The sequence below is a fragment of the Hyphomicrobium sp. 2TAF46 genome, from assembly GCF_052114865.1.
In the GTDB taxonomy this organism is placed as follows: Bacteria; Pseudomonadota; Alphaproteobacteria; order Rhizobiales; family Hyphomicrobiaceae; genus Hyphomicrobium_B.
The window spans coordinates 1-57,671 of sequence record NZ_JBFRFO010000003.1; the positions used below are offsets into that span (position 1 = coordinate 1).

The window sequence follows — 57,671 nt, forward strand, 5'->3', positions numbered from 1 at the left end:
CCGTTTCGAGAAACTTCGCGCGAATACGTACCCGGATTGAGTCTGTGCTGTCCCGTTCATTGGGGCAGCCGCTGCCGCGCCGTGGCTCAGAGCTTGGGGTGAGGTTGTCAATCAGGGAAAAGAAGATGGGAATGTACGTTCTATTCGGCGTTAAAGATTCCGGCATTTCTGATGTCGACGATGCCGCCGCTATGGTGGCGCGCGTGATAAAAGCGATGCCGATAGGAAGGATAGCGGAGGACATAGGCGCCTATTGTAGATTTGAGACCGGGGCTGAAGAAGAGGCCCAAGTCGTATCGGGTACTTACAGGGATGAGGACGGGGATTACCGACGCTTTACGCTAAGGTAAAAGCTTATTTGGCCGAACGTGGCGTTGTCGAGAAGCCGGCCACCGCGAATTCGGAACCTTCCGTCTACGTAATAAAGCGCGTGGAAAGACAGCGCCTCGATGCCAAATTCTATGTGAACAGAAGGTAGCGCCTCGGGTTTGAGGAAGAGTGATGGCCAGGAAAGCTGAGAGGTTACGACTCGAAATCTACGACAGCCGGACGGGCGTGCTCTCTCTGACAAAAATTTCTGGTCGCGCCAGAGTTTGCGCCGCCACCGAATTTTTGCGGCACAGAGCACAGGCTTTCGATAGCGCGCACCAATTCGAGGGCCAGCCGGAAGGCTTCTATCTTGGCGAAGAGACGTGGTTCGCACTCGACGCGTTCATGCGCGATTTCGATAAGAAGCAAAACGAAGGCTGATCGCGCCTGAGCCTGCCAGCGCGTGGGAACGCACGTCGCCGAGCGCATTCGCACACTTCCGTGCCGAGCGGCCGGCTCCCCATAGGGGAGGCGCAAAGCATACTCATAAGGACTCGTACATGACCGAACACTTCCTGCTGCCCGCTGCAATGGCAAAGCGAAGCCGCGCGCTGCCGCTCGAAGCGAAGTCGCTCGACGATGGCGTGTTCGAAGGCTACGCCAGCCTCTTCAATCGCGAGGACCTGGGCCACGACGTCATCGCGCCGGGAGCATTCCGCGAAAGCCTGCTCAATCGCGGTGCCCAACGCATCAAGATGCTGTTCCAGCATGATCCGGCCGAGCCGATCGGCGTGTGGGACGAGATCCGCGAGGATGCGCGCGGGCTCTACGTACGCGGACGGTTGATGACCGCGGTCTCGAAAGCGCGAGAAGTTTTGGAGTTGATGCGCGCCGGCGCGCTCGACGGGCTTTCGATCGGGTTCAAGACGGTGAGGGCCAGGCGCGATGCAGCGTCCGGCGTGCGCCGTCTCGAAAAAGTCGATCTCTGGGAAATTTCGGTCGTCACTTTTCCGATGCTGCCCGGCGCGCGCGTCCAAAGCGTGAAGGCGCGGCCGTTCGCAGCGAACCCCCCGACCGAACGTGAATTCGAGCGTTGGCTCACGCGGGATGCTGGGCTGACGCGGATGGAGGCGAGGGCGGTGCTCCGCTCGGGCTTCCACGGTCTCAAGACTCTGCGGGAAGCGAGCCGGACCTTCGCCGGTGATGCCGCACTTGCCTCTCGCATTCGCGAGGCGGCGCGGCTGATGCAGGCAACGTAATCTCCCTCTCCCCATTCAAGTGCAGAGAGAGGGGAGGGGGAAAGCGGCCGTTTCCCCCCAATTCCCGTCATCCCGGCGCAGGCCGGGATCCAGTCAGAGTTCAGCGGAATGAAAAGCAATCGCCGCGGCGCTAGCGTCGCGGATGATCACGCAATTCATTTGTTGATGCTTGTCTGGGCCCCGGCCTTCGCCGGGGTGACGGAGTAGGGGCGATCGCTCGCGCCAATCTCAAATTTCAAACCAACAGGACAACACATGACAGACACCACGTCCCTCGAAACGAAGGGGGCGGGCGGAGAAACCGCGCGCGCCTTCGAAGAATTCCTCGAAGCCTTCGAAGCCTTCAAGGAAACGAACGATCAGCGACTTGCCGAGATCGAGCAACGCGGCGCGACGGATACGCTCGTCGCCGAGAAGCTCGCGCGCATCGAGGAAACCCTCGATTCCACAAAGCGTGTGGCGGATAACCTCGCCCTCAAATCGGCGCGTCCGCACCTCGCAGGCGGCGCGGCGGTAACGTCCAATCTTGCCCATAAGTCAGCCTTCGACGGCTACGTGCGCCGCGGCGATGCTCAGCGTCTCGCGCGTATCGAAGAGAAAGCACTGTCTGCAGGCTCGGGCGCCGACGGCGGTTATCTCGTCCCGGCCGAGACGGAAGCGGCCGTCAATCGCGCGCTCAAAGCCATCTCGCCGATGCGCGCGATCTCCGGCCTCCGCCAGGTCTCGGGCTCCGTCTACAAGCGGCCGTTCGCGACGGGCGGCGCTGATACCGGCTGGGTAGCGGAAACCGCATCGCGTTCGCAGACGACCGCACCGACGCTCACGGAACTGCAGTTCCCGACGATGGAGCTCTACGCGATGCCGGCCGCATCGCAGACGCTTCTCGACGATACCATCGTCAACATCGACGAGTGGCTTGCCGAAGAGGTCCGCCTCGCTTTCGCCGAGCAGGAAGGCACCGCCTTTGTCACCGGCGACGGTACCAACAAGCCGAAAGGCCTCTTGAGCTACGACACCGTCGCCAACGGCGCGTGGGTCTGGGGCAAGCTCGGCTTCGTTGCGACGGGCGCCGCAGGCGCGTTTCCCGCGAGCAATCCTGGCGACAAGCTGTTCGATCTCGTCTACGCGACGAAGGCGCCATACCGCGCCAACGGCACGTTCCTGATGAGCCGTGCGACGGTCTCCGCCGTGCGCAAGCTGAAGGACGGGCAAGGCAACTATCTCTGGCAGCCCGCAAATGCACCGGGCGAATGGCCATCGCTTCTCGGCTATCCGGTTGCGGAAAGCGAGGACATGCCGGCGATTGGAGCCGATGCGCTCGGCATCGCATTCGGCGATTTCTCGCGCGGCTATCTCATCGTCGACCGCGCGGGCATCCGCGTGCTGCGCGATCCCTACACCGCCAAGCCCTACGTGCTCTTCTACACGACGAAGCGCGTCGGCGGCGGCGTCCAGGACTTCGACGCCATCAAGCTTCTGAAGTTCGCAGCCTGATCCGAGCCCGCGCCGAGCGGCCGGCTCCGCGAAGCGGAGTCGCTCGGCGCAATCAAAAACTATTCCCGCGCGGGTTCCCCTCCCGCCCGCGCGGAAACCTGCGGGGTCGCCGTCAACGCGGTGGCCCCGCATTTTTTTGTCCTGGAAAGCGCTGAGCCGGACGCAACCAAAACCCTAGGCACACAAGGAATGTCCAATGTCGCTCGTGATGACGATACCGCCGGCGGTTGAGCCGGTGTCGGTTGCCGATGCGAAAGCGCACATGCGCATCGATGGCGATGGCGAGGATGTTCTGATCGCGAGCCTGCTGCTGACGTCGAGACTTCACATCGAGGTAGCGCTGTCGCTCGCACTCATCACTCAATCATGGACGATGACGCTCGACCGCTGGCCCGCCGGCCGCGACGTCGGGCTGCCGCTGACGCCGCTGCGATCGGTCGATGAAGTCCGCGTGAAAAACGCCGCAGGCGTCGCGATTGCCGTTCCTGCAGAAGGCTATCTCGTCGATCTCGCATCGCGGCCCTCGCGGCTTGTCTGGAACAATATGGCGCCGCCCGTGCCGCGTGTTTGCACGAACGGCATCGAGATCGATATGACGGCGGGATTCGGCAGCACCGGCGACAGCGTACCGGCGCCGCTGAAGCACGCGATCCTGATGCTGACCGCGCATTGGTACGAGCATCGCGATCCGGGCGAAATCGGCTCGGCCGATGCGCGCATTCCAGATGCGGTTTCCGCGCTTATCAATCCATTTAGGACGATCAGGCTATGAGGGCACCCGTCAACGCCGGCGATCTCCGGCATCGCGTGACGATAGAAAGTCCTGCGCGCACGAGCGACGAAGCGGGCGGCGCGACAATTGAATGGCAGAGCGTCGGTGACGCATGGGCCGCGATCTGGCCACGAACAGCTAACGAAAATTTCATGAGCGATCGCCTGTCTGGAACGGCGACGCACGACGTCTGGATTCGCTTCCGCAAAGACGTGACGCCCGACATGCGCATTCGCTGCGGCAATCGCGTCTTCGCCATTCTCGGCGCGATCGACATTGAAGATCGCGGCCGCTGGCTCAAATGTCCATCGGAGGAGCGCGACCTATGAACATGCACTTTACCATGAGCGGCACCATGAGCGGCGCCGGATCGGTGGCGCGTCAGCGAGCGTTGATTCTGGTACGCGACGCAATTGCGAAACGCGAAGCGAGCCTCGCATCGCTGCAAGCGCAGAAACTTTCGGTCAACGATGCTGGCAGTATCAATCGCCCATCGTCGCAAGGAGGCAAATAATGTCGAGCGCAGCTTTCGCTCTTCAGCAGGCGATCTTCTCGAAGTTGGCGAGCGATGCCGCCACGACGACGGCGCTCGGCGGCCCCCGCATCTATGACGACGTTCCGGCACGCGCTGAATTCCCGTTCATGACGTTCGGCCAATCGACCGAACGCGATTGGTCGACCGGAACGGAAGAAGGTTACGAACACGTCATCACACTGCACGTCTGGTCGCGCGCACGTGGCCGCAAAGAAACGCAGGCCGTGATCGCGGCCGCGCGTGATGCGCTGCACGACCAGGATCTGCCTCTCGAAGGCCATCGCCTGGTCAACCTGCGTCACGAATTTTCCGAAGCGCGCCGCGACACCGATGGCGAGACGTTTCACGGTATTTCCCGTTTTCGTGCGGTGACCGAGCCAAGCTGAGATCGCTTCGCGGCCGTTCCGCTTTTCACTCGCTCGAACGATGAATGCCTGGGCCACGCCTGGGTATGACGGCACGCGCATTAAAGACCCAAGCTTTTTCACGCTCAACAAAGAGACCTCCACATGACAGCACAGAAAGGCAAGGACCTTCTCCTGAAGGTCGATACGACAGGCGCGGGCGTCTTCGTGACGGTCGCTGGCCTTCGCGCGCGGGGATTGTCGATCAGCGCGGAAACGGTCGAGATCACGAACACCGAGAGCGCGGGCCAGTGGCGCGAGCTGTTGACCGGGGCAGGCATCAAGTCGGCGCGCATCACCGGCTCCGGAGTTTTCAAGGACGGGCCGTCCGATACGACAATCCGCGATTATGCCTTCAACGGAACCATTCGGGACTGGCAGGTGATCGTTCCGGACTTCGGAATAATCGCAGGCGCGTTCCAGATCACCTCGCTGGAATTCAGCGGCCGCCACGATGCGGAATTGACGTTTGACATAACGCTCGAAAGCGCGGGAGCGCTGGCGTTTACGGCGGCGCAATAGCGCCACCTGCATCCATCGGCTCTAATAAATTGGACAATTCGCATGCCAAACAAGCACCGCGGGGAAATCGAGGCGATGCTCGACGGCCGCGCGTATCGGCTCGTTTTGACGCTCGGCGCGCTCGCCGAACTGGAAAGCGCCTTCGGCGACGACGATATGCTGGCGCTCGCGGCCCGCTTCGAGAAAGGGCGGCTGTCAGCACGCGATTGCGTGAAAGTCATCGCCGCCGGCTTGCGTGGCGCGGGATGTGCGGTGACCGACGATGAGGTCGCGCTGATGCGCGCATCTGGCGGCGCGGCCGAATACGTCGGCATCGTCGCCCGGCTTCTCAACGCGACGTTCGGCGGAAGTGATGAGGCGAGCGACGAACAGCCGAAGCAGGAGGCCGGCGGCGAAGCCCGCGCCCCTTTCGCTTGGCGCGTGTGATGGAGCTTGGCCTCGGTGTCCTCGGCATGATGCCCGCCGCGTTCTGGTCGTTGACGCCGCGCGAACTCCAGGCGGCGCTCGCCGGAAAGTTCGGCGGCAAAGGCGAAGCCACGGCCCTCACGCGCGGCGATCTCGATAATCTGATGCAGCGCTTTCCGGATGAAAGTTCCCTGAGATGACGATGAATGACGATCAACTCGAGACCTGGAGTGTGAAGGTTACAGCCGACACGAGCGATCTCGAGAGTAAGCTCCAGTCCACGACGCGGACCGGAAGGCAGTTCGCGAATACGCTCGTTTCGGCTTTCAGTGATGTCGCGATCAAGGGGAAGAACGTCGGCGATGTTATGAAGTCGCTGGCGCTGAATATCTCGCAGCTTGCGCTGAAGACGGCGCTGCAGCCGCTGACATCGGGTCTCGCGTCGATGTTCCAAGGCGTCATCTCCGGGGCGATGCCGTTCGCGAAGGGCGGCGTCATTCAAAGCGGGACACCCGTGCCGTTTGCGAGCGGTGGCGTGCTTGCAAGTCCGATCACGTTTCCGCTAGCCGGTGGTGCAATGGGTCTCGCCGGAGAACGAGGGCCGGAAGCCATCATGCCGCTGACGCGCGGCGCCGATGGCCGCCTTGGCGTTGCGATGTCGGGCGGCGGCGGACAGCAGATCACGATCAATATCTCGACGCCCGACGTGCAAAGCTTCGGACGCTCGCAATCGCAGATCGCCGCCATGATCGCGCGCGCGGCCGCTGCCGGCCAGAGAAACCTGTAAAGCGCAATCTCTGAATGCGCAGCGTCTGAAGTGCTGCATCACGAAAGCGAAACGCACATGTCTTTTCATGACGTCAGATTTCCGACGGCAATCTCGCGCAACGCGCAAGGTGGCCCCGAGCGGCGCACCGACGTCGTTGTGCTCGGCTCCGGCTATGAGGAACGCAACAGCCGTTGGGCCGACAGCCGTCGAAGCTACAACGCGGGCTATGGCGTCAAATCGCTCGCAGATCTCGCCGAGATCATCGCGTTCTTCGAAGAACGCCGCGGCCGCCTTCACGCGTTTCGTTGGCGCGACCCGATGGATTGGAAATCCTGCGCGCCGAACGCAGCGCCTGCAGCACTCGACCAGGTGATCGGCACGGGCAACGGCGCGCAAGCAGCCTTCCAGCTGAAGAAAGTCTATGGGCGCGCTTTCGCACCATGGAAACGCGACATCAAGAAGCCCATCGCGGCAACCGTCAAAATCGCCGTCGCGGGCGCGGAGAAAACCGCCGGCACGCATTTCGCGCTCGATGCCTCGACTGGGATCGTGACATTCCTGGCGGGACACATTCCGGCAAGCGGCCAGTCCGTAACGGCGGGCTTCGAGTTCGACGTTCCGGTGCGCTTCGATACCGACAAGCTCGAGATCAACCTCTCGGGCTTCACGTCCGGCGCCATTCCGAACATTCCGATCGTCGAGGTGCGCTTGTGAAAATACTTTCGCCGGAATTTTCCGCACACATTGCATCTGGCGCGACAACGCTCTGCTGGTGCTGGCGCATCGAGCGCCGCGACGGCACGGTGCTGGGCTTCACCGATCACGACAACTCAGTCACATTCGAAGGCACGACGTACGAGGCCGCGGCTGGCTTCACCGCGAGTGACATCACCGACGGTCTTGGACTTTCGGTCGACAATCTCGAAGTCACCGGCGCGCTGTCGTCCGCAACTTTGACCGACGACGATCTTGCTGCCGGACGCTACGACGAAGCGCGCATCGCGATCTATCGCGTCAATTGGGCCGATGCCAGCCAGCGCGTGTTGATGAGGTCGGGCAGCATCGGCGAGGTCAGGCGCACCGGCGCAAGCTTCACCGCCGAGCTGCGCGGCCTCGCGCACTATTTGCAGCAACCGACGGGACGGTTGCTTCAACGGACCTGCGATGCCGATCTCGGTGATCGGCGCTGCGGGGTCGATCTTTCATCCTCCGCATTCCGGGGCGAGGGGACGATCGTTACTGCAATCTCGGCGCGGCGCTTCAAAGTCGCCGGTATCGATACATTCGAGTCGCGATTTTTCTCGCGCGGTCTCTTCGCGTTCACCTCCGGAGCGTCGGCGGGCCTGAAGATCGAGGTCAAATCGCACACGAAACTCAGGGCAGCTGTCGAGATCGAGCTTTGGCGAGATGCCGAAGGAGCACCCGCTATCGGCGACGCGTTCATCGTTACGGCGGGCTGTGATAAGCGTTTCGAGACATGCAAGGCGCGCTTTGCGAACACGGTCAACTTTCGCGGTTTCCCGTCGATACCCGGCAATCAATTCCTGACGCAGATCGGACGCGCGAGCCGATGATGCAGCATGTCACGCGGGAGAGAATTGTCGAAGCCGCACGTGGCTGGATCGGCACGCCCTATCATCATCAGGCGAGCCTCTGTCATGTCGGAACGGACTGCCTCGGCCTCGTGCGCGGCGTTTGGAGAGAACTCTACGGCGACGACGCCGAAACGCCGCCCGCGTACAGTCGCGATTGGGCTGAGGCGAGCGGCTGCGAGGCAATGCTCGAAGCCGCGAAGCGACATCTCGAGCCGAAGCCGGTTGCAGCACTCGATGCGGGTGACGTGATCGTCTTTCGGCTGCGCCCAGGCTTCATCGCCAAGCACGCTGCAATCGTCACCGGAGCATCGGCGATGGTGCACGCGATTGAAAACGCGCCGGTCGTCGAGGTGGCCCTGACGAATTGGTGGCGCCGCCGCATCGCCGGCGCATTTCAATTTCCTGACGTATCGGAAGGTTTCTAATAATGGCGACGCTTGCTCTTGCGGCTGTCGGTGCCGCTGTCGGCGGCAGCATGCTGCCTGCCGGTGTCGGTCTTCTGGGCGTCACGCTCTCGGGCGCGACGATCGGATCGCAGATCGGTGCATTCGCGGGCTCCTACGTCGATAACGTGCTTTTCGCTTCGTCGGGTCAGACGCGCGCGGTGGACGGACCACGATTGTCAGATCTGCGCATAACCTCGTCGACCGAAGGCGCACCGCTGCCGAAGATTTATGGACGTGCGCGGGTTGGCGGCCAGATCATCTGGGCGACCGATCTCGAAGAGGAAATTACGACGACGACGGAAGCATCGGGCAGTGCCAAAGGTGGCTCGGGAAGCAAAACGCGCGTCACGCAATACAGCTACTATGCAAACTTCGCGGTCGCGCTGGCCGAAGGCGTGGTGACACGCATCGGCCGCATTTGGGCCGACGAGCAAGAACTCGACCGCGCGCGCACGACATTCCGCCTGCACACGGGAACCGAGACGCAAGACGTAGATAGTCTCATCACGGCGCGGGAAGGTGCGGAGAATGCGCCGGCTTATCGCGGTGTCGCGTATGTCGTGTTCGAGCGATTTCCGCTGGCCGCCTACGGCAACCGCGTGCCGCAGCTGACGTTCGAAGTCTTCCGCAGCGTCGGCAACGCGGATCAGCACGTTCGCGGCGTCGTGATGATTCCGGGATCGGGCGAGTTCGTCTACGCAACCGAACCTGTGCATCAGACATTCGACGACGGCGTTTCGCAGTCGGAGAATGTCCATCAAATGCTAGGCCCGACCGACTGGCAGGTTTCGCTCGATCAACTTGAAGCATCGTTGCCGAACGCCAAGTCGGTGTCGCTCGTCGTCAGCTGGTTCGGGACAGATCTGCGCGCCAGCGTATGCAAGATCATGCCCGGCGTCGAGACGCGGCACAAATCGACCGCGCCGTTGATATGGTCGGTTGCCGGAGAAACGCGCAGTACCGCGCATCTGATCAGTACGCGCGACGGCAACGCCGCTTACGGCGGCACGCCCTCCGACCAGACCGTCGTCGCCGCCATCCAGGATATGAAGGCGCGCGGACTGAACGTAACGCTGACGCCTTTCATCCTGATGGACGTCGCGGCTGGCAACAGCCTTGCCAATCCCTATGGCGGCACCGGCCAGGCGGCCTACCCATGGCGCGGACGCATCACCTGCCATCCGGGGCCGGGCCAATCGGGAACGCCGGACAAGACCGCGACTGCGGCGGCACAGATCGCGAGCTTCGTTGGCACCGCCGCGCGATCCGATTTCTCGATCACGGGGACCACCGTTCGCTATACGGGTCCCGACGAATGGTCGTACCGCCGGATGATTCTCCATCAGGCGTTTCTCGCGAAAGCAGCAGGCGGCGTCGATGCGTTCGTGATCGGCACCGAATTGCGCGGGCTGACGTGGGTTCGCTCGAGCGCCAGCACGTATCCGTTCGTCGCCGCACTGATCACGCTCGCAGCTGACGTGAAGGCAATCCTCGGTCCGGCGACGAAAGTGCTCTACGCGGCCGATTGGTCGGAATACTTCGGCCATCAGCCAGCCGACGGCTCGGGCGACGTCTATTTTCATCTCGATCCGCTGTGGTCGTCGCCGAACATCAACGCGATCGGCATCGACATCTATTGGCCGCTTGCCGATTGGCGCGACGGCCGCGATCATCTCGACGCCTTGGCGGGCGCGACCTCGATCTATGATCCGGCGTATTTGCGGTCGAACGTCAGCGGCGGCGAAGGCTTCGACTGGTATTATGCCTCCGACGCCGATCGCGACGCGCAGATCCGCACGCCGATAACGGACGGAGCCGGCAAGCCCTGGATCTTCCGCTACAAGGACATTCTCGCGTGGTGGCGCAACGCGCATTACAATCGGCCAGGAGGCGTTGAAAGCGCGACGGCGACCGCTTGGGTGCCGGAGTCGAAACCGTTTTGGTTCATGGAGATCGGCTGCCCCGCCGTCGACAAAGGCGCGAACCAACCGAACGTCTTCGTCGATTCGAAGAGTTCGGAATCGGGGTTGCCCTATTATTCGCGCGGGCTACGCGACGACCTGATGCAGGCGCGGCATCGCCAGGCGCTGTGCGATGCGTTCGATTGGACGAAGCCGGGATACGCTGAAGGCCTCAATCCGGTCTCGGCGGTGACGGGTGCGCGCATGGTCGATCTCGATCGCATCCACGTCTACTGCTGGGACGCGCGGCCCTATCCGGCATTTCCGGACGCGGCGACCTACTGGGGCGACAGCGAAAACTGGCAGTATGGGCATTGGATCAACGGCCGCCTCGGCGGCGCCGGACTCGACGACGTCGTCTCCACAATTCTTCTCGATCAGGGTTTCACCGATTTCGACGCATCCAATTTGACCGGCACGGTGCCGGGCTACGTCATCGACCGCACGATGGCGGCGCGCGATGCGATCCAGCCGCTGGAACTCGCGTACTTCTTCGACAGCATCGAAAGCAACGGCCGGATTGTGTTCCGTCATCGCGGCCGCGCGGCACCGGCGATGACGCTGGCGCAAGATGATCTCGTTGAGGAAAGCGCAGGCGACGCGCTCTACGAGCTGACGCGCGCGCAGGAGACCGATCTCCCGGCAAGTGCGAAAGTTCGCTACATTTCGGGCCTCGACGACTATCCGCAAGCCGTCGCCGAAGCGCGGCGCCTGACGGGAGCGAGCAACCGCGTCGCCGAAGCCGATCTCCCGATCGTGCTCGATGACGGCCTCGCCGGAGCGATTGTCGAGAGCTGGCTTTACGAAACGTGGGCGACGCGCGAATCCGCGACGTTCAAGTTGCCGCCCTCGGCCCTCGCGCTCGAACCGGGAGATATGGTTGCGGCCAGCATCGCGGGGCGAACTCGGTTGCTGAGGGTCACCGGCGTTTCCGAGCACGGCGTTCGCGACATTCGCGCCTTGAGCATCGACCCCGACGTCTATGATCAGATCGATGTCGCACCGCGCGCCGCCGCCGAGCCGGTGCCGGTTCAAGCTGGCGCACCTGCCGTCGCTTTGCTCGATCTTCCGAAGTGGAATCCGGCAGCGGACGCGAGTTCCGGCTATGTCGCCGCGATGCAGAAGCCCTGGCCGGGCAGCGTCGCCGTCTTCACGTCGCCGCAGGAGACGGCTTATCAGGTGAAGGCCATCGCGGCGGCTCCGGCCACGCTTGGCATAACGCTCGACGATCTGGCGCCAGGGCCGGAAGGGCGGATCGACCGGCGCGCATCGCTCCGGGTTCGGCTGACGAACGGCACGCTGTCGTCCGCGGATCTCGTTGCGATGCTGGGAGGTTCCAACACCGCGGCCCTTCGCAGGCCGAACGGCGATTGCGAGATCATCCAGTTCCAAACGGCGGAACTCGTCGATGTGCAAACCTATCGGCTGAGTGGCTTGCTGCGCGGGCAGTTCGGAACCGAAAGTGTAATGGCCGATCCGCTGCTCGCAGGCGCACAGTTCGTGCTACTCGATGGCGCGGTGACATCCGTGCCGCTTAGGGAAAGCGAACAGAAGGTTTCACTCAACTGGCGCTATGGCCCGGGCAATCGCGATATCGGCGACGCATCGTATGCCACCGAGGCGTTCGCCTACCAGCCGCTCGGACTTCGGCCGTTGTCACCGGCACGTGTCAAAGGTGTACGCGTCTCGGGCGATCTTCAAATCTCCTGGGTTCGGCGCACGCGCAGCGGTGGTGATAATTGGGAATTGCCCGAGGTTCCACTCGGGGAAGAGAGCGAAAACTACGAAGTTGAAATTCTCGATGGCGTGACGGTGAAGCGCACGCTCCGTGCTTCGTCGCCGAGCGTCATTTATTCGAGCGCCGATCAAATCGCCGACTTCGGAGCCGCGCCGTCGAGCGTGTCGATCAAAATCTATCAGACGAACGCAGTCTTCGGACGAGGCGCACCCCGCGTGGCTATCGTCTAATTCATCACCGTCATCCCGGCGAAGGCCGGGATCCAGCCAAGCTTCAACACAACGAATGCGGATCGTTGACTGGGTGCCGACCTTCGTCGGCATGACGGATCTGGGTGATCACGGGCTGCGCACAAAACAAGGACAAAGAAAATGGATCAACCGGCGTGGCTCGAGGCTGCGTGGGCCGAATTCGGCGTGCGCGAAATTCCGGGCAAGGAGAATTCCGCGGAAATCCTGCGTTACTTCCGCGAAGCAGGAGACACAAAGGTCGAAAGCGAAGAGACTCCATGGTGCGCCGCATTTGCAGGCGCGATGTTGAAGCGTGCGGGCTGCGAAGGCACCGGATCGCTTCTCGCCAGGTCGTATCTCGATTGGGGATTGGGCCTCGATGAGCCGCGCTTCGGTGCCATCGCCGTGCTCGCACGCGGCGATGATCCGGCAGCCGGGCATGTCGGCTTTCTGATCGGGACGACGGGCGAGAAGCTCTATCTTCTCGGTGGCAACCAGAACGACGCGGTGACCGTCTCAGCGTTCGACGCGGCTCGGCTTCTGAGCTTCCGATGGCCGAACGTGGAAGCTCATGCCGAACAGAGGGCCGCGAACGACGGCGTTTTCGCGAAATTGCTTGCCCACGTCCTCGAAATGGAGGGAGGCGTTTCGAACGATCCGTATGATCCCGGCGGCCCGACCAATCGCGGCGTGACGCTCGAAGTCTATGCCAACTTCAAGGGCCAGACGATCGATGCGGGGTCGCGGCCGCGGCTGATTGCGGAACTGAAGTCGATCCCCGATGCGGTCGTCGAAGCCATCTATGACCGGCGGTACTTTGAACCGGCGCATTGCTCACTGTTCACGGCACCGCTCGCGCTGATGCATTTCGATGCCGCAGTGAACCACGGCGTCGGCGCTGCGATCCGGATTCTGCAGCAGGCCGTCAACGTGGCCGTCGACGGCGAGATCGGCCCCGAGACGCTCTCCGCGATCGACGGCCGACGTCTGATCGATCTCGTCGACGACTACGCCGAAATCCGGCGCACCCGTTATCGGGCTCTTCCCCACTTCTGGCGTTTCGGACGCGGCTGGTTGAAGCGCGTCGACGCGACATTGGCTCTCGGAAAATCGTGGGCGGCGGCGGAAGGCACGACCCGCGGGCTTCTGGAACCCGCACAAATTGCAAAAGGAGAAACCAGCATGAGCACGACAGCTACGAAGACGATGGACGATGGGTCGAAATGGTGGGCGCAATCAAAGACGCTATGGGGCACGCTGATCACCGCCGCGGCGACGGTGCTCCCCGTCGTGGCGCCGGCGATCGGGGTGAGCCTTCCCGCGAGCCTTATCCAAACTTTTGGCGATCAGGTACTTACCGCCGCTCAGGCGCTGACAGGCGTGTTCGGAACGGGCCTCGCGATCTATGGCCGGTTCAAGGCGTCGTCGGTCCTCAGCCTCCGCAAGAATTAAGAATTCGGCTCTATTCCGGCCCCCCTCCAGTATTCATCGGCCATTCAACGCGCTATGTTTAAGGGTCGGGTTCCCGGAAATGCGCGGATGATCGATTTGAGAAGAGCGGTGATAGCGGCGGCTGCGGCGGTATTTCTTCCGTGCGCAGCCGCGCGCGCCGACAACTGCGTGACCGACTGGGGCATGGCGGGTCAAATCGTCCGTCAGCAAAACCTAGTAACTGTCGAGGAGATGTCGCGTTCTCTGGCCGCAGATGGTATCGGCAAGCTGGTGAAGACGACGCTGTGCCGTTCGGAAGCCGGATATTTCTACCGGCTGGTTATTAAAAGTCCGACGGGAGAGCTTAGAACGACCGTTATGACGGCGAAGGGCCGGTAGTCGGTCCGTCGCTGCGGTGGAAGTCTCTCGACGGGATTTCCGTCTGGCCGCAAGCGGTGCATGAGGGGAGGGGGATGCCGTGCGAGCTCTCGTCGTAGAAGATGACAAGGACCTGAACCGCCAGCTTTCGACGGCTCTGGAGGACGCCGGGTTTGCCGTCGATAGGGCAGCCGATGGCGAAGAAGGTTACTTTCTTGGCGATACCGAGCCCTACGACATCGTCATTCTCGATATCGGTTTGCCCAAAATGGACGGCATATCGGTCCTCGAGCAGTGGCGGCGAAGCGACCGCAAGATGCCGGTCATCATCCTGACCGCTCGCGACCGCTGGAGCGACAAGGTCGCCGGTATGGATGCCGGTGCCGACGATTATTTGGCGAAGCCCTTTCACATGGAGGAGCTGCTTGCGCGCGTCCGCGCCCAGGTCCGCCGGGCTTCGGGCCATGCGAAATCCGAAATCGAATGTGGTCCGGTGCGTCTCGATACGAAATCGGCGCGCGTCACCTGCGAAGGCTTGCCGGTCAAGCTGACCTCGCACGAATTCCGCCTGCTGGCCTACTTGATGCACCACAACGGCCGCGTGGTTTCGCGGACCGAACTGGTCGAACATCTCTACGATCAGGATTTTGATCGCGATTCGAACACGATCGAAGTATTTATCGGCCGGCTGCGGAAGAAGATTCCCGGCGACGTGATCCAGACGGTCCGCGGTCTGGGATACCGCATGAGCCAAGGACCGGATGAGGCTTAACTCACTTGCGCTGCGCCTCTTTGCAACATCGGCAGCGTGGACGCTTCTGGCGCTGCCGCTCGCGGGCTACATCATTTATGCGCTCTACCGGGACGACGTGCAGCTGAGCTTCGACGCTCAGTTGAAAAAGCTGCTGACGCAAATCACGATCGACAGCATGAGCACGATGGGCGATGAGCCCGTCAACCCGCCGAACCTTTACGAACCCCTTTTCGAAGTCACGCAGTCCGGCTGGTATTGGCAGATCCGGCCGATCGATGGTGCGCCGGGCCGCACGCTCGTCTCGCCGTCACTGGCGACCGCGATGCTGCCGTCCCCGTATGACCGGAAGTTCCCGACCGACGATACTGGTACGCGCTGGATGAACGTCCCGGGACCAACAGGCTCCACGATCCGCATCCTCGAATTCATCGATTCCCCCGGTCACGATCCCGAAAAGACGAAGTATTCGATCATGGTGGCCGGTCCCATGGATTGGTTCGAGGAGACGGTCGCCAAATTCCGCGCGCGCCTGACGAGCGCGCTTTCTCTCGTTGGACTGGGCCTCCTGGCGGCAACCGTCTTCCAGGTTCGCTTCGGCCTTCTGCCTTTGCGCCGGATCGAGCGCGGACTGGCGAGTATCCGGTCAGGTCAGGTCGAGCGGCTGGAAGGCAAGCTGCCGGCCGAAATCGAGCCGCTGCAGACCGAGCTCAACGCGCTGATCGAGTCAAACCAGGACATCATCGATCGCGCCCGGACGCAGGTCGGCAATCTCGCGCATGCATTGAAAACGCCGCTTGCCGTCATCACCAACGAGGCGCGCGAGGACAAGACTGCGTTCGGCTCCAAGGTCGCCGAGCAGGCGCATCTGATGCGCGATCAGATTACCCACTATCTCGATCGCGCGCGCATTGCCGCGAGGACGAATACCATCGGCCGCGTCACGTCCGTCGAGGCGGTCGCCGAAGCGCTTGTCATGGCGATCGAACGCATTCACCGGGAAAAAGGCATCTCGATCGATTACACCGTTCAGCCGGGCGCCAAGTTTCAAGGCGAGAAGCAGGACCTGGAAGAAATGCTCGGCAACCTGCTCGATAACGCCTGCAAGTGGGGGCAGGCTCGCGTCTACCTGACGGCGGTCGTCAATAACCCTGAAACGACGAGCCGCAGAAAGCTCAGGATTACCGTCCAAGACGACGGGCCGGGTCTCTCGCCTGAGCAGAGAGCCAAGATCGGCAAGCGCGGACTTAGGCTCGACGAGAGCAAACCAGGGTCGGGCCTCGGGCTTTCGATCGTTTCCGATCTCGCCGCGTCCTATCGGGGAAAGCTCCGGCTCGACGCCTCCGAGCATGGTGGGCTGAAAGCCATCATTGAGCTTCCTGCAGCCTGACAGATCGGGCCGATGCCGCAGCGCAACACCACAAGCGGATGGGGATTTGCCCGAATTGTGGTGGATTTCCGCCTTGTCGAAGGCACAATATCGGTCTAGCGAATAAGCGGGACTGTGCGCCGGTGGGGGGCCAGCGGCGTGTCTGGGATGGGCCAGGAATGGGGTTTACCATGCGCATCGCGCGCTTTTCGCTGCCGTTGATGGCAGCTGTCTTGCTTTGTGCCTGCAGCAACGGCCAAGGCGGAGTGGACAACACGAGCACCGGCCTTGTTCTCGGCAGCATCGCCGGCGGTGTCCTCGGAAATTCGATCGGCAAAGGTGAGGGCGGCAAGGTCGCGGCCACCATTGGCGGCGCCGTCATCGGCGGCATCGTCGGCAGCCAGATCGGCAAGAGCCTCGACGAGCGCGACCGCCGCTACGCACAGGAAGCGGAATACGACGCCCTCGAGCGCGGACAGTCCGGCAACCCGCGCCAGTGGCGCGATCCCGACACCGGTCACTACGGCGAAATCGTTCCGAGCAGGCCCTACAAGCGTGGCGTTGCCGATTGCCGGGATTACACGCACACGATTTACATCGACGGACGGCCGCAGCAGATGCATGGCACCGCCTGCCGGAGCGCTGACGGAACCTGGCAGAACGTTGGTTGACGCGCTGCAGCGTCAACTCGTGTCTTTCGCGAAGTTAATCTAGTCCGCGACAGATGGGCAGGCCTGACCTTTGCCGGCTTGCCTCGGCAGACGTGCGATCCTATTCCCTGCAGCGAAGCTTGAGGATCGCGGCGCAATGGTTTTTTGGATTCTAGTGGCCGGATTGGTGGCAGCCGTGACGCTCGCCATTACGCGGCCGCTGATGCGCCCGTCCACGCCGGCGACGAACGCGGGCGACGCCGATATCGCCGTCTACAAGGATCAACTCAAAGAGATCGCAGCCGACGAGGCGCGAGGTACGCTCGGCGTTGCCGAGGCGGAAAGTGCGCGCGCCGAGATCGGCCGCCGGATTTTGCGCGCAGCCGAGGGCAGTTCGCGACCCGAACCTTCATCTCGCGCGGCCGGCCAAAATCGATTTATCAAAACGGTGTCGATTGCCACCTCGATCGCCCTGCCGCTCGCGAGCTTGGCGCTTTATCTGGTCTACGGCGCGCCCGGCCTGCCCGGACAGCCCTTGAGCGATCGTCTCGCTGCGGCAACGGACTCGAACAAACCCAACGACCTGATCGCCAAGGTCGAAGAACGCCTCAGAGAGCATCCCGAAGACGGCACCGGATGGGATGTGATCGCGCCGGTGTACTACGCAACCGGTCAATACGCCGGCGCCGCGACCGCCTACCAGAACGCCATTCGCCTGATCGGCGAAACACCGCGGCGTCTCCAAGGCTTCGCCAACGCGCGCATCCACATCGAGAACGGCATCGTCCCGGAAGATGCGCGCAAGGCTCTCGAACGGGTTCTGCAGATCGAGCCGAACGCGACCGAGCCGCGCATTTGGCTGGCGCTCGCCAAGGAGCAGGACGGCCGCCTGCAGGAAGCCGCCGCGGACTATCGCAAGCTCATCGACGAAGCGCCGGAACACGCGCCCTGGCGTAAGGCTCTTGAAGATCGCCTCGCAAACCTCGGCAAGGACTCGGGCGGTGCTCCTGCACCCGGCCCGGCAGCCGCCGCTACAGCGGCTTCTGCGCCCGCCGACAATCCCAATGCCGCCGCGATCATGAGCATGAACCCGGAGGAACGGGAGGCGTTCATCACGCGTATGGTCGATAATCTCGCATCCCGTCTTAAGTCCGATGGAAGCGATGCCGAAGGCTGGGTTAAATTGATACGCGCCTATCAGGTTCTCGGCCGCCGCGATGATGCGGTCAAAGCTTTGACCGATGCCCGTGCCAACCTCAAAGGCAATGAGGTGGGCCTGGCCAAGGTCGACAGCTTGGCGCGTCAGCTCGGCCTCGGGAGCTAACGCAATGCAGGATGACCAATGACGCGAAAGCAAAAGCGCGGAGTTCTGATCGGCGGCGGTGTTGCGACGCTCGCGGTCGCGCTCGTCTTGGTGCTCTTCGCGCTGAAGGACAGCATCGTCTTTTTCCATACGCCGAGCGACATCGCCGAAAAGGGAGTTCCGCCCGGCCAGCGCATCCGCCTCGGCGGATTGGTCGAGCACGGATCTGTCGTTCGCGGGCAGGGGACGACCATTACGTTCAAAGTAACCGATACACTCAAAGAAATTCCGGTGACCTTTACCGGCGTGCTGCCTGATCTGTTCAAGGAAGGCCAGGGCGTCGTCGCCGAAGGCACGCTCGACGCCAACGGCAACTTCAAAGCCGACAGCGTGCTGGCGAAGCATGATGAAAATTATATGCCGCGCGACGTCGCGAAGGCGCTCGAAGCGAAAGGCGTCAAACTCGGAGCCAGCGCCCATCCGGGTCAGTTGAAGGCATCGATGCCCTAGAAGGATTTGCTGTGTTTGTAGAATTCGGACATTTCGCGCTGATCCTGGCTTTGCTGGTTGCCGTCGTGCAGGTCATCGTTCCTGCAATCGGCGCCTCCATCAAGGACGAGCGGATGATGCGCGTCGCGGATCCCGCGGCTGTCTCTCAGCTCTTTCTGATCGCCATCGCCTTCTTCGCATTGATGCACGCCTACGTGACGTCCGACTTCTCGGTTCTGAACGTCGCCGAAAATTCCCATTCAACGAAGCCGCTGATCTACAAGATGGCGGGCGTCTGGGGCAATCATGAAGGCTCGATGCTGCTCTGGGTGTTGATCCTGGCGCTCTTCGGTGCAGCCGTCGCGGTCTTCGGCAACAATCTTCCGGTGACGCTGAAAGCCCGCGTTCTTGCCGTGCAGGCGTCGATCGCGGTGGCGTTTTTGCTTTTCTCGCTGCTGACGTCCAATCCCTTCGCCCGCCTCGATCCGGCACCGGCCGACGGGCGCGGCTTGAACCCGATCCTGCAGGACCCCGCGCTCGCGTTCCATCCGCCATTTCTCTACACGGGCTACGTCGGCTTCTCGATTGCGTTCTCGTTCGCAATCGCCGCGCTGATCGAAGGCCGCATCGACGCGGCCTGGGCGCGCTGGGTACGGCCGTGGACACTCGCCGCCTGGATGTTTCTGACGATCGGCATCGCGATGGGCTCGTGGTGGGCCTATTACGAACTCGGCTGGGGCGGTTGGTGGTTCTGGGACCCCGTTGAGAACGCGTCCTTCATGCCGTGGCTCGCGGGAACCGCGCTTCTGCATTCCGCACTCGTGATGGAAAAGCGCGAAGCGCTGAAGATCTGGACCGTGCTGCTCGCGATCCTGACGTTCTCGCTGTCGCTGATGGGCACGTTCATCGTCCGCTCGGGCGTGCTGACGTCGGTCCATTCGTTCGCAGTCGATCCGGCGCGCGGCGTCTTCATTCTTGCCATCCTGGTTCTCTTTACCGGCGGCGGTCTCGCGCTCTTTGCTTTCCGCGCCAGGGATATGCAGGCCGGCGGCCTCTTCCAGCCGATCAGCCGCGAAGGCAGCCTCGTTCTCAACAACCTCCTGCTGGTGACGGCGGCCGCGACGGTGCTCGTCGGCACGCTCTATCCGATGGCGCTCGAAGGATTGACGGGCGAGAAGATTTCCGTCGGTCCGCCGTTCTTCAACATGACGTTCGGCCCGCTGATGATCCCGCTGCTCATCGCGCTGCCGATCGGACCGATGTTGGCCTGGAAGCGCGGTGACTTCGCCGGAGCGATGCAACGTCTGGCGTTTGCTTTTGGGACGGCTCTGGTCGGCCTCGTCGCCGTATTCGCCGCCGAGTATCGCGGACCCTGGCTCGCTCCGTTCGGCATCGCCCTCGGCGTCTACGTGATGGCGGGTGCCGTGATTGAATGGGCGAACAGAGTGAAAGTCGCCTCAGCAGGCTTCGATGAAATCTTCCGACGAGCGAAAAATCTGCCACGGTCGGCCTACGGCACGCTGTTGGCCCACTTCGGCATCGGCATGCTCGTCGTCGGCATCGTCGCCACGAGCGCCTATCGCGAAGAGCATATCCAGGCGATGAAGCCGGGTGAGAAGCTGGCCGTAAATGGCTACAACGTAACCTTTACCGGCATCGAGCGTGCCCGAGGACCGAACTACGTCGAAGACATCGCCGACTTCGATGTGAAGCGCGATGGTGATACGGTCGCGCGGCTCACGCCTTCGAAGCGCCTCTACGACGCCCCGCCGCAATCGACGACGGAGTCCGGCATTTACGCCGCTTGGCGTGGCGATCTCTATCTCGTCATCGGCGATCCGCAGCCCGGTGGTGGTTATGCCGTCAGAGCCTATTTCAATCCGCTCGTACGCTTCATCTGGCTCGGCGCGTTGATCATGTTCATTGGCGGCGGCATCTCGCTATCCGACCGGCGCTTGCGCGTCGGTGCGCCGGCGAAAGCGCGCCAATCCATTGCGGTGCCTGCGGAGTGATGCCTTTGCGACGCTTTCCGGCAATCGCATTTTTGACAGTCTGGACGGTCTTCGCCGCCGCGCCGGTCGCTCTTGCCGTTCAGCCGGGCGAGATGCTCGCCGATCCCGCGCTCGAACAGCGGGCCCGGACGATCTCGGCCGAGTTGCGCTGCCTCGTCTGTCAAAATCAGTCGATCGACGACAGCGACGCCCCGCTTGCGGGCGATCTCCGCCGGCTCGTGCGCGAGCGTCTCGAAGCAAAAGATTCCGACCAGCAGGTCCTCGACTATGTCGTCGCCCGCTACGGCGAATTCGTTCTCTTGAAACCGCGTTTCGAGCTATCGACGCTTCTGCTTTGGTTGACGCCCGTCCTGGTTCTGATCGGTGGCCTCGCACTGGTTCTGCGCGCTGGGAAAAAGGATGTATCCAATCCGAGCGCGCCACTGACCGAGCAGGAAAAAGCCAAGCTCGACACGATCCTTACGAGCGACCGGCAGTAGCCGAAATCGTCGTCTCAGAAGGCTAGATTACCAACAGTTAACGTCCCTGACATGCTGCCGTAATCCCGTGTTCGCTACGCCTCGTATTAAGGCTAGCGAAGCCTTTATTCATGTGGAGACCCTTGGGATGCGATTGCCCCGCCGTACGTCGACGACCTCACCTTACAAAATAGCTTCAAGAATTGCGCCGGCGTCGCTTGCCATGGCGGCCGTAGCGGTGGTGGGTTTTGGGCTCCTCACGCCATCCTCTCCCGCTCTCGCCGATACCGCTGGCCAAACCATTCAGACCCCGTTCGGGAATGCGCCCATCTCGTTTGCCGACATCGTCGACAAGGTCAAACCGGCCGTCGTCTCTGTCTCGGTCGTGAACGATGGCGGCGCTTCCAAGCTCGCGTCGAACGACAAGAGCGGCAAGAAAGGCGACAAGGGCGAGAAGGGCTTCACGCTTCCGGATTTGCCGCCGGATCATCCGCTCCACGACTTCTTCAAGAATCTGCCGAAGGAATTCGGTCAGCAGGAGCAGCGTCCGAAGATCGTCCAAGGCCAGGGCTCAGGCTTCGTCATCACGCCTGATGGCTACGTCGTGACCAACAATCACGTCATCGACGGCGCGACGAAGATCCAGGTTACTTTCGACAATGACGATACGAAGTACGATGCCAAGCTGATCGGCACCGACCAGCGCACCGACATCGCCGTCATCAAGATCGAGAGCAACAAGACATTCCCGACGCTGAAGCTCGCGGAAAAGGAATCCCGCGTCGGTGACTGGGCGCTCGCTGTCGGCAATCCGTTCGGCCTCGGGGGCACCGTCACCGCAGGCATTGTTTCGGCGCTGGCGCGCGATATCGGCTCTGGTCCCTACGATTATCTGCAGATCGACGCCGCCGTGAACCGCGGCAACTCGGGTGGTCCGACGGTCAACATCAACGGCGAAGTCATCGGTGTGAACACCGCGATCTTCTCGCCGTCGGGCGGCAACGTCGGCATCGCCTTCGCGGTGCCCGCAAAAACCGTCAAGGAAGTCGTTCAGCAGCTGAAGGCTGGCGGCACGGTCAATCGTGGCTGGCTCGGCGTCAAGATTCAGAACGTCGATGAAGACACCGCCGCGAGCGTTGGGCTTGCCGATGCGCACGGCGCCCTCGTCAGCGAAGTGACGCCGAACGGTCCGGCCGCGAAATCGGGCATCAAAGCCCAGGACGCGATCATCCAGGTGAACGGCGAGAAGATTGCTGACAGTCGCGATCTCGCGCGAAAGATCGCCGAACTCGCGCCCGACACCTCGGTCGACGTCAAGGTCTGGCGCAACAACGCCGAGCAAACGATCAAGGTGAAGCTCGGACTGTTCCCGAAGAACGCCGAAGCGGCCATGAAAGGCGATAACGACGACGACAGCAACGGCAACAGCGACGACGATAACGCCAAGCCGTCGTCCGTCGAGCTGAGCCAGCTCGGCCTGACGTTGATGCCGGCCCGTACCGGCAAGGACGCTGGCGAGGGCGTTGCGATCGCCGAGGTTGATCCCTCTTCGGATGCGGCTCAGAAGGGCCTGAAGCCGGGCGACGTGATCCTCGAGGTTTCGGGCCAGACGGTCGGATCTCCGGACGACGTCCTCTCAGGGGTCAAGAAGGCCCAGGATCTGAAGCGCACGGCGGTTCTCCTCCACATCAAGTCGTCGGATCAGAAGCGCTTCGTTGCCGTTCAGATCAGCTCCAAGAAAGGCTGAGGTTAACCAGCCATGAAGAACTCGGGCAGCTCCGTCGATCAAACGGCGGGGCTGCCTCGACGTCCGCCGCACGGCCAGCTAAACAGTGAGCGGAGAGAAGACGAAAGTCGGACATACACCATGCGCGTGCTCGTGATAGAAGACGATAAAGAAACCGCGCTTTTCCTTCAGAAATCTTTGAAAGAGAACGGCCATACGGCTGATCTCGCGCATGATGGCGAAGCCGGGCTGGCGCTCGCGACCGAGGGCGCCTACGACGTCCTGATTGTCGACCGGATGCTGCCGCGCCTCGACGGACTCTCACTGATCAAATCGCTGCGGGCAGAGGCCAACCGCACGCCCGTGCTCATCCTCTCCGCGCTGGGCGAGGTCGACGATCGCGTCAAGGGCCTGCGTGCCGGCGGCGACGACTATCTGACGAAGCCCTACGCCTATTCCGAACTCCTGGCACGCGTCGAAGCGCTCGGCCGGCGAACGGCGCCGGAAGAGCAGCAAACCCGTTACGCCGTCGGCGATCTCGTGCTCGATCGTCTCTCGCACCGTGTCACGCGCGGAGGCGAGCACATTCTTCTGCAGCCGCGCGAGTATCGGCTGCTTGAATATCTCATGCAGCATGCCGGTCAGGTCGTAACGCGCACGATGCTGCTCGAGCATGTCTGGGATTATCACTTCGATCCGCAAACGAACGTCATCGACGTCCACGTTTCCCGCCTTCGCGCCAAGATCGACAAGAATTTCGACAGGCAATTGCTGCACACGGTCCGGGGCGCAGGATACACAATTCGTGACGGCCCTGCTTGACCGCGTCGCGAAAGCGGCCTCGACGACAGCTTTTGGACTGAGCGCGCTTGCGGTAGCTTTTTTTCTGTTCGCCGCCGCCATCGTCGTCGGCGTTCTCTTCTGGCAGACCAACAATCTGCTGACCGAACAGGTCCTTGCCACGCTCAACGGCGAAGCCCGCATCCTGACCTCCGAAATGAAAGTCGGCGGGCAAGGCAAATTGATCGAGACCGTAACGGCTCTTTCCCGTCCGCAAGGCACCGGCCTTTATTATCTCGCCGATCCCAACGGGACGAAGATAGCCGGAAATCTCAACCGCATTCCGCCCGAGCTCGAAGCTGAGGGACACGGCGGCGTTTTCACCTATCAGCAAACGGTGGGCGGCCGGGAGAAAACGCATCTCGCGGTCGCCATTCCCGTCGATCTCGGACCGGGTCTGCGTCTCATCATCGGCCGCGACGTCGAGGATCAGCGCGCGTTTGCGGATTCCGTCCGGACCACGTTTCTTCTCGGATTTGGCGTGCTGTCGATCCTCGGCCTCCTCGGCGGTCTCGCCGTCAGCCGCCTCATCGTCAATCGCATGGATGAAATCACCGCGACCAGCCGGCAGATTATGGACGGTGATCTTTCGCGCCGCATTCCGACGTCGGGCAAAGGAGGCGAGCTCGATAGCCTCGCGGCCAGCCTCAACCAGATGCTGGACCGTATCGAAAACCTGATGAGCGGCCTTCGCGAAGTCTCCGACAACATTGCCCACGATCTGAAGACGCCGCTCAACCGCTTGCGGAATTCGGCCGAGGCCGCGCTCCGCGATCCGCGTGGCGGCGAAGCCTATCGCGAAGGCCTCGAGCGAACGATCGAGAAGGCCGACGAGCTGATCAAGACCTTCAATGCGCTCCTTCTCATCGCCCGTCTCGAAGCGGGAGCCCTGGAAGAAAGTACGGAGACGTTCGATCTCGGCCGCTTCGCCGGCGACGTCAGCGAGCTTTACGCACCGGCTGCCGAAGAGGCAGGCTTCGCCCTGTCGATCGATACCGAGCAGGGCCTGTTCGTCTCGGGCAACCGGCAATTGATCGGACAGGCGATTGCCAATCTCATCGACAACGCGATCAAATACTCGCGCGGCGGCGAGCCCGGCAGCGTTATCACCGTTCGGGCCTGCCTGCTGGAGGGACGCCCCGCCATTTCCGTCGGCGACCATGGCCCGGGCATCGATGCCGCCGATCGGGAAAAAGCGCTGAAACGCTTCGTGCGGCTCGAAGCCAGCCGCACCAAACCGGGCACCGGCCTGGGTCTGAGCCTCGTCGCGGCAGTCGCCCGCCTCCATCACGGCGAAATCCGCCTGGAAGACAATCAGCCGGGATTGCGGGTCGTGCTCTTGCTGTCGAACAAATGCTTGATCGCAGCGCCGCAACAGGAAGGTGACGCCGAGCCCGGTCTTGCGGCACAATGAGGTTATGGATCAGATCGTTTCCCCAAGTCTCGCCGCTGAGATTGCCGAATGGCCGCAATCGTCACCAGGAGGCATCGGCTCTGAACACTTCAATGCGCTGAAGGCAGAAGCCGAAAGTTCCTGTCCACCGCTCGCAGGCCTCCTAAGCGATCCGAAGGTCGAAAGCCTGCTGAAAGGCACTTTCGACGGCTCGCCCTATCTTGCCGCGCTCGCGAACCGGGATCTCGCTCGGTTGGCGCGCATCCTTTGCGAGCCTCCCGAGGCGCGCTTCCGGAAGGCGACCGAAGTCCTGACCGCCGGAATGCGCGAGGCGCCTGATCTCGTCACGGCCAAACGCGTGCTCCGCATCTACAAGTCGGAAATCGCGCTGCTGACCGGGTTCGCCGACCTTGCGGGCGTCTGGCCGGTGATGACCGTGACGCGGACGCTTTCGGAATGCGCGGACGCCGCCGCCGCGACGGCCGTGCGCTTCCTGTTTCGCATCGCATCCGCGCGAGGGCTTTGGCAGCCGCTCGATAGCGAAGAGCCGGAGCGGGAGTCCGGATACTTCGTGCTCGCCATGGGCAAGCACGGCGCCTTCGAGCTCAATTATTCGAGCGACATCGATTTGACGGTCTTCTTTGACCGCGACAAGTCCCGCCTCATCGGCGACGGCGACTTGCAATCGTTCTTCGTGCGGCTCACGCGCGACCTCGTGCTGCTGCTCGATGAGCGGACAGCCGACGGCTACGTCTTCCGCACCGATCTCCGTTTGCGGCCCGACGCCGGCGCAACGCAGATCGCGCTCTCCACCGCCGCCGCGCACGGCTATTACGAAACCGTCGGCCAGAACTGGGAACGCTCCGCCATGATCAAGGCGCGGCCGGTAGCGGGCGACCTCGAAGCGGGCGAAACATTTCTCGCCGAACTCGCACCATTCATTTGGAGGAAGTATCTCGATTTCGCGGCGATCGCCGACATCCATGCGATGAAGCGGCAGATCCATGCCCACAAGGACATAGGCGCCATATCCGTCGCCGGCCAGAATCTCAAACTCGGCCGCGGCGGCATTCGCGAGATCGAATTCTTTGCTCAAACGCAGCAGTTGATTGCTGGAGGCCGCCAGCCCGATCTCCGCGTTCGCGCAACGCTCGACGCCTTGGTGGCGCTCGAACGGCGCGGGTGGGTGAAGGCCGACGTCCGCGCCGACCTCGACGAAGCCTACCGCTACTTGCGGCGCCTCGAACACCGCGTGCAAATGATCGCCGACGAGCAGACGCACGAGGTGCCGTCAAATCCGGTTGCGCTCGATGCGTTCGCACGCTTCTCCGGCTACGCCGGCACGCCCGAGCTTTCGCGCGCGCTGCTGGCGACGCTCGAGACCGTGGAGAAGCATTACGATGGCCTCTTCGAAGAAGCGCCGCAACTGACGCCCGCAGGTTCGAGCCTCGTTTTCGCCGGTGCGGAAGACGATCCGCACACGCTCGCGGAGCTGAAGCGCCTCGGCTATTCGCAACCCGCGCAAGTGTTGGCGATCGTGCGGGGCTGGCATCATGGCCGCTCGCCCGCTGTGAGATCGCCGCGCGCTCGTGAACGCTTGACGGAAGTGCAGCCACTCTTGATCGAAGCGCTCGCCGATACCGTCGATCCCGACGCCGCGATTGCGAGCTTCGATCGTTTCATCGCCGAGCTTCCGTCGGGGGTCCAGCTTTTCTCGTTGCTGAAGGCGCAGCCAAGGCTGATCCGCCTCTTCGCCGACATCATGGGTTCCGCCCCGCGCCTGGCGAGCATTCTTTCACGTCGCCGCCGGCTGCTGGACGCCGTGCTCGATCCGCAGGTTCACGGCGGCGACCTCAATGGCGCGGCCATCGACGACCTCGTGATGAAGGCGTTCCGAGCGGCGCGCGCCACGGCCGTCGGCGATCCAATGCAGGAAATTCTCGACACGGCGAGACGGATCGGCAGTGAACAGGGATTTCTCGTCGGCGTCAGAATCCTGGCAGGCAGCATTTCGGCGACCGAAGCGGGCGCCGCCTACGCGACCATCGCGGAGCGGCTGATTGGAGCGCTCTTCGCCGAGGTCACGCGCGAGATGGAGGAAGACCACGGCCGCGTGCCGGGCGGAGCCGCCGTCGTCGTCGCGATGGGCAAGCTCGGCGGCCGCGAAATGACGGCAGCATCCGACGTAGATCTGATCCTGATCTACGATTTCGACGCCGATGCCGAGCAGTCGGACGGCGCCAAGCCGTTATACCCGTCGCAGTACTACACGCGCCTGACGCAGCGCCTCATCACCGCCATTTCGGCACGAACCGCCGAAGGCGCCCTGTACGATGTCGATATGCGTCTTCGTCCATCCGGACAGCAGGGGCCCGTCGCGACGCGCCTGTCGAGCTTCACGAATTATCAGGCGAACGAAGCCTGGACCTGGGAGCACATGGCTCTGACGCGGGCACGCGTGATCGCGGGCAGCCGCGAGTTGGGTTCGCGCGTCGAAGCCGAGATCCGCAAGGTTCTGACGGCGCAGCGCGATCCAGTCAAAATCACGGCCGACATTCGCGACATGCGCGAGCGCATCGAAGCCGAAAAAGCCACGACCGATATCTGGGACCTGAAGCAGGTGAGGGGTGGGCTCGTCGACCTCGAGTTCATTACGCAGCATATCCAACTCGTCCACGCCCCGGATCATCCGGGAATTCTCAGTCAGACGACCCTTGTCGCGCTCGCGGCCGCCGCCGCGGAGGGCGTCATCAATGAGGCCGACTATCGTCTTCTCTCGGAGGCGGGCGAACTCCTGCAAGACCTGACCCAGGTGCTGCGGTTGACGCTTGAAGGCCGGTTTGAGCCGGCGGAAGCCCCGGAAGGCCTTAAGGCTTTGCTCGTCCGGTCGGGGGCGACGGCGTCGTTTCAGGACCTGGAAACGAAGCTGGAGCGGACACTTGGCGAGGTCCACGCGGCGTTTAACCGCCTGATTGCATAGGCCTTTGCACTCCGGCGACGGATTGTGGCAGGTTATGACGTTCTTGCGATGACCGACACGGATCCGGGGCCCTAGGGCCGCATCCATCCGCGGCGTTGAGGCGCGAGGCAGGCTAAACAGGCATGTCGAGAGGATTAGTGGCGGCGACGAGGACCGACGGCGGTCAAGCTGCTCCGCGGCTGACGGCCGAGACACGGACGGACGAAGTTGAGCTTGTTGCCGCTGTCGGTAGCGGCGACGGCGATGCGTTCCGCCTGCTGATGGAGCGCCATCTTGGCGGCATTGTCGCCGTGGCGCGCCGTATGTTGCGGGATGATGCGGAGGCCGAAGATGCGGCGCAGGAGGCGTTCTTGCGGCTTTGGCGCTCGAGCGCGACGCTGGAAATTGGACCGGCGGGCATAAGGCCTTGGCTGCGCCGAGTGGTCTCGAACCTATGCCTCGACCGTGTCCGCGGCCAGAGCAGGGTGAAGGTGGTCGATGAATTGCCAGAGGTCCCCGAGCCGGCGCGACAGCTGGCGGGCCTCGAGAGCCAGGATACGCAGCGCCGGGTCGAGATGGCGATGCAGAAATTGCCTGACCGGCAGCGGTTGGCGCTGACCCTCTTTCACTTCGAGGGCCTGAGCCAGATCGAGATCGGGCAAGTTATGGGAGTATCCGACGAAGCGGTCGAATCGCTCCTCAGCCGGGCACGGCGGCAGCTGAAGGTGGAACTGAGATCGGATTGGGAGTCGCTGCGTAATGATGGCGAACTCTGAATGCGGGAGACGGCAGAACGATGTCACGGAATAGTCTAGGCCCTGTAGGGCTCGACAAACTGGAGGCCGCGCTCGACGCATATGGTGCGGACCGTACGCGATGGCCGGCGCCCCTGCGGCTCGCCTTGTCGGGCCTGATTGCAGGCAATAGCGAAGCGCAGAGAATGCTGCGGGACGCCGAGGCTTTTGATCGCCTGCTCGATAAGGCCCCGCAGTATGACCAGAGCCGCCTCGACGGCTTGAGCCAGCGGATCATGGCGACGGCGGAACGTCAGCCACGCATCGTGACGAACCGTTCGAGCGTCGCTCGCGGATTCTCCGGGCGCCCAGCCGCGTGGAGCTGGCAGCGGCGTCATCATGGCTTCGCCGCAACCGCGCTTGCGGCCTCGTTGGTGCTTGGCGTGTTTGCAGGTCAATTGAATGTGCTGAACTCGAGCGCCGACGCCCTTCTCGGCGGCAATGCGAACGCCAGCAGCACCCGAATTGCGCAGTCAGACGATGCTGATGTTTTGCTGGATGAGGATCTGCTGTGACGGTCGAAGTCAATAAACTTGCGCCTGCTCGCCCAGGATACCTCTATCCGGCCCTCATCGCGTCGCTCGCGCTGAACCTCTTGTTTGTCGGCTTGTTTGCCGCCGCTGCCTGGCATCATTTCCAGAAAAGCCAGTCCGCCAACGAGCCTGGTCTGTTGGCCTTCGTGAGACAGCTCCCTGAAAACCGTCAGGACGCGGTCAGGAACGAGATCACGGGCGCGCGGGCGGCGATGAAGGACCTCCGGGTCAACGTCAGAAAGTCATGGATCGACGCCAATGCGATGTTGACGGAAGAACCGTTCGACAAAGCGAAGTTCGCAGAGGCATTGGCCAAACTGCGCGAGACGGAGAACGCCTATAAGACGGCTCTCAACAACGCCTTGGCGGAAACGGCCGCAAGCCTCAGCCCCGAGGAACGGAAAATTCTGCAGTCCTGGCGCGAGAAGCGCCGTCCAAACGTACTGAGATCGCAAGGCGAGCCTGCAAAGGATGGCGCCAAGCCGGAGTGAGTAACGGCGCGGCTGCCTCAGGCGGCCAGGAAGAGATCGTGCTGTGCCGCTGGAAGCAGGCGCACGATCCATCGGCACTCGCCGTCGGCCGCTGATGTCGTAAGTTCCGCGCCCGAAAGCTCCGAGAGCGTGCGCGCCAGGATCATGCCGAAACCATCTTCGCGCGTCGCGCCTGTCTTATCTGCGCGAATGGCGAGCGAAACATCGATCGCGCCCGGGCGAGATTTTGTTTCGATCCGAAGCGCGCAATCCGAGGTGCCGTTACGGACGGCCTCGCTGATGAGATTGATCAGCAACTGCCGCATGGCCTGATGGTCGCCGAGAATATCGCAGCCGTCGTCAATGTCCCTGACGAGTGAAATCGAGCGCGCCGCGAGGTCGGGCGCTGCAAAGGCACACGCTTCATCAAGGACAGATGTGAGGCGGCTCGTCCGACGGCCCTGGCATTCGGGAGCCGTCAGGAGTGCCGTGATCGCGAGCGCATCCTCGGCGCTTTTGAGCAGGATACGGCCGCTCGCATGAATGTCCCGGGCGTAGGGGCCGTAGTTCGAACCAAGCGGACCGAAGACTTCTTTCGTCATGATCTCCGAGAAGCCCAGCACCGCGTTGAGCGGGGTTCTGAGTTCGTGGCTCATGTGCGCTGTGAGCTTAGCCCACGCTGCCCGGTCGAGAGCGGTGTCCGCAGCTCCGCCACCGAAAAGTTCCGGAAGGCGGACTTGCCCGCCGCGCGCGTCGAAGGCAGACGGCTGTGAAGAGGTTTGCGGATCGCGCGGAGTGCGCTTGTCTTGCTGCCTGGAACTCTGAGCCGGGAGCACGACCACCATCGCGGCAAGGCCAGCGCCTACAACGAACAGAAAAGTCGAAAGTTGATCCGGGTCGAGCTGCGGGACGACCGCGCCAGCCCCGGTGAGAAGACCGGCAAACAGCAAAATCAGCCCGCGCCGCGAGAAGCCGGTCCCGTTCCCGACCTCGCCGGCAGACGGATGCCGCGAGCCGCTGAAGCCGGCAAAGCTCTCCCGTTGAGGAACGGACCAAGTCCGAGCCATCTCGAATTCCTTCGCTGAGTTTTGTCTAAGTGCCCGGCCCCAAAAAAGCGTTGGACGATCATGTCCTCGAGCGTGATTCGACAATCGCCGATTTGCGACTCACCTGTCGAGGGAGAAAAAATCGCGAAGGAATCAATTTTGTTCCGATGACGGCAGCCTGAGCATAAGAGCCGCCGGGTGTGGCGGAAACGCTCAGTCAGTCCTCTAGCATCCGCGAGACGATTTCGTGGCAATCGCGCGAAATCGAAGCGGCGGCAACGCGCTTCAGAGCCGCCTTTGCCAAGCCCTTGCGGCCGGGTTCAAGCGCCCGGTAGCTGCGGAATGCGCCGAGCATCCGTGCCGCGACTTGCGGGTTGAACTGATCAATTTCGAGCACCTTGTCGGCAAGGAAGTCATAGCCCGCACCATCGGCGCGATTGAACTGCAAGGGATTGCCCAACGCGAACGTCCCGACGAGTGCGCGAACTTTATTCGGCGTCGTGATCTTGAAGAGCGGATGCCGGCAGAGTGCCTTGACCTCGTCGAGCACACTCGGCAGCGGAGACTGAGCCTGCGCCGCAAACCACATATCGATGACGAGGTGATCGTCCTTCCAGCGCTGGAAGAAATCCTGAAGGATGTCCTCGCGACCCGGTGCGTCGAGGCCCGCGATCAGAAACAGCGCGTGGCATGCGTCAGTCATATTCGAGGCTTTGCGATAATGCGCCTCTACCCGCTCGAAGTCGTCGCCGGTTTCGCGCGTCGTCAGCAGCGTCAGCGCTGCATTGCGCAATGCACGCCTGCCGGCGCTTTTGGAGCTGGGCGAAAATTTCTTTTCCCGCGAGGCCTCCGCGTAGAGAGATTCGAGTTCGTCCGCCAGCTTGTCGCCGACGGTGCGGCTGAACAACCGGTGGGCATTGTAAATGCCCTCGTGATCGACGCGGCTCGCCTTTTCGCGCGCGATGTCCGCAACGGATGGCAGCTTCAGCAATTCAGCCTTATAGGCGTCGTCGAGTTCGCTGTCCCGCAACGCGTAGCGCAACGCATCGGCGAGCTTGGCGGATTTTGATCCAACGACGGACTTCGGCCGCTTGGAGTCGAGCAGGCCGATGATGCTGCGCGTCGTATAGGCGTTGCTCGCCTGCCAGCGATTGAACAGGTCGCTATCGTGATGCATCAGGAATGCAAGATCCTGATCCGAGAGAGACATCGTGATGGTGACCGGCGCCGAGAAGCCGCGTAGCAGCGACGGAACCGGACGCGAGGTAACGCCTTTGAATTTGAAGTTCGTTGTTCGCTCGGCAACGGCCATGACGCCGTCGCGGATCTTGATGCCGCCCGACACCTCGAGATCCATCTCTTTGCCGTTCTCGCCGAGCAGCGCCATGCTGATCGGAATGAAATAGGGCTGCTTCCTCACCTTGCCGGGCGACGGCTTCAGCACCTGATGAACGGTCAGCTCGGCCGACTTTTTGCGGCGGTCGTATGAGAGATCGCAAACGAGTTCCGGCGTACCGGCCTGCGAATACCAGCGATGGAACTGGGAAAAATCTTCCCCGCTCACATCCGCGAAGCAAGCGATGAAATCTTCGATTGTCACGGCCTGTCCGTCGTGACGCTCGAAATAAAGGTCCATCCCTTCGCGGAATTTGCGAGGTCCGAGGATCGTTCGCATCATCCGGACGATTTCGGCGCCCTTCTCGTAGACCGTCGGCGTATAGAAGTTATTGATCTCGACGTAGCTCTCGGGCCGCACCGGATGCGCGAGCGGTCCCTGGTCTTCCGGAAACTGCAGCGCCTTGAGCTGCCGCACGTCGGAGATGCGCTGCACGGTCGCGCTGCGCAGGTCAGCCGAGAACTCCTGGTCCCGGTAAACGGTCAGGCCCTCTTTCAGGCAGAGTTGGAACCAGTCTCGGCACGTGATGCGGTTGCCGGTCCAGTTGTGGAAGTATTCGTGCGCGACCACGCTTTCGATCGATTCATAATTCGCGTCGGTCGCGGTTTCCGGCGAAGCGAGGATCAAGCGATCGTTGAAGATGTTGAGGCCCTTGTTCTCCATGGCCCCCATGTTGAAGTCCGAGACAGCGACGATATTGAAGACATCGAGATCGTATTCGCGTCCGAACCGCTCTTCATCCCAACGCATGGCGCGCTTCAGGGACTCCATTGCCCAATGCGCGCGGGGTTCCTTGCCGCGTTCGACATAAATGCGGAGATCGACTTCGCGTCCCGACTCGGTCGTGAAGGTGGAGGCGACGGGGGAAAGATTGCCGCCGACGATCGCGAAGAGGTATGAGGGCTTCGGGTGCGGGTCGTGCCAGATCGCGTAGTGACGTTCGCCGCCAGCTAGCGTCCCGCGTTCGACCGGGTTGCCATTCGCCAGAAGAACCGGCGCCGTCTCGACATCCGCCTCGAGACGAACCGTGTATTTAGCGAGCACGTCGGGACGATCGAGAAAATACGTAATGCGCCGGAAGCCTTGCGCCTCGCATTGCGAGCAGTAGACACCGCGCGAGAGGTAGATCCCCTGCAGCGCCGTATTGCCTTTAGGGTTGACCACTGTCTCGATTTCGAGCGTGAACGGCTCCTTCGGGGGCGCGAGAATCGTCAGGCTGGTGTCGTCGACACGATACGATGATGCCTTAAGTTCTTTCCCGTCGAGCGCGACGCTTTCAAGTTTCAGAAGCTCGCCATCGAGCCGAAGCGGAACCTTGCCGCTCGCATCTGAATTCGGATTCCGGCGTATGGCCAGTTTCGATATCACGCGCGTCTTCGACGGCGCGAGCGCGATGTCGAGGTGGACGGTATCGATCAGAAATTCCGGCGGGTGATAGTCGGCAAGTAGGACTGGCTTGGGATTTTCTGACTTCATGACTCTCGCCGTAATGTTATTCGGCGGCCGTCGGCGTCTTAGCCGGTATGCGAAAAAGCCGCCCTTTGATTTTACCCCAGCCGGTGGCGGAAATCATCGTAGCCAAATGACCGAAGTGTCCGTGTCGTGTCATCCTCCTCGAGAATGGCGAGATCAGGGAGGGGCACGCCGTTGAACGTATTGTTCTTGACGAATGAATATTGCATCATATCGGTAAAAATGACCCGATCGCCAACCTTGAGCGGCCGGTCGAAAGAGTATTCTCCGATGATGTCCCCGGTCATGCAGGTTTTGCCGCCGAGAATGTAGGCGTGGGGCTTTTCGCCGGGCGCCGCGGCGCCGACCACTTCCGGAGTGTAGGGCACTTCCAGAACATCCGGCATGTGCGTCGAAGCGGAGGCATCGAGAATGGCGATGTCCTTGCCGTTGTGGTGAATGTCGAGGACGCTGCCGACGAGATAGCCCGTGTTGACGACGAGGCCGGCGCCCGGCTCCAGGACGACGTCGACCTGAAACGTACTTTTGAACGCCTTGATGGCGGCGATCAGCTTGCCAATATCGTAGCCCGGCTTGTTGATGAAATGTCCGCCGCCGAAATTGACGGTTTTGACACGGCGGACATAGTCGCCAAAGACGCGCCCGACATGCTCGATGAGACCCACGGATCCCTCGTGGTCCGACTCGCAGAGAGCATGCGCGTGGAGAATGTCGACTTCGTCCCACGGCACGCGGTCGAGCGTCTCCGGCGTGGCCCCGAAGCGCGAGTAGGGGGCGCAAGGATCGTAAAGCGCGCCGCCGAGCGTCGCGTTGGAATAGCCGGGATTGATCCGGATGCCGATTTTGACCTCCGGATGCTTCCTGATCACCGGAAGGTTCTTCGCAATCTGCTCGGGCGAGTTGAAATAGATGTGCTGCGCGAGCTTCGTCAGCCGCTCCACCTCGCCGGTCGCATAGGCAGGTGAATAGACGTGCACTTCCTTGCCGAACTCGTCGTGGCCGAGCCGCGCCTCGTATTCGCCGCTCGCGGTCGTGCCGTCGAGAACGTCGCGCATCAGGGGAAAGGCCGCCGGAAGCGCGAACGCCTTCGTGGCGAGAAGAATTTTAGCGCCGGTCTCGCGCTTGATCTCCGCAGCGCGCGCCAGATTGCGCTTCAGCGCCGCGACGTCGAGAACGTAAGCGGGCGTCGCAATCGACTGTGCCCAGTCGAACGAGGGCAATTTCAATTTCGAATGTTCCGACAATTCGTGTCACCGGTCGAGTTAGCGAAAGCGTTCAAGGCGAGACGCGGACGGGTCCCGCAGTCGAGCCCGGCCACCTGTAGATGAAAGTCAGATAGGCGAGCGAGACATAGATGGCCCCGAATGCCAAAGTTCCAAGGAGCGCTGATGCCTCATAGAGCGTGAACCCATGAAGCCAATCCGGCCGCGCGTTGCCGAAGCCGGGAATATCGGTCGCAGGGCTCTGAAGCTTCGACCAGGCGTGGTCTGTCCCGATCAGCAGTTCGTTGAGGCCGGCAGTCAGCGCGCCCATGAAAGCAAGGCCGCACGACAGCAACGTGAAGGCGAGCAAGCGGAGCGAGATCGGCGCTTCCCGAAGGAAGAGCCAGAGCCCCGCGATGTACGCCGAAATCATTCCGAAGCTCACCGAAACGACGGAGACGACGAGGCCCGTCAGCTCGTTGCGGATCGAAAGGATTTCGGCTTCGCTCATCAGGTCTCGACCGCGAAAAGCTTTTTCTGATCGGACTTCTCGATTTCCTTCACCTGCCAGGGGAGACCCTGTTCGGCGAGCTCTTCGAGGAACGGCTCCGGCGGCAGCTGCTCGACGTTGAAAACGCCTTTGCCCTTCCAGATGCCCTTGAACATCATGATCGCACCGGTGACGGCCGGGACGCCGGTCGTGTAGGAAACCGCCTGCGCGCCGACCTCTTTGTTGGTCTCGGCGTGGTCGCACACGTTCCAGATCATGTAGCGCTTCTTCTTGCCCTTCTTCTCGCCCTTGAGAACGACGCCGATCGACGTTTTGCCGGTGTAGTTCTCGGCAAGCGAGGACGGCTCCGGAAGAACGGACTTCAGGAACTCCATCGGAACGACCGGATTGCCCTTGTACATGACGGGGTCGATGCGGGTCATGCCGACGTTCTGCAGCACTTCGAGATGCTTGATGTAATTGTCGGAGAACGTCATCCAGAAGCGGATCTGCTTCAGGCCTTTGATGTTCTCGACGAGGCTCTCTTCCTCCTCATGATAGATGAGGTAGGATTTGACTGGGCCGACTTCCGGATAGTCGATCATCGTCGAAATCGACAACGGATCGATCTCGATCCATTCGCCGTCTTTCCAGTATTTGCCGCGCTGCGTCACCTCGCGGAGATTGATCTCCGGATTGAAGTTCGTCGCGAACGCCTTGCCGTGACTGCCGGCATTGCAGTCGATGATATCGATCGTGTGGATCTCGTCGTAAAGGTTCTCCTGCGCGTAGGCGCAGAAGATGTTCGTGACACCGGGATCGAAACCGCAGCCGAGAACGGCCATAAGCCCCTTGGCCTTGAACTTGTCGTTATACGGCCACTGATATTTGTAGGTGAATTTTGCTTCGTCGCGCGGCTCGTAGTTCGCGGTGTCCATGTAGTTGACGCCGGCCTCGAGGCACGCGTCCATGATCGCGAGATCCTGGTAGGGAAGCGCCATGTTGATCACGAGGTCAGGCTTGACCTTGTTCAACAGCGCGACGGTGTCGGCGACGTTGTCGGCATCGAGCTGCGAAATCTCGATAGGAGATTTGCACTCGGCCTGGACCTTCTTGCAGCTTTCGAGACGGCGCGAGGCAAGGTGGATCTTTTTGAAGACGTCCCGGTTCATTGCGCATTTCTTCGCAACGACCGAGCCTGCAGCGCCTGCACCGATGATAAGTACGTTGTCCAACGAACGCTCCCAGAAAAGAAATGCCGGTGACGCCGGCTCCAGCAAGCGCTTAAAGGTGCGCTGGGGGCCCGAAATAGGGCACGCCGGACAATAATTCAATACTTACTAGAACTTGTTCTTTCCGGGTCGGCGAAGGCCAAGCAAATACTGTAAAATAATCATTTGTGACAGAGCCAGTCTCGGGCTTTCCCTCCGGGCGAAGTGGTCTCCTGCCTCCAGCTCGGGGCGGAAACCTGCAATGGCTGGCCGCATGGCATCGGCCCGGCGCGTCGGGGCGGCGGCGCCGGGCCGCTTCTGGCGCTATAGCACCTTGAAGCTTTGCTCTGCCGGTCCGTCGGCATTTGTGAACGGCTTACCGCTCGTTCCTTCGATCACTGCCCACAGTCGCTCGCCCATTTTTGGCTCGCCGTTGAGCTTGATGCTGACGTTCCGGTGATCCCCATGCGGAAGCACGGCTTTGCCGAGCAGCTTGGCATGCGCGCGATTTGCCGGATCTCCTGAGTAGATGGCCAAAGTCCCATCCTTCGGGACGAAGACATAGGTTATGGAGACGGAATCTCCCTTAGGCTTTTGGTTCATCGCCAGAACCGATGCCGGCGTTCCCGGCTCGGCTGCGAAGGCATTGCTGGCGACGGCAAAACTTGCCGCCACCGCGCTCGCGGCGACGATCAACACGCGTGACGATTTCATTGTTTTTGGACCTTGTGACTGAGTTGCGGCGGGCAGGCGTTTCGCGCAATGCCCGTTAGCAGTCATGATGGTGGCGCCCGGTGCGTGCCCCGTCCATCGGCACGTCGCCACTCTGCATGGAATAATATTTGGAAAGCGTAATTGGAATTGCAATAAGCGAACGCCGAGCCTTACGAATTTTTGAAGTCGCAAAGGGCTCAAATTGATGCCTTCTCCGCCCGCCCGCGAGATGAGAGCCGCAACGTCCGCTTCATTTAAATGGGGGACATCTGAATGTCTCCTGCCCAATTCAAAAAACGGAAAAGTCCAGAAGATACTCTGTGCGCGTTCGATTCGGTTTCTGTGAATAATAGCGTTTGCGTTACACTCAATTGCTGTCCTGAAATTGCTGTCCGTTCATCATTGATCGAGGCGTCCCGCGCATATTATCAGTGAGCAGATCGGTCATCCGGGGGGTGCCACTCATGAGGATATCTCGTGCGTTTGAAAGCGGCTTCTGCGGCATCTCGATCGCGCTGGCCCTGATGTCGCCAGCCGCGGCTGCAGACCTTGGAGGTAATTGCTGCGCCGACCTCGAGGAGCGTATCGCCGAATTAGAAGCGACCACCGCGCGCAAAGGCAACCGCAAAGTCAGTCTGACGATTTCGGGCTGGGTCAACGAAGCCGTGTTCGCCTGGGATGACGGTACGGAACATAATGTCTATGTCGGCACGAACTCCGTCGAGCAGACGCGCTTCAGGTTTGTCGGCGAGGCAAAGATCACGGCCGACTGGTCGGCCGGTTACACGCTGGAAATCGGGACGCAGGGTCACCCTTCCGGTCAATGGAATCAGAACTCTCCGAGTTCTTCGAGCAGCAATCCGAATAACCAGGATAATCAGCTCCTGGTCCGCAAAAGCTATTGGTACATCAAGAATAACGACTGGGGCCAAGTTGCCGTCGGACTGAACGGCACCGCGACTTACCACCTTCTCGACGACGCTGATTTCACGTTGACACGCAACATATCTGACGCTGAGGCCCCTGCGATCTACCTGTCGCAGTTTCAACTAAGGGCCGACGGACTCCCCATTGGCTCGACTCCGCTCAGATGGACCGACATCATGCGAGGCTTCAATAATTCAACGCCCGGCCAAAGCGGTCGTCGCAATGTGGTTCGCTACGACACTGCGACCTACGCCGGATTTTCCGCCGCTGCCGCTTGGGGCGAAGCCAGCTTATGGGATGTGTCGCTCACCTACAAAAACGATATCGGCGATTTCAGTGTTCTGGCCCGTGCCGGTTATGGTCAAAGCAATAATCCCGGTACCCAGTTCACTGGTACGCCGAGCACATACGTCACGGGAGGGACGTCCTGCATATCGTCGAGCACGACGACAGCATCATTTCCGAACTTCCGATGCGACTGGGAAGGTGCTGCAGCCACGATCATGCACAAACCGACTGGACTATTCGTATTCGGCGGCTGGGGTCAGCAACACATCGATACCGGCAACGCGGCCACCGAGAACCTGCTCATAGAGCCAGATAGCACGACGTGGTTCATCCAACCCGGTATCGAACAGAAGTGGATTTCTCTCGGCAAAACGAACATTTTTGGCGAGTACCGTCATGACGATGCCGGTTCCAATCCCGGTAAGACGGTTTCCTCGACCATAAATTTTTGGCAGGCTGGCATAATCCAATATATCGACGCTGCGGAAATGTCCCTTTATGTGGTCTACGAGCACGCCGATGGAGATATCTTCGGCGACAGTGCGACGGCTGCGACTGGAGCCCCTGTAGGGAAAACCTCTCTTGACACATTTCAGGAAGGCATAATGGGCGCGAAAATCAATTTTTGAATGGTATCACGCGACAACGTGAAGAGTGGCGACCGTCTAAAATTTGAGACGGGGAGCCATGTTCATGGCTTGGCGTCGATCCAGATGAAGCCGTCGCGGTTCGGCATGCGCACGGCCGCCAGCGTCTTGGCGTTCATTTCATCGCCCTCGCCGATGACGCCGTTGGCGGCAAGCAGGTAGGCCGTCAGCGCGTAGGTCTCATCGGCGGAGAGTGATCCGGCAGCTGCAGGCGGCATGCTCCGGCGAACGAAATCGAAGATCGTGGGCGCGAACGGCCAGTAAGATCCGATTGCCTTGCTTGGATTTTCGGCCGATGGCGGCTTCGGCCCACCGACGAGTTCTTCAGCCGTGCCACCTTCGCCGTGCAAACCGTGACAGCTCGCGCATTTCTGCTCGTAGATCACGCGGCCGTCTTTCGCGGTGCCTTTTCCCGGTGGCAGTCCACGCCCATCGGCGAAGATTGTCCGATCCCATTTCGCGATTTCGCCGGCGCTCAACGGCGCGCCGAGGTGGGGAGCCTTGAGGTCACGATCCGCAGCGACGCCCGCCGTCGCCACGACCGGAACGAAAATCGCAGCCGCGGCGCGCCTAAGCATAGACATGGCTGATCGTACCATCTTCATCGACGGCCCAGCAGACGATGGCGTTGTAATGAAAGTAGCCCTCACGCCCGCGCTCTTTCACCAGCACGTCGCGTTCGGGTTGAACGTATCCGGTCTCGTCGGTCGCGCGGCTTTTGAGGAGCGTAGCCTGTCCATCCCAGGCCCACGCAGATCGAAATCGCGTGAAGCACTGCGCCATCACGGGCTCCTGCAAATGCGCTTCGGCCCACGATTTGCCGCCATCCGCCGAAACCTCTACCTTTGCGATCTTTCCGCGCCCGCTCCAGGCGAGCCCGCGAATTTCGTAAATGTTCGCGCCGTGCATTTTTTGCCCTGGCGACGGCGAAGTGATCAGCGATTTCGCATCCATGACGAACGTAAACATCCGCGCTTTGCCCGATGGCTGAAGCTCGGTGTATTTCGCCGTTTCGTTGCGCGTCATTGCGGGAGCATCGGTGACATGCAGACGCCGTAACCATTTGACGTTCGTGATGCCTTCCCAGCCCGGTACGATGAGCCGGACCGGATAACCGTTCTCCGGCCGCACGCGCTCGCCGTTCTGGTAGAGCGCGACGATCGCATCATCCATCAGCTTCGCGAGCGGCAGGCTGACGTTAAGAAGACCGGCGTCCGCCCCTTCTGCGATCACCCATGAGGCCTTTGGATCGACGCCGGCTTCGTTGAGCAGGATCGAAAGCGGTACGCCCGTCCACTCCGAGCAGGAAACAAGCCCATGAAAATCGCCAACGGGCCGCTGGATAGGTTCTTCATGCCACCCGGCATTGCTGTTGCCGCCGCATTCGATGAAAAGAAAGCGAGAGCGCATAGGATATCGAAGCAGGTTAGCGACTGTGAATTCCAGCGGCTGCCGCACGAGCCCATGGATGACCAGCCGATGCACGGCCGGATCGATGTCGGGCACGCCGTCGTGATGGCGCTCGAAGTGCAGGCCGCTCGGCGTGACGATACCCTCGAGATCTTCCAGCGGCGTCCAGGAAACGCCGTCGCCCGCAGGCGCGCGATTGCCGCCCGTGTTGCGAACGACATGTTTCTCGAATTTCGATGGAACTCCGTAGCCGCTGAAAGGAAGCCCGGTCCTATGGATCCAGGAGGGGTCGGCGGGGTCTTCGGCCCGAGGCTTCGGCGCTTCTTCCGCAGCGAGCGTTGTGGCCGTCTGCGCAGTCGCTAGAACGAGGCCGCCCTGAAGAAAAAGGCGGCGATGCAAAAGCCCGCCGCCCGCAACTGGTGTTAAATCGTCCGCTGTTAGCTTGCCGGCCATGTGGCCGTTCCGCTGGCGCGATGTCAGGATTGGTTCGGAGCCGAATTGCCCTTGAACACGTTGCCTTTCGAATCCTCCGCCTCGACACTCATCACATCGGCTGGGCTGCCCTGATAGGTGAAGCGGAAATTCGGGTTCTCGCTGATCGAGATGCCGCCGGTCATCGTAAAGACGGTTTTGCCGCCGGTCTTCACCGCCACCTTGTCGACGAAGTGCGTCGGGATATAGAGGCCGGTCAGCTGATCCATCTGCATACCCGAGCTGTTCGGATGCCGGATCATCACCTGCGCTTCCTGCGCTTTGGCGTCCTCTGGATCCTTGAAGGCCGTCATGACCTTCATCTTGCCCATCGTCTTTGCCGCTTCCTCGGCGTCCTTACCGGCCGGCGCCGAGCAGCCGCCCGAGGCTTTGACGAACTTCATCGTCATGAACAACTTACCGTCGTTCGTCTCGGCAATGGCGCGCACGTTCGAATATTGATCGATGCGGACGCGCGTTGCCAACACGCGCTCACCCGTACCGGCCGCGTCGCCATAAGCGAAGCTCGCGACGACGGGGGAGGGGTTCTTGTCGATGACGAGCGTCAGCGATTTCACGTCCTTCGCGAATTCGGCCGGCAGGCGAACGGTCAGCGGAACGGTCGACGCATCTTCTGCCCGGTACGGGGCCTCGAGCATCACTTTTCCGGCTCCGTCGGCGACGTCGCGGGTTCCGAATAGATCCGTCCGAACGCTGTCCCAAATCGCGGCCGTATCGTCGGCTCGCGCGCTCGGCTGAGCCGACATGAGACCAAGAATTGCCGCTCCGGCAGCAACACTGGATCGGACAAACTTGCTGTGCATCGCTTCCTCCGCTCGCCGCCTTCAGGGCGATCTCACGCGTTCAAACGTCAAATCCCAAATAAAATACTACATTAACATGGTGACGAGGTCATCATTTTCGCAAGACGCGGCTTCGAAATCGCTGTCGGCGACCTAAAGCACGGCATTTGCGGCATATTATTTCAAGCTTGCCCTGGGTCAGGCAACGGCGGTCCGGGTCAGCCAAGCCCGCCAGCCGCCGAACTCGGTGATGTCTTCGGCACCGCGAAGCGCATGGCCCTCGCACAGGAAGCCCTTAACTTGCCGGCCGTCGTCAAGAACAAGGGTGCCGATGCCGAGCGGCGGTGGGATCAACGCCACGAACGAGCCGAAAGCGGCTTCGTCCATTTCCCAGATTTCGACTTCAAGGCCGCCCGGTCCGCTGCCTTCGAAGACGAGGCCCGGCTTTGGCGGCGTCGTTCCGGGCAAGGCATAAAGCCGATACCCCTTGGCGGTACGGCACGTTTCGCGATAGACCGCGTCGCGCTCCGTCAGCTGGCCGTTGAGAGGCTGGCCTCTGAGATGTGCGCCGACCACGGCAACCTGAACCGTTCGCTTCTTAACGGGCCGCGCCGTGGTGACGGGCGGCGCGCCGGATAACGCCACTTGCGTAGCGCCGAGCTTTGCACCATCGAGCGCGCGGTGAAGCATGTCGCCCACCGCCGCGAGCTGTCCGTCGGCGAATGCACGGCCGATCAACGTCACGCCGAACGGGATGCCGTCATCGCGAAAGCCGGCCGGAACGGCGAGCGCCGACAGGTCGAGCAGATTGACGAAATTCGTATAGGCGCCGAGGTTGGAATTGAGCCGGATGGGATCGGCCAGCATGTCGGCGATCTTGTACGTCGTGCCGGCCGTCGGCAGCACCATCACGTCCATGCGTTTCCATTCTGCATCCGCAGCGCGGCGAAACTCCGCCAGGCGATAGAAGCCCTCGAATACCGAGAGGGCGGATTTGCTTTTTCCGCTTCGAATGATGTCCCCGACGACGGGATTGAGATCGCTCTCGCTCAGATCGTCGGCCGCGAACAGGCGTTCGGCGACCCATGGACCGTCATAGAGCAGCGCAGCCGTATCGCGAAATGGTGCGAAGTTGAACGGCGTGATCTCGGCGCCGAGCTCCGCGAGGCGATCAATCGTCTGATGATAGAGACGCTGGTACTCGCTATCTTCAAAGAATGACAGCGGCGCGTTGGGAATTCCGACACGTAGCGGCCGCGCGAATTCCGCGACCGCAAATGGCGGCGCGTCCGCACGTGCGTAGCAGTCGTCCTTGTCGAACGCGATGGCGGCCTCTGCAACCTTGGCCGCATCCGCGACGGTGAGCGCAAAAATCGAGACGGCGTCCTGGCTCTTGCACGCCGGCACGACGCCACGCGTCGAGATGATGCCTTTGGTCGGCTTCAGACCGACGATGTTATTGAAGGCCGCCGGGACGCGACCCGAACCTGCAGTGTCGGTGCCGAGCGAAAACGAAACGAGGCCCGCGGCGACAGCGACGGCCGATCCCGAACTCGATCCGCCAGAAATGTAGTCCGCATTGAAGACGTTCGTCGGAATGCCGTAGGGCGAGCGCGTGCCGTTCAATCCGGTCGCGAACTGGTCGAGGTTCGTCTTGCCGATCAGGATTGCGCCGGCAGCTTCGAGCCGCTCGACGACAGTTGCCGAGCGCTCCGGCGTATAGGCGAACGCGGGACAAGCACATGTCGTGGGCATTCCGCCGACATCGATATTGTCCTTCACCGCAAACGGAATGCCGTAAAGGGGGCCACGCGGTGCATGGCGGACGCGATCGAGAACGCTCGCCTTGTCGCGGAGCGCAATCCAGTCGGGCGAGACGCCCCGTTTGCCGATGCGCGCGAAGACCTCTTCGACGACCGCTTCCGGTGTGGCTTTCCCTTGCTCGTAGAGCGCGGTGAGATGAGCGATGTCGAGCGATAAGGTCACGCCGTCGCCTCCGCATGTTCCTTTAAAATCACGAGTGCCTGTCCGAGCGCCACCGGCCGGCCTTCGGCGCACCTTACCTCGTGAACGATACCGCTTTGCGTTGCCGTCACTGCCATCTCCATTTTCATGGATTCAACGATAATCAGCGTCTCGCCCTCGGCGACCTTGGCTCCGGGCTCGACGAGGACTTTCCAGACGCTTCCGGGCACCGGACTTTCGACGGCGGTGGCCCCGGCTGGCAACACCGAAGCAGCATCCTTTTCGTCGCCGATATCCGATGAGGCTGCTGCACCGTCTTGGTCAACCTGCTGCCAGCGCGCCCGCTCGGCCTCGAATGCCGCCTGCTGACGCGCCTTGAACGCACCGATCGTCTCAGCATTATCGCGAAGGAAAGCCTGATAATCGCTAAGACGAAACGTCGTCTCCTCGATTTTGACGTTCGCCTGTCCTTCGAGAAAGCCGTCGCGGAACGCCAGCAGCGCTTCGCTCGAAACGGGATAGAAGCGGATCTGATCGAAGAAGCGCAGGAGCCACGGCGAACCCTCTTTGAATGCATCCGTCGTCCGGTACGTATTCCACACTTGGCACGTCCGCCCGAACAGCTGATACCCGCCGGGCCCCTCCATACCGTAGATGCACATGTAGGCGCCGCCGATGCCGACGACGTTATCCGGTGTCCAGGTGCGCGCCGGATTGTATTTCGTCGTCACGAGCCGGTGCCGCGGATCGACCGGCGTCGCAACCGGCGCGCCGAGATAGACGTCGCCAAGACCGAGGACGAGATACGTCGCGTCGAAAACGATCCGTAGCACGTCCTCGATCGAATCAAGACCGTTGATGCGCCGGATGAACTCGATATTCGAAGGACACCACGGCGCATCGGGCCGGACGCCCTGCATGTATTTGTCGATCGTCTTCTGCACGGCTGCGTCGTTCCACGAGAGCGGCAGATGCACGATGCGGGAGGGAACCTCGATGTCGCTCAAGTCTCCGAGCGTATCCTCGATCCGCGACAGCTCGGCGATGAGATCCTCGAGCGGCAGTATCGTGCTGTCGTAATGCACCTGCAGCGAACGAATGCCGGGCGTCAGATCGATAATGCCGCGAAGCTTCCGCGCCTCAAGGGCCGCCATCAATGCATGAGCGCGGAAACGCAAGGTGAAATCGAGGATGATCGGTCCGTATTCGACGAGCATGTAGGCGTCGCCCGCCCGCCGGTAGATGACGCGCGGTTTCTCGCCCGATGCTTCGCGGCCGCCGACGATGCAATCATCCGCGCCCCATTTCGCGTGCGGAAACGATGGCGCCGCGATGGAGTTCAGTGTCGCAATTTCCGCATTCTGTTTCGAGAGGCGCACTGCGGCCTCTGCCGGAGTGAGACGCACGAAGCGAATTTTGTCGCCCGGCCGGAGCTGCCCCATCTTCCAAAGTTCGGCCTGGATGATCGTCACCGGACACACGAAACCGCCGAGCGATGGGCCGTCGGGCCCGAGAATGACGGGCATGTCGCCGGTGAAATCGATCGCGCCGATGGCGTAGGCGTTGTCGTGAATGTTGCTCGGATGCAGTCCGGCTTCGCCGCCGTCGGTGCGCGCCCAGACCGGCTTCGGTCCGATCAGGCGAATGCCCGTGGGGTTAGAATTGTAGTGAACCTCCCAGTCGCTCGCGAAGAACGTATCGATGTATTCGGGTGCGAAAAAATCGGGCGCACCATGGGGGCCGTAGAGGACACCGATCTCCCAGGCATGGGCAAGGCGCGGCTTGAGATCTTCCGGGAGGCGCGCCGAAGCAAAGCTTGTCGCGTCCTTGCCGATATGGAGCACATCGCCCGTCATCAAGACGCGGCCGCCATGACCGCCGAACTTGCCGAGCGTGAACGTCGATTTGCTACCGAGATAGGACGGAACGTCGATGCCACCGCGAACGGCGATGTAGGCACGCACGCCCGGTCCTTTGACGCCGCCGATCTTCAGCACTTGTCCGGGCTTCACCTGAATGGCTTGCCAGTAGGAGACAGGCGCACCGTCGATCGTTGCCGACAATTCAGCGCCAGCGAGACAAATCACGGCATCAGTGTTGAATTTGAGCGAAGGCCCCGCGAGAGTCGTCTCGATCCCGGCTGCGCCTTCCTCGTTGCCGACGATGCGATTTGCCAGACGAAATGACAGCGCGTCCATCGGCCCTGATGGCGGCACGCCGACGGCCCAATAGCCGACGCGTCCCGGCCAATCCTGGATCGTCGTCTGCGTGCCAGGCGATAGAACTTCGATGGTGTCCGCTTTATAGGCGAACGTCTGCAGCGTCCGCGTCAGCATTTCGCCATTTGCGAACACGGTCGCGCCCGCGAGCTGGCGCAGATAATCGAGGTTCGTTTCGAGGCCGCCGATGCGTGTTTGATCGAGCGCCGATTTGAGGCGTGCCAGCGCATCTTCGCGAGACGCGCCTTTGACGATGATCTTCGCGATCATCGGATCGTAGAACGGTGAAACCTCGGAGCCGCTTTGCACCCACGTCTCGACGCGAGCGCTCGGCGGCCACGAAACTTCGGTCAGCCGCCCCGAGCTCGGCCGGAAATCGCGTGCCGGGTCTTCCGCATAAAGCCGGACTTGGATCGATGCGCCTTTCGGCAAAATCGCAGTTTGGTCGAGAGGCGGCAGTTCACCTGCTGCTTGCCGCACCATCCACTCGACGAGATCGGTGCCGGTGACCTCCTCCGTGACGCCGTGCTCCACCTGGAGCCGTGTATTGACCTCGAGAAAATAAAACCCGTTCGTCTCGGCATCGTAGAGATATTCGACCGTGCCCGCGCTTTCGTAGTTGACGGATTGCCCGAGACGTCGCGCCGTTTCCCACAGCGCCGCACGCGTCTTCTCAGGAAGATTTGGCGCAGGGGTTTCCTCGATGACCTTTTGGTTGCGCCGTTGCGCCGAGCAATCACGCTCGCCGAGCGAGACGACGTTGCCCCGGCCGTCGCCGAAAATCTGCACCTCGATGTGGCGGCCGCGCGCGACGTACTTCTCGATGAAGATGCCGGCGTCCTTGAAGTTGTTGCGCGCGAGACGCTCGACGCGCTCGAACATCGGCGCGATGTCGTCCGCAGACGAAACGAGCTGCAGCCCGATGCCGCCGCCGCCTGCCGTGCTCTTGATCATCACCGGATAGCCAATGCGCTGGGCTTCGCTCTTCGCATGCTCGACATCGCGAATAAGGCCAGAGCCCGGCGCCAGCGGCACATTCGCTTGCAGCGCGAGCTCGCGCGCCTTGTGCTTCAATCCGAAGGCACGCATGTGCTTCGATTTCGGACCGATGAACACGATGCCGGCCGTTTCGCAGGCTTCGGCAAAGTCGGGATTTTCCGACAGGAAGCCGTAGCCGGGATGGATGGCATCCGCGCCGGTCTTCTTTGCGGCGTCGAGGATCGCATCGAACTTCAGATAGCTTTCAGAAGCGGGGGAGGGGCCAATGGCGACGGCCTCACCGGCTTGCATGACATGCATCGAATGCCTGTCGGCGTCGGAATAGACGGCGACGCTGGCAATTCCCATACGGTCGAGCGTTCTGATGATACGGCAGGCGATGGCGCCGCGATTGGCGATCAGGACTTTGCGGAACATCGGCTTCAGCTCCCCTTACCCCAGATGAGAACTTCGATCGGCGTGGGGTTGTAGGCGTTGCAGGGGTTATTGAGCTGCGGACAATTTGAGATCAGGACGATGACGTTCATGTGCGCAATCATCTCGACGTATTTGCCGGGCGCCGAAAGCCCGTCCTCGAACGTCAACCCTCCGTCCGGCGTCACCGGCACGTTCATGAAGAAATTGATGTTGTGGCCGATGTCGCGCTTTGAAAGTCCGTATTGCTCGTTCTCGGCTATCGCGAGCAGGTAGCTGTCGCGGCACGCGTGCATCGACTTCTTCTCGAGCGCGTAGCGAACCGTGTTGCTCTCCGTCGCGCAGGCGCCGCCGAGCGTGTCGTGGCGGCCGACCGTATCGGCCGTGATCGTCAGCATCGGACGGCAGATATCGGAAAGAAGCACAGATCCTGCTGTGAGGTAGATATTGCCCTGTTCGCGGATGGTGTCGGAAGCGGAGTATCGTTCGCCGGGATCATCGGCATTGAAGAACAGGGTATCCGCAGCCTGATTGCCCTCGAGATCGAGAAGGCGCAGCGTCTGACCCTTTTGAACGACATGCATCCAATAATTGCCGGCCGGAACGACACGGCGATAAATTGCGTCGGCGTCGCGCAGCGTGCTTTCCTTGATCATTGGTGTGCATCTCCGCAGCAGCCCGCGAGGAAGATGCGATTGTTCTCGAAGCCACGCGCATTCTCGGGCGCCGAGAGCCGGGCAGGGTCGTCGATGGCCGCGGGCGGTCCTTCGATTATTTCGAATTGCGCCGGTTTCCTCGGGTAGGTGTTCGCGAAGTTCAGGGGGTGCGGACAGGTGTGAAAGAGAACGAGGGTATCGATCTCGAAACGCAACTCGACCTGCGCGCCGGCCTTCGCCGCCGTCGTATCGAGCGACATTGTGCCGTCGGCGGCGACGGCGATCTTGCTGAACCAGTTAACGTTCGCAGCAAGATCGCGCCGGGTCAGTCCATATTTGGCGCCTTCGACTAGAAAGCTGTCGTGACCGTTCTGCTGCCAGTCGTTGCGGGCCGTCTGATAGCTCTTCTCACCCCACTTCCGCGCGATGATCGCCTTTGTCGTATTGCCGCTGACTGTATCGTGCCACCCGAAGCTGTCGGACACGACCGAACAGAAAATGCGGCCCATATCCGAGTAGAGACAATGACCGGCGGTGAGCTTGAACGTGTGCTGACACTTGAGCGTATCGGGCGCGTTGTAACGCTCGAGTAGGTTCTGCGGATTGTAAAACAGCATGCCGATGTTGGCGCCGCCCTCGACGTCGGTGAGCCGCAGTCGAGTGTTTCGGCGCATGAGCAGCGACCAGTGCTTACCCCCGGGCAGCGTATCGCTGTAGATCAGGTTCCCCATTTTCAACTCCCCACGCAGAAGCGTTCTTTTGAAAACGCTGATTGCGTGCCAGTCCGGGCCGTCCCGGGTTAGCGAGATGCCGTCGAAGGTCGTCCCTCGCGGCAAGCGTGATGGCCTAGGAACGCGGAGCAGAATGCCCGTGACGCGTCAGAACGCCCGGGCTCCCTGCAACTTTCTTCGGCCAGATCTCGATATCCTTGGTGATCGTCGCGCCCGTCGGGATCGCAGGCGCGCTCGGAGGTGGTGTCGGGATGTCGGCCGAGAGTCGTGCGCCATATCGCTCGAGTTCCTCCGGCCGGTTACGCGGCCGCTCGAAAGCGATGATGCGCGTGCCGAGTTCGAAAGCTTCGCTCAAGTCGTGCGTGACCATCACGACGGTCAGCGACGATTCATTCCAGATGCGTCGCATGAGGACGTGAATATCCGATCGGATGCCGGGATCGAGCGCGCCGAACGGTTCGTCCAGCAGCAGCACCTTTGGACGCCGCATCAGCGCCTGCGCCAGCGCGAGCCGCTGCTGCATGCCGCCCGAAAGCGCTGATGGATATTTCTGCTCCTGACCGGCAAGCCCGACGGCCGACAGAAGCTCGCGCGCGTCTTCCTCGGCTTGCTTGCGCGCGCGTCCGAACAATCGGCCGAAGACGCCGGCCTTTTCGAACTCCCGGCCGATGATGACGTTGCCGAGCACGGTCAGATGCGGAAAGACGGAATAGCGCTGAAAGACGACGCCTCGATCCGCGTCGGGTTCGGCCTTGAGCGGAAGACCGTCGACGAGAATGCTTCCGCGCGTCGGCCGCTCTTCTCCAAGCAGCATCCTGAGGAACGTTGTCTTGCCGCAGCCCGATGGGCCGACAAGTGCCACGAAAGAGCGTTCCACGATCTCGAGATTGATCTGCTCGAGCACGATGTGATCGCCGTATTCCTTCCAGACTCTGTCGAAGACGATCGCGTTCATGCTGTTCTCGCTTCGGCAAACCAGGGAAACGCTCTGCGCTGGAGAAGCCGGAGGCCGAGATCCATCAGGAAGGCCAAGATCGTGATCCACACGACATAGGGCAGGATCACATCCATCGAGAGATACCGGCGAACGAGGAAGATGCGGTAGCCGAGACCGGACTCGGCGGCGATCGCCTCGGCGGCGATCAGGAACAGCCACGCCGGACCGATTTCCAGCCGGACGGAATCAATCAAGCGCGGCAGGATTTGCGGCAGCACGACTCGCAAGGCGATCTGCGGCGTCGACGCTCCGAGCGTTTGTGCTTTGATGAGCTGCTCGCGCGGAATGTCTGCGACCCGAAGTGCGATATCTCGAATGAGCTTGAGCGAAGTGCCGACGACGATCAGGGTAATCTTCGAAGCCTCGCCAAGCCCCATGACGATGAAGAGAATGGGAAGCAAGGCGAGTGGCGGCACCATCGATAACACCGACACGACCGGCCCAAGCGTTGCTCCCATAACCGGCAACAAGCCAATAACGATGCCGAGAACCAGGGCGAAGGCCGTCGAGATCGCGAGGCCGATGACGAGACGCGTCAAGCTCGCTGACGTATCATTCCAAAGCAGATAATCGCCGGTGCGCGGATCGGGCTTCATCGCGTAAGCGTCGATGGCTTCGCCCATTCTGGCAAACGACGGAAGAAGCTTGTCGTTCGGATTTTCGGTCAGTCGAACGTCGGAAGCGATGATGTAGGTCAGTAAGAGCAACGCAAATGGCAGGAAGGCGAGCGCAAGACGCCAAGTCTTGTCCGGCCGATAGTTGATAGCGCGCATGCGGTCGCCTTCCTTCGGTGCGTTGAGAGAAGCGGCGCTTAAAGCTTGCCGTCTTCCGCCTCTTTCATGAACGTCGCGTCGTAGCGGAACTTGACGTTCGACTTGTCACCGAAGACCGTTTTGTCGGGGAACTCGACGCCGATCGCGCCGTCGGATTTCGCCTCTTTGCCGAGAAGCGATTTCTCGAACAGGAATTTGGAGACGCGTTCGGTCGTCGTCTTCAGATCCTTGCCGGTGGTGAAGGTCACGGCATCCTTCGGATCGGCGAAGAGCTTCGTCGTCGCGAGCTGTTCGTCGAAGCCTTTGAGATCCGTGCCCGAAGCTTTGGCCATCGCTTCTTTGGACTTGGTGCCGTCTTTCATCGTTGCGAGCGTCTCGTACCAGATGCCGGCGAGCGCCTTGGCGAACTTCGGATTGTCCTTGAGCACGCCAGTGTTGACGACCATGAGATCGATGATCTCGCCCGGAATCTGCGAGCTGTCGAAGACCTTCTTCGCATCAGGCGATTCAAGGATCGTCGAGACGATCGGCTTCCACGTCACGACGGATGTGACATCCGGCGTTTTGTAAGCGGCCGCCATATCGGCGTCGGACGTATTGACGACCTTGAGGTCCTTCTCCGCCAGTCCGATGCTTTCGAGGCCGCGCGCGAGGAGGTAATGCGAAACCGAGAACTCGACGAGGTTGACGTTCTGGCCCTTGATGTCGGCGAGCTTGTCCTTGCCCTTCAGAATGACGGCGTCGTTGCCGTTCGAGAAGTCGCCGACGATCACCGCTGTTGTGTCGACGCCGCCGGCCGCGGGAATTGAAAGGGCGTCCATGTTCGTCACGGTGACCGCGTCGAACGAGCCGGCCGTGTACTGGTTGATGGATTCAACGTAGTCGTTGAACTGTTTGACCTCGATATTGATGCCGTACTTGTCGGCCCACTTTTTCACGATGCCGGAATCGGCCGCATAACCCCAAGGCATCCAGCCGACGTAAATCGACCAGGCGACCTTGAAGTCTTTCTTTTCGGCCGCCTGTGCGGGCGACAGGGCGAACCCTGTCACGACTGCGAGGCCGATCGCAGCTTTCAAAACTTGCTTGACGGAAGAGCGCATCGCCAACCCCTATCCTCGTGCTGACCATCAGTGTCGGCCGCAAGGAGCTTCGAGACAGGAGCGGAAGACCTCGAATGAGCGCGCTACGAGCGCGCGGAGGGAGGCCTGTCCGTTCGAGCGCCGAAGCATCTCGCGGTGTAGGTCTCCCGGGCTTTTATCCCGCCGTGGCTCCGCCACGCGTCACGCGCGGCGGGAGAGCCTCTCTCGGACCTGACGCTTGTGCAGCCGGAACCCTAGAGGCGTTATGCACGATGCTTTGCACGCGGCGTGCCAAGGCGTGTTCGCCAAAAAAAGCTGGAATTTCTTCGGGTGTTGGTGATTGCGCTGCCAGCCGCTTGTGCTGAGCGCCTAGTAGCTAGGCAGTTTCATTTGTTCCCCGCGAACTGCATGCTCGTCACGGGAACGATGCACGTCGGCGGTTAGGCTTCGATCAGCCGAGGACGCGACGCGAGCAGCCCGCGCAGCATTCCGACGACGCGCAACGCCGGACCCTTGCCTCCGCATTGGATGCTGATCCGCGCGCCTTCGAAAAGAAGAAAGACTTCATCTGCGAGCAAGTCGGGGTCGCTATATCGTGCCGCCCGGAAAAGCCCGACGAGCCGGTCATGCTTTCGCTGCTTGTAGGCTTCGATCACGGCGCGGGCAGGGTGGCCGGTATCGAGTTCGACTGCCGCATTCGCAAGCGCGCAGCCGCGTTCGAGTTTGTTCGTCAGGACGTCTTCGACGTGCTTGACCCAGGCGTCGACCTGTTTTTGCGGACTATCGAGATTTTCGGAGAGGATGCGATCGAGAACGTCGTCGCCTTCGTTTGCGAGCTGTTGGACGTAGACGACGATCAGATCATCTTTCGATCCGAAGTGCCGGTATAGTGTCATCTTATTTGTAAGTGCGGTGTCTGCGATCGCCTCGACCCCGACAGCATGCACGCCGTGACGGTAGAAAAGGTCACGAGCCGCGATCAGAATCCGCTCCCGTGGGGACTTGGCAGCTCGTTGCCCCTCTGAGATCAGCTCTGATCCGCCAGCGCTGCGCAAATCTTTCTCCCGCGCAGTGCTTATGCGCTCTTGACGAGAATGTTACCGATCGGTAGCAGTATGTTACCGGTCGGTATCGGGTAACATGACTCTGTCATCCCTGTCATTCGGTACTTACAGCGCGCGGCATATATGGCACGCGCGCCCTTGAGGTGGGGTCAGAACGAAAAATCACGTGCGCCGAACGCAATTGACGCCCGGCGCAAATTGAACGCTGGCGCTCGATATGGAACGCAATCGGTTCCTTCGTGCGTCAACAGCAAACATAAATGACGGAGACAGCACGCGTGTTTCAACGGTCCGCCTCAATCGCCGCGGTTTTGCTGGCTTTATCGGCAGGTCTTTCCGCGTGCAGCGAAGAGAAAACCGCGGCACAAGCAGCGCCGCCACCTCCACCGCAGGTTACTGTGGCGAAGCCGACCAAGAAGGTCATCTCAGACTACGATGAATACGTCGGGCGGTTCGTTGCGCTCGACTTCGTCGAAGTGCGCGCGCGAGTTTCCGGCTACCTCGACAAGATCCATTTCACCGATGGCCAGATGGTCAAAGTCGGCGATCCGCTCTTTACGATTGACCGGCGTCCCTTCCAGGCATCGGTGGATCAAGCGAAAGCATCCATCGCGCAAGCGGAGGCGAACGTCGCCTTCGCGCAGTCCGACTTGGAGCGCGGTGAAAGTCTGGTCCGCGGAACGACGATCACGCAGCAATCGCTCGACCAGCGCCTTCAGGCCAAGCGCGTCGCTGAAGCGAATTTGACCGCGCAGCAGGCGGCGTCGAGGCAGATGACGCTCGATTTGGAATTCACCGAGCTTTCGGCGCCGATCGCGGGCCGCATCGGCGATCGCCGCGTGTCGGTTGGAAACCTCGTCACCGGCGGCACCACCGGAAACACGACGCTGCTCGCGACGATTGCCTCCGTCGATCCGATCCGCTTCGAGTTCACGATGGATGAGGCATCGTATCTCCACTATCTCAAGGCTGCCTCGTCAAAGGCTGCCGACAGCTCGGGCCGTGGCCTCAACATGGCTGCTCAGCTGAAGCTGATTGATGAGAAAGACTTCGTCCACCAAGGCCAGATCGACTTCGTCGATAACGCCATCGACAAGTCGTCCGGTACGATCCGCGGCCGGGCCGTTTTCAAGAATGCCGACGGCCGCCTCACGCCGGGCATGTTTGGCCGCATTAGACTTGCGGCCTCCGAACCGGCTGAGGCTCTGCTTGTGCCCGATGCCGCCATCGGCACCGAGCAGGTCAGGAAATTCGTCTATGCCGTCGATGGCGACAACGTTGCCAAGCCGAAGTACGTCACGCTCGGGCCGTTGGTTGACGGTCTTCGCGTCATCACGGCCGGCCTTTCTCCCGACGACACCGTCATCGTCAATGGCCTGATGCGCATTAGACCCGGCGCGAAGGTTACGCCGCAGCAAGCCGCTGCGGACGCCACCAACCCGAAGGACCAGACGGTCCGGACCAACTGAGAACGGCCCGTCCCAATGCGCATTTCACACTTCTTCATCGACCGCCCGATCTTTGCGGCCGTCATCTCCATTGTGTTCGTGATTATCGGCCTGGTCTCCGTTACGCGCCTGCCGATCGCGCAATATCCGGAGATTGCGCCGCCGGTCGTGAACGTCACCGGGCAATATCCGGGCGCCAGCGCCGAGGTCGTCGCTGCCACGGTCGCGACACCACTCGAGCAGCAGATCAACGGCGTCGAGCACATGCTCTTCATTTCGTCGAACTCGACGAATGACGGCCGCTTCTCGATCTCGGTCACCTTCGATATCGGCACCAATCTGGATATTGCGCAGGTTCAGGTTCAGAACCGCGTTGCCATAGCGCAGCCGAGACTGCCCGCAGACGTACGCAACATCGGCGTCACGGTGGCGAAAGCGTCGCCCGACCTCATGATGGTCGTGCATCTGCTGTCGCCGGACAACTCGCGCGACACGCTTTTCATTTCGAACTACGCGAGCGTGAACATCGTCGACGCGCTCACCCGCGTCCAAGGCGTCGGCTCGATCACCGTCTTTGGCGGTCGCGATTATTCGATGCGCGTCTGGCTTGACCCCGACCGCCTTCAATCGCTGGCGCTGACGGCAAGCGACGTCGTGGCGGCGTTGCAGGGACAGAACGTCCAGGTTGCGGCCGGCGTGCTCAACCAGCCGCCGCTCGAAAAGCCGGGGGCGTTCCAGATTACGGTACAGACGCAAGGGCGCCTGATAGATCCGGATCAATTCGGAAACATCGTCGTCAAACAAACGGCTGACGCCGTCGTTCGCGTCAAGGACGTGGCGAAAGTCGAGTTGGCGGCCCTCGATTACGGCATCAATTCGTACCTCGATAAGCAGGCGGCGGTCGGACTTGGTATCTTCCAGCTGCCCGGTTCGAACGCCATCGACACCGCGAAGAACATCAAAGAAGCCATGGCGGAAATGTCGAAGAGCTTTCCGTCGGGGCTCGAGTACACCATCGTCTATAATCCGACCGACTTCATTCAGCAGTCGGTCGATGCGGTCGTTCACACCATTCTCGAAGCCGTCGTGCTGGTTGTGATCGTCGTCCTGCTCTTTTTGCAGACGTGGCGCGCGGCGATCATTCCGATCGTAGCAATCCCTGTTTCGCTCATCGGCACATTTTTCCTGATGTCGATGTTCGGCTTCTCGCTGAACAACCTGTCGCTCTTCGGCCTCGTGCTGGCGATTGGCATTGTCGTCGACGACGCGATCGTCGTGGTCGAGAACGTCGAACGCAACATGGCGAACGGACTGAGCCCCAGAGAAGCTTCCTACCGGACCATGGAGGAGGTGGGCACGGCGCTCATCGCCATCGCGCTCGTTTTGAGCGCGGTGTTCGTTCCATCGGCATTCATCACCGGCATCTCAGGCCAGTTCTACCGCCAGTTCGCGCTGACGATCGCCGGCGCGACGGTGATTTCGCTGATCGTCTCCTTGACGCTGTCGCCCGCACTCTGCGCTTTGCTGCTGAAGCCGCATTCGACCGAGCACCGCCACAACCCGCTCACGTGGCCGATCCGCGCCTTCTTCAAGTTGTTCAACTGGAGCTTCGACCGGTTGTCGCAAGGCTATGGCTGGCTGGCCGGCCGCGCGGTCAGGTTCTCGGTGCTGATGCTGATCCTTTACGCAGGGCTCATTGCGTTCGGCCTGAATGAATTCCGCAAAACGCCGATCGGTTTTATCCCCGACCAGGACGGCGGTTATCTGATCACCATCACGCAGCTTCCACCGGCAGCGTCGTTGGCTCGGACCAATGACGTCAACAAGCGCGTCGTTGAACTTGCGCTCACCGTTCCGGGTGTCGCCCACGCCGTCAACATCGTCGGCTTCTCGGGTGCAACACGCGTCAACGCCTCGAACGCGGGCGCGGTTTTCGTAACGCTGAAGCCGTTCGAAGAGCGCGCCAAAGATCCGAACATGTCAGCCAAGGCCATTCAGGGGAATCTTTTCAAGAAATTCTCGGAGATCCAGGAAGCGTTGGTGCTTGTCGTGGCGCCGCCCCCCGTTCGCGGTCTCGGCAGCTCCGGCGGCTTCCGCATGATGGTCGAGGACCGGTCGGGCGCAGGCTCGCAAGCGCTGCAGGCTGCCGTCAATGCGATGATGGGCAAGGCAGCTCAGACCACCGGCGTGAGACAGGTGTTTTCGCTCTTCGAGACATCGACGCCTCAGCTGTATCTCGACATTGATCGCGTCAAGGCGCAGATGCTGGGCATCCGCGTTCCGGACGTGTTCGCCGCGCTGCAGACGTACCTCGGCTCGATCTACGTCAACGACTTCAACCTGCTCGGCCGAACCTTCCGCGTCACCGCCCAGTCCGACGCTGATTACCGCCTGACGGCGAAAGATGCGTTGAGCATACGCGTGCGCAATTCCAACGGCGATGCCGTTCCGCTCGGATCGTTCACGACCGTGAGCGATATTTCGGGGCCCGCGCGCGTTCCCCGTTACAATCTCTATCCGGCAGCCGAACTCGATGGTTCGGCCGCCCCGGGGTATTCGCAGGGGCAGGCCATCGACATCATGCAGAAGCTGGCGGCCGAAACGCTGCCGCCCGGCTTTAGCTATGAATGGACCGATCTCGCCTACCAGCAGATTCGCGCAGGAAACACGGCCATCTTCGCCTTCGCTCTGGGCGTCGCGTTCGTGTTCCTCGTCCTCGCCGCGCAGTTCGAAAGCCTGACATTGCCCTTGGCCGTCATCCTGATCGTCCCAATGAGTCTCATTGCATCGATCAGCGGCGTCATCATCCGAGGTATGGACAACAACATCCTGACCCAGGTCGGCTTCATCGTGCTCATAGGTCTCGCCGCGAAGAACGCAATTCTGATTGTCGAATTCGCGGAGCAACTCGAAGCTCAGGGCCGTTCCCGATTCGAGGCCGCGACCGAAGCCGCGCGGCTCAGAATGCGGCCGATCATTATGACGTCGCTCGCATTTATTCTCGGCGTGGTGCCGCTGGTTTGGGCCGTGGGCGCCGGTGCCGAGCTCCGGCAGGCTCTCGGAACGGCAGTGTTCGCCGGCATGATCGGCGTCACGTTCTTCGGTCTGATCTTCACGCCGGTCTTCTATGTGGTGTGCCGCTGGCTCTCCGGCCTCGGCCGCCGCAGATCGGGGGAGCCATCGCACGAACCGCCGCTCCACGCGGCGGAATAGACGCCGCCCTTTAGGTTCGCGCAAGCCTCGCACATGA

The 57,671-nt window shown here is 61.5% G+C and carries 52 protein-coding genes and 1 riboswitch; of the genes, 35 read left to right on the forward strand and 17 right to left on the reverse strand.

Going from position 1 to position 57,671, the window contains the following annotated elements:
* The 32 genes from AB4Z24_RS06760 to AB4Z24_RS06915 form a co-directional block, all read left to right on the forward strand.
* A partial coding sequence (locus AB4Z24_RS06760; RefSeq protein ID WP_441706835.1) for a hypothetical protein occupies positions 1-350 on the forward strand: 350 nt, incomplete at its 5' end.
* 151 nt (positions 351-501) lie between these two features.
* Entirely contained in the window at positions 502-750 is a 249-nt protein-coding gene (locus AB4Z24_RS06765) for a hypothetical protein (RefSeq protein ID WP_441706836.1), read from the forward strand.
* Positions 751-899: 149 nt separating this feature from the next.
* Complete coding sequence (locus tag AB4Z24_RS06770) at positions 900-1,568, forward strand: HK97 family phage prohead protease (RefSeq protein WP_441707775.1); 669 nt, start codon at positions 900-902, stop codon at positions 1,566-1,568.
* Between the two features lie 255 nt (positions 1,569-1,823).
* Positions 1,824-3,062 carry a phage major capsid protein gene (locus AB4Z24_RS06775; protein WP_441706838.1) on the forward strand — a complete coding sequence of 413 codons (1,239 nt, stop codon included), beginning with the start codon at positions 1,824-1,826 and terminating at the stop codon, positions 3,060-3,062.
* 196 nt (positions 3,063-3,258) lie between these two features.
* Entirely contained in the window at positions 3,259-3,834 is a 576-nt protein-coding gene (locus AB4Z24_RS06780) for a head-tail connector protein (protein ID WP_441706840.1), read from the forward strand.
* Positions 3,831-4,163, forward strand: a complete 333-nt coding sequence (locus AB4Z24_RS06785; protein ID WP_441706841.1) for a phage head closure protein — start codon at positions 3,831-3,833, stop codon at positions 4,161-4,163. The genes AB4Z24_RS06780 and AB4Z24_RS06785 overlap by 4 nt, the downstream gene beginning before the upstream one ends.
* Positions 4,160-4,348, forward strand: a complete 189-nt coding sequence (locus AB4Z24_RS06790) for a hypothetical protein (protein WP_441706843.1) — start codon at positions 4,160-4,162, stop codon at positions 4,346-4,348. The genes AB4Z24_RS06785 and AB4Z24_RS06790 overlap by 4 nt, the downstream gene beginning before the upstream one ends.
* Entirely contained in the window at positions 4,348-4,755 is a 408-nt protein-coding gene (locus AB4Z24_RS06795; protein WP_441706844.1) for a DUF3168 domain-containing protein, read from the forward strand. The genes AB4Z24_RS06790 and AB4Z24_RS06795 overlap by 1 nt, the downstream gene beginning before the upstream one ends.
* 123 nt (positions 4,756-4,878) lie before the next feature.
* Positions 4,879-5,295 (forward strand): phage major tail protein, TP901-1 family, encoded by a 417-nt coding sequence (locus AB4Z24_RS06800; RefSeq protein ID WP_441706846.1) that lies wholly within the window; start codon positions 4,879-4,881, stop codon positions 5,293-5,295.
* 42 nt (positions 5,296-5,337) lie between these two features.
* Positions 5,338-5,721 (forward strand): gene transfer agent family protein, encoded by a 384-nt coding sequence (locus tag AB4Z24_RS06805; RefSeq protein ID WP_441706848.1) that lies wholly within the window; start codon positions 5,338-5,340, stop codon positions 5,719-5,721.
* Entirely contained in the window at positions 5,721-5,900 is a 180-nt protein-coding gene (locus AB4Z24_RS06810; RefSeq protein ID WP_441706850.1) for a phage tail assembly chaperone, read from the forward strand. The genes AB4Z24_RS06805 and AB4Z24_RS06810 overlap by 1 nt, the downstream gene beginning before the upstream one ends.
* A gap of 2 nt (positions 5,901-5,902) precedes the next feature.
* Positions 5,903-6,487: a phage tail tape measure protein gene (locus AB4Z24_RS06815; protein ID WP_441706852.1), complete on the forward strand. Its 585-nt coding sequence runs from the start codon at positions 5,903-5,905 to the stop codon at positions 6,485-6,487.
* Positions 6,488-6,544: 57 nt separating this feature from the next.
* Positions 6,545-7,183 (forward strand): phage distal tail protein, Rcc01695 family, encoded by a 639-nt coding sequence (locus tag AB4Z24_RS06820; protein WP_441706853.1) that lies wholly within the window; start codon positions 6,545-6,547, stop codon positions 7,181-7,183.
* Positions 7,180-8,043 carry a DUF2163 domain-containing protein gene (locus AB4Z24_RS06825; RefSeq protein WP_441706854.1) on the forward strand — a complete coding sequence of 288 codons (864 nt, stop codon included), beginning with the start codon at positions 7,180-7,182 and terminating at the stop codon, positions 8,041-8,043. The genes AB4Z24_RS06820 and AB4Z24_RS06825 overlap by 4 nt, the downstream gene beginning before the upstream one ends.
* Positions 8,040-8,489: an NlpC/P60 family protein gene (locus AB4Z24_RS06830; RefSeq protein ID WP_441706856.1), complete on the forward strand. Its 450-nt coding sequence runs from the start codon at positions 8,040-8,042 to the stop codon at positions 8,487-8,489. Before AB4Z24_RS06825 ends, AB4Z24_RS06830 begins: the two co-directional genes overlap by 4 nt.
* A 2-nt stretch (positions 8,490-8,491) precedes the next feature.
* Positions 8,492-12,439, forward strand: coding sequence for a baseplate multidomain protein megatron (locus AB4Z24_RS06835; protein WP_441706858.1), 3,948 nt, complete (start codon positions 8,492-8,494; stop codon positions 12,437-12,439).
* 141 nt (positions 12,440-12,580) lie between these two features.
* Positions 12,581-13,891, forward strand: a complete 1,311-nt coding sequence (locus AB4Z24_RS06840; RefSeq protein WP_441706859.1) for a TIGR02594 family protein — start codon at positions 12,581-12,583, stop codon at positions 13,889-13,891.
* An 87-nt stretch (positions 13,892-13,978) separates the two neighbouring features.
* Positions 13,979-14,269 carry a hypothetical protein gene (locus AB4Z24_RS06845; protein ID WP_441706861.1) on the forward strand — a complete coding sequence of 97 codons (291 nt, stop codon included), beginning with the start codon at positions 13,979-13,981 and terminating at the stop codon, positions 14,267-14,269.
* Between the two features lie 79 nt (positions 14,270-14,348).
* Positions 14,349-15,020: a response regulator transcription factor gene (locus AB4Z24_RS06850; protein WP_441706863.1), complete on the forward strand. Its 672-nt coding sequence runs from the start codon at positions 14,349-14,351 to the stop codon at positions 15,018-15,020.
* Positions 15,010-16,389 carry a sensor histidine kinase gene (locus AB4Z24_RS06855; protein WP_441706865.1) on the forward strand — a complete coding sequence of 460 codons (1,380 nt, stop codon included), beginning with the start codon at positions 15,010-15,012 and terminating at the stop codon, positions 16,387-16,389. Before AB4Z24_RS06850 ends, AB4Z24_RS06855 begins: the two co-directional genes overlap by 11 nt.
* Positions 16,390-16,547: 158 nt before the next feature.
* Positions 16,548-17,039 (forward strand): RT0821/Lpp0805 family surface protein, encoded by a 492-nt coding sequence (locus tag AB4Z24_RS06860; RefSeq protein ID WP_441706867.1) that lies wholly within the window; start codon positions 16,548-16,550, stop codon positions 17,037-17,039.
* 136 nt (positions 17,040-17,175) lie between these two features.
* Positions 17,176-18,342 (forward strand): c-type cytochrome biogenesis protein CcmI, encoded by a 1,167-nt coding sequence (gene ccmI, locus AB4Z24_RS06865; protein ID WP_441706869.1) that lies wholly within the window; start codon positions 17,176-17,178, stop codon positions 18,340-18,342.
* Between the two features lie 18 nt (positions 18,343-18,360).
* Positions 18,361-18,831, forward strand: a complete 471-nt coding sequence (ccmE, locus tag AB4Z24_RS06870; RefSeq protein ID WP_441706870.1) for a cytochrome c maturation protein CcmE — start codon at positions 18,361-18,363, stop codon at positions 18,829-18,831.
* 11 nt (positions 18,832-18,842) lie between these two features.
* A complete protein-coding gene (locus AB4Z24_RS06875) occupies positions 18,843-20,822 on the forward strand; it encodes a heme lyase CcmF/NrfE family subunit (protein ID WP_441706871.1) in 1,980 nt (659 codons plus the stop codon).
* Positions 20,822-21,301: a cytochrome c-type biogenesis protein gene (locus tag AB4Z24_RS06880; RefSeq protein WP_441706873.1), complete on the forward strand. Its 480-nt coding sequence runs from the start codon at positions 20,822-20,824 to the stop codon at positions 21,299-21,301. The genes AB4Z24_RS06875 and AB4Z24_RS06880 overlap by 1 nt, the downstream gene beginning before the upstream one ends.
* Before the next feature lie 127 nt (positions 21,302-21,428).
* Positions 21,429-23,027, forward strand: a complete 1,599-nt coding sequence (locus AB4Z24_RS06885; protein ID WP_441706875.1) for a Do family serine endopeptidase — start codon at positions 21,429-21,431, stop codon at positions 23,025-23,027.
* A 120-nt stretch (positions 23,028-23,147) separates the two neighbouring features.
* Positions 23,148-23,828 (forward strand): response regulator transcription factor, encoded by a 681-nt coding sequence (locus AB4Z24_RS06890; protein ID WP_441706876.1) that lies wholly within the window; start codon positions 23,148-23,150, stop codon positions 23,826-23,828.
* The gene (locus tag AB4Z24_RS06895) at positions 23,812-25,260 is read left to right on the forward strand and encodes an ATP-binding protein (RefSeq protein ID WP_441706878.1); all 1,449 of its coding nucleotides are present in this window, start codon (positions 23,812-23,814) and stop codon (positions 25,258-25,260) included. Before AB4Z24_RS06890 ends, AB4Z24_RS06895 begins: the two co-directional genes overlap by 17 nt.
* A 4-nt stretch (positions 25,261-25,264) precedes the next feature.
* Positions 25,265-28,219: a bifunctional [glutamine synthetase] adenylyltransferase/[glutamine synthetase]-adenylyl-L-tyrosine phosphorylase gene (locus tag AB4Z24_RS06900; RefSeq protein ID WP_441706880.1), complete on the forward strand. Its 2,955-nt coding sequence runs from the start codon at positions 25,265-25,267 to the stop codon at positions 28,217-28,219.
* Between the two features lie 122 nt (positions 28,220-28,341).
* Complete coding sequence (locus AB4Z24_RS06905) at positions 28,342-28,974, forward strand: sigma-70 family RNA polymerase sigma factor (protein ID WP_441706882.1); 633 nt, start codon at positions 28,342-28,344, stop codon at positions 28,972-28,974.
* A 20-nt stretch (positions 28,975-28,994) separates the two neighbouring features.
* Positions 28,995-29,507 (forward strand): hypothetical protein, encoded by a 513-nt coding sequence (locus tag AB4Z24_RS06910; protein ID WP_441706884.1) that lies wholly within the window; start codon positions 28,995-28,997, stop codon positions 29,505-29,507.
* Complete coding sequence (locus tag AB4Z24_RS06915; protein WP_441706886.1) at positions 29,504-30,016, forward strand: periplasmic heavy metal sensor; 513 nt, start codon at positions 29,504-29,506, stop codon at positions 30,014-30,016. The genes AB4Z24_RS06910 and AB4Z24_RS06915 overlap by 4 nt, the downstream gene beginning before the upstream one ends.
* Positions 30,017-30,033: 17 nt before the next feature.
* On the opposite strand, the gene AB4Z24_RS06920 is transcribed toward AB4Z24_RS06915, so the two are convergent.
* The 6 genes from AB4Z24_RS06920 to AB4Z24_RS06945 form a co-directional block, all read right to left on the reverse strand.
* Positions 30,034-31,062: a sensor histidine kinase gene (locus tag AB4Z24_RS06920; protein ID WP_441706888.1), complete on the reverse strand. Its 1,029-nt coding sequence runs from the start codon at positions 31,060-31,062 to the stop codon at positions 30,034-30,036.
* 196 nt (positions 31,063-31,258) lie between these two features.
* Positions 31,259-33,913, reverse strand: a complete 2,655-nt coding sequence (gene pepN, locus AB4Z24_RS06925) for an aminopeptidase N (protein WP_441706890.1) — start codon at positions 33,911-33,913, stop codon at positions 31,259-31,261.
* A 71-nt stretch (positions 33,914-33,984) separates the two neighbouring features.
* Positions 33,985-35,136 carry a carboxynorspermidine decarboxylase gene (gene nspC, locus AB4Z24_RS06930; protein WP_441706892.1) on the reverse strand — a complete coding sequence of 384 codons (1,152 nt, stop codon included), beginning with the start codon at positions 35,134-35,136 and terminating at the stop codon, positions 33,985-33,987.
* A 49-nt stretch (positions 35,137-35,185) separates the two neighbouring features.
* Positions 35,186-35,623, reverse strand: coding sequence for a hypothetical protein (locus AB4Z24_RS06935; RefSeq protein WP_441706893.1), 438 nt, complete (start codon positions 35,621-35,623; stop codon positions 35,186-35,188).
* Positions 35,623-36,837, reverse strand: a complete 1,215-nt coding sequence (locus AB4Z24_RS06940; RefSeq protein WP_441706895.1) for a saccharopine dehydrogenase family protein — start codon at positions 36,835-36,837, stop codon at positions 35,623-35,625. The genes AB4Z24_RS06935 and AB4Z24_RS06940 overlap by 1 nt, the downstream gene beginning before the upstream one ends.
* Positions 36,838-37,137: 300 nt before the next feature.
* Positions 37,138-37,527 carry a DUF7282 domain-containing protein gene (locus tag AB4Z24_RS06945; RefSeq protein WP_441706897.1) on the reverse strand — a complete coding sequence of 130 codons (390 nt, stop codon included), beginning with the start codon at positions 37,525-37,527 and terminating at the stop codon, positions 37,138-37,140.
* Positions 37,528-37,991: 464 nt separating this feature from the next.
* Between AB4Z24_RS06945 and AB4Z24_RS06950 the strand changes: the two genes are divergently transcribed.
* Positions 37,992-39,371: a porin gene (locus tag AB4Z24_RS06950; protein WP_441706899.1), complete on the forward strand. Its 1,380-nt coding sequence runs from the start codon at positions 37,992-37,994 to the stop codon at positions 39,369-39,371.
* A gap of 62 nt (positions 39,372-39,433) precedes the next feature.
* Here AB4Z24_RS06950 and AB4Z24_RS06955 read toward each other — a convergent pair whose 3' ends face one another.
* The 11 genes from AB4Z24_RS06955 to AB4Z24_RS07005 form a co-directional block, all read right to left on the reverse strand.
* A complete protein-coding gene (locus tag AB4Z24_RS06955; protein ID WP_441706901.1) occupies positions 39,434-39,973 on the reverse strand; it encodes a c-type cytochrome in 540 nt (179 codons plus the stop codon).
* Positions 39,960-41,252 (reverse strand): sulfite dehydrogenase, encoded by a 1,293-nt coding sequence (gene soxC / locus AB4Z24_RS06960; RefSeq protein WP_441706902.1) that lies wholly within the window; start codon positions 41,250-41,252, stop codon positions 39,960-39,962. Before soxC ends, AB4Z24_RS06955 begins: the two co-directional genes overlap by 14 nt.
* A 23-nt stretch (positions 41,253-41,275) precedes the next feature.
* A complete protein-coding gene (locus AB4Z24_RS06965) occupies positions 41,276-42,094 on the reverse strand; it encodes a quinoprotein dehydrogenase-associated SoxYZ-like carrier (protein ID WP_441706904.1) in 819 nt (272 codons plus the stop codon).
* Positions 42,095-42,271: 177 nt separating this feature from the next.
* Positions 42,272-44,059 (reverse strand): allophanate hydrolase, encoded by a 1,788-nt coding sequence (gene atzF / locus AB4Z24_RS06970; RefSeq protein ID WP_441706906.1) that lies wholly within the window; start codon positions 44,057-44,059, stop codon positions 42,272-42,274.
* Positions 44,056-47,673, reverse strand: a complete 3,618-nt coding sequence (gene uca / locus AB4Z24_RS06975) for an urea carboxylase (protein ID WP_441706908.1) — start codon at positions 47,671-47,673, stop codon at positions 44,056-44,058. The genes atzF and uca overlap by 4 nt, the downstream gene beginning before the upstream one ends.
* A 5-nt stretch (positions 47,674-47,678) precedes the next feature.
* Positions 47,679-48,326: an urea amidolyase associated protein UAAP2 gene (locus AB4Z24_RS06980; protein WP_441706910.1), complete on the reverse strand. Its 648-nt coding sequence runs from the start codon at positions 48,324-48,326 to the stop codon at positions 47,679-47,681.
* On the reverse strand, positions 48,323-49,057 hold the full coding sequence (locus AB4Z24_RS06985) for an urea amidolyase associated protein UAAP1 (protein WP_441706911.1): 735 nt from the start codon (positions 49,055-49,057) through the stop codon (positions 48,323-48,325). Before AB4Z24_RS06985 ends, AB4Z24_RS06980 begins: the two co-directional genes overlap by 4 nt.
* Positions 49,058-49,172: 115 nt before the next feature.
* Entirely contained in the window at positions 49,173-50,012 is an 840-nt protein-coding gene (locus AB4Z24_RS06990) for an ABC transporter ATP-binding protein (protein ID WP_441706913.1), read from the reverse strand.
* Positions 50,009-50,827 carry an ABC transporter permease gene (locus AB4Z24_RS06995; RefSeq protein WP_441706915.1) on the reverse strand — a complete coding sequence of 273 codons (819 nt, stop codon included), beginning with the start codon at positions 50,825-50,827 and terminating at the stop codon, positions 50,009-50,011. The genes AB4Z24_RS06990 and AB4Z24_RS06995 overlap by 4 nt, the downstream gene beginning before the upstream one ends.
* A 38-nt stretch (positions 50,828-50,865) precedes the next feature.
* The gene (locus AB4Z24_RS07000; protein ID WP_441706917.1) at positions 50,866-51,930 is read right to left on the reverse strand and encodes a putative urea ABC transporter substrate-binding protein; all 1,065 of its coding nucleotides are present in this window, start codon (positions 51,928-51,930) and stop codon (positions 50,866-50,868) included.
* A gap of 141 nt (positions 51,931-52,071) precedes the next feature.
* Positions 52,072-52,178, reverse strand: a riboswitch (guanidine-I (ykkC/yxkD leader).
* 171 nt (positions 52,179-52,349) lie between these two features.
* Positions 52,350-52,964 carry a TetR/AcrR family transcriptional regulator gene (locus AB4Z24_RS07005; RefSeq protein ID WP_441706919.1) on the reverse strand — a complete coding sequence of 205 codons (615 nt, stop codon included), beginning with the start codon at positions 52,962-52,964 and terminating at the stop codon, positions 52,350-52,352.
* 287 nt (positions 52,965-53,251) lie between these two features.
* Between AB4Z24_RS07005 and AB4Z24_RS07010 the strand changes: the two genes are divergently transcribed.
* On the forward strand, positions 53,252-54,442 hold the full coding sequence (locus AB4Z24_RS07010; RefSeq protein ID WP_441706921.1) for an efflux RND transporter periplasmic adaptor subunit: 1,191 nt from the start codon (positions 53,252-53,254) through the stop codon (positions 54,440-54,442).
* Positions 54,443-54,457: 15 nt separating this feature from the next.
* Positions 54,458-57,634, forward strand: a complete 3,177-nt coding sequence (locus AB4Z24_RS07015) for an efflux RND transporter permease subunit (RefSeq protein WP_441706923.1) — start codon at positions 54,458-54,460, stop codon at positions 57,632-57,634.
* Positions 57,635-57,671 lie beyond the last annotated feature (37 nt).

Coding starts and splice junctions, on each gene's coding strand:
- AB4Z24_RS07015 (WP_441706923.1), top strand. CDS start 54,458: ATGCGCATTTCACACTTCTTCATCGACCGCCCGATCTTTGCGGCCGTC.
- ccmI (WP_441706869.1), top strand. CDS start 17,176: ATGGTTTTTTGGATTCTAGTGGCCGGATTGGTGGCAGCCGTGACGCTC.
- uca (WP_441706908.1), bottom strand. CDS start 47,673: ATGTTCCGCAAAGTCCTGATCGCCAATCGCGGCGCCATCGCCTGCCGT.
- AB4Z24_RS06985 (WP_441706911.1), bottom strand. CDS start 49,057: ATGGGGAACCTGATCTACAGCGATACGCTGCCCGGGGGTAAGCACTGG.
- AB4Z24_RS06990 (WP_441706913.1), bottom strand. CDS start 50,012: ATGAACGCGATCGTCTTCGACAGAGTCTGGAAGGAATACGGCGATCAC.
- AB4Z24_RS06855 (WP_441706865.1), top strand. CDS start 15,010: ATGAGGCTTAACTCACTTGCGCTGCGCCTCTTTGCAACATCGGCAGCG.
- ccmE (WP_441706870.1), top strand. CDS start 18,361: ATGACGCGAAAGCAAAAGCGCGGAGTTCTGATCGGCGGCGGTGTTGCG.
- AB4Z24_RS06800 (WP_441706846.1), top strand. CDS start 4,879: ATGACAGCACAGAAAGGCAAGGACCTTCTCCTGAAGGTCGATACGACA.
- AB4Z24_RS06820 (WP_441706853.1), top strand. CDS start 6,545: ATGTCTTTTCATGACGTCAGATTTCCGACGGCAATCTCGCGCAACGCG.
- AB4Z24_RS06980 (WP_441706910.1), bottom strand. CDS start 48,326: ATGATCAAGGAAAGCACGCTGCGCGACGCCGACGCAATTTATCGCCGT.
- AB4Z24_RS06860 (WP_441706867.1), top strand. CDS start 16,548: ATGGGGTTTACCATGCGCATCGCGCGCTTTTCGCTGCCGTTGATGGCA.
- AB4Z24_RS06995 (WP_441706915.1), bottom strand. CDS start 50,827: ATGCGCGCTATCAACTATCGGCCGGACAAGACTTGGCGTCTTGCGCTC.
- AB4Z24_RS06805 (WP_441706848.1), top strand. CDS start 5,338: ATGCCAAACAAGCACCGCGGGGAAATCGAGGCGATGCTCGACGGCCGC.
- AB4Z24_RS06905 (WP_441706882.1), top strand. CDS start 28,342: ATGTCGAGAGGATTAGTGGCGGCGACGAGGACCGACGGCGGTCAAGCT.
- AB4Z24_RS06765 (WP_441706836.1), top strand. CDS start 502: ATGGCCAGGAAAGCTGAGAGGTTACGACTCGAAATCTACGACAGCCGG.
- AB4Z24_RS06900 (WP_441706880.1), top strand. CDS start 25,265: ATGGATCAGATCGTTTCCCCAAGTCTCGCCGCTGAGATTGCCGAATGG.
- AB4Z24_RS06810 (WP_441706850.1), top strand. CDS start 5,721: ATGGAGCTTGGCCTCGGTGTCCTCGGCATGATGCCCGCCGCGTTCTGG.
- AB4Z24_RS06840 (WP_441706859.1), top strand. CDS start 12,581: ATGGATCAACCGGCGTGGCTCGAGGCTGCGTGGGCCGAATTCGGCGTG.
- AB4Z24_RS06830 (WP_441706856.1), top strand. CDS start 8,040: ATGATGCAGCATGTCACGCGGGAGAGAATTGTCGAAGCCGCACGTGGC.
- AB4Z24_RS06935 (WP_441706893.1), bottom strand. CDS start 35,623: ATGAGCGAAGCCGAAATCCTTTCGATCCGCAACGAGCTGACGGGCCTC.
- AB4Z24_RS06775 (WP_441706838.1), top strand. CDS start 1,824: ATGACAGACACCACGTCCCTCGAAACGAAGGGGGCGGGCGGAGAAACC.
- soxC (WP_441706902.1), bottom strand. CDS start 41,252: ATGGCCGGCAAGCTAACAGCGGACGATTTAACACCAGTTGCGGGCGGC.
- AB4Z24_RS06790 (WP_441706843.1), top strand. CDS start 4,160: ATGAACATGCACTTTACCATGAGCGGCACCATGAGCGGCGCCGGATCG.
- AB4Z24_RS06890 (WP_441706876.1), top strand. CDS start 23,148: ATGCGCGTGCTCGTGATAGAAGACGATAAAGAAACCGCGCTTTTCCTT.
- AB4Z24_RS06965 (WP_441706904.1), bottom strand. CDS start 42,094: ATGCACAGCAAGTTTGTCCGATCCAGTGTTGCTGCCGGAGCGGCAATT.
- AB4Z24_RS06780 (WP_441706840.1), top strand. CDS start 3,259: ATGTCGCTCGTGATGACGATACCGCCGGCGGTTGAGCCGGTGTCGGTT.
- pepN (WP_441706890.1), bottom strand. CDS start 33,913: ATGAAGTCAGAAAATCCCAAGCCAGTCCTACTTGCCGACTATCACCCG.
- AB4Z24_RS06885 (WP_441706875.1), top strand. CDS start 21,429: ATGCGATTGCCCCGCCGTACGTCGACGACCTCACCTTACAAAATAGCT.
- AB4Z24_RS06880 (WP_441706873.1), top strand. CDS start 20,822: ATGCCTTTGCGACGCTTTCCGGCAATCGCATTTTTGACAGTCTGGACG.
- AB4Z24_RS06845 (WP_441706861.1), top strand. CDS start 13,979: ATGATCGATTTGAGAAGAGCGGTGATAGCGGCGGCTGCGGCGGTATTT.
- AB4Z24_RS06770 (WP_441707775.1), top strand. CDS start 900: ATGGCAAAGCGAAGCCGCGCGCTGCCGCTCGAAGCGAAGTCGCTCGAC.
- AB4Z24_RS06815 (WP_441706852.1), top strand. CDS start 5,903: ATGAATGACGATCAACTCGAGACCTGGAGTGTGAAGGTTACAGCCGAC.
- AB4Z24_RS06920 (WP_441706888.1), bottom strand. CDS start 31,062: ATGGCTCGGACTTGGTCCGTTCCTCAACGGGAGAGCTTTGCCGGCTTC.
- AB4Z24_RS06835 (WP_441706858.1), top strand. CDS start 8,492: ATGGCGACGCTTGCTCTTGCGGCTGTCGGTGCCGCTGTCGGCGGCAGC.
- AB4Z24_RS06795 (WP_441706844.1), top strand. CDS start 4,348: ATGTCGAGCGCAGCTTTCGCTCTTCAGCAGGCGATCTTCTCGAAGTTG.
- AB4Z24_RS07000 (WP_441706917.1), bottom strand. CDS start 51,930: ATGCGCTCTTCCGTCAAGCAAGTTTTGAAAGCTGCGATCGGCCTCGCA.
- AB4Z24_RS06910 (WP_441706884.1), top strand. CDS start 28,995: ATGTCACGGAATAGTCTAGGCCCTGTAGGGCTCGACAAACTGGAGGCC.
- AB4Z24_RS06785 (WP_441706841.1), top strand. CDS start 3,831: ATGAGGGCACCCGTCAACGCCGGCGATCTCCGGCATCGCGTGACGATA.
- AB4Z24_RS06955 (WP_441706901.1), bottom strand. CDS start 39,973: ATGTCTATGCTTAGGCGCGCCGCGGCTGCGATTTTCGTTCCGGTCGTG.
- AB4Z24_RS06950 (WP_441706899.1), top strand. CDS start 37,992: ATGAGGATATCTCGTGCGTTTGAAAGCGGCTTCTGCGGCATCTCGATC.
- AB4Z24_RS06945 (WP_441706897.1), bottom strand. CDS start 37,527: ATGAAATCGTCACGCGTGTTGATCGTCGCCGCGAGCGCGGTGGCGGCA.